This window comes from Nostoc sp. CALU 546, assembly GCF_048836525.1.
This window is the reverse complement of record NZ_JAWJTF010000007.1, coordinates 57,672-115,342: the sequence shown is the minus strand read 5'-3', so window position 1 is coordinate 115,342 and position 57,671 is coordinate 57,672. Positions and strand designations below refer to the sequence as shown.

Here is a 57,671-nt window from a genome sequence, read left to right as displayed (position 1 = left end):
TCGGCACATTTTGGGTGAATGATCTGGGTTTTATGCCAATAAAAACTGCCTTGTTGCTATCTTTCGACACATAACATAAGTATTTTACCTACTTTTATCTTATGCCTTTCTTAAAGACTTACCCTTGAAAGCTATTACCCATTCCCAAAAATTTTGTATCTTTTAAGTACCAAGTTCGCTGGATTGTCAAGTATTTTGTTTAAATTAGGAATACATGCTTGGTCTGTACAGTTGTAGCCTGTGTTAGATTGAGCATACTGACTATAAATTTTCCCTCTGACGCAACTGTCATTATGGTGATTACAAAAAGTAGGCTTGTTTTGGGTGCTACGGCAGTGACACTCTCCACGATCGCTGTTACTAGCCTTGGCATTCATTCGCGAGGTCAGGCTTTATTTAAAGCAAGTCCCAAAGAATTGGTAGATGAAGTTTGGCAAATTGTTCAGCGCCAATATGTAGACGGTACTTTTAATCAGGTAGATTGGCAGGCTGTTCGTAAGGAGTACTTGAGCAAGTCCTACAGTAATCCCCAGGAAGCGTATAAGTCCATTCGGGAAATGCTGAAAAAGCTAGAAGATCCATATACCCGGTTTATGGACCCACAGGAATTCAAGAATATGCAAGTGGATACCTCTGGGGAACTTACAGGGATTGGGATCACGATCAGTCAAGATGAAAAAACAAAGCAGTTGGTTGTAATTGCGCCAATCGAAGATACGCCAGCTTTTAAAGCTGGTGTTTTAGCGAAAGATGTCATCCTCCAAATCGATGGCAAAAGCACCAAGGGAATGGATACTAATCAAGCAGTATCCTTGATTAGAGGTGAAGCAGGAACGCAAGTCAGCTTAACTATTCAGCGCAATGGTCAGACAAGAAAGTTTGACATCAAACGAGCGCGAATTGAAATCCATCCGGTTAAATATTCTCAAAAGAAAACTCCAGCCGGGAATCTTGGTTATATTCGCTTAAACCAGTTCAGCGCTGGTGCTAGTAAAGAAATGCAAAGCGCTATCAAAGATTTAGAAAGCAAACGGGTAGCTGGATATATCCTTGACCTACGTGGTAATCCAGGCGGCTTACTTTACTCCAGTATAGATATTGCCCGGATGTGGTTGAATAAAGGCACAATTGTTTCTACCATTGACCGCAAAGGTGAACGAGAGCGAGAAGTCGCAAACGGACGTGCTTTGACAAATAAACCGTTGGTGATATTAGTGGATAAAGGTTCAGCCAGTGCCAGCGAAATCCTGTCAGGAGCGTTGCAGGATAACAAACGTGCAACTTTGGTGGGTACTCAAACCTTTGGGAAGGGATTAGTGCAATCAGTACGTCCACTAGAAGATGGCTCAGGATTAGCGGTGACAATTGCCAAATACCACACGCCCAATGATAGAGATATTAATAAGCATGGTATTGATCCAGATGTGAAGGTGGATTTGACCGATGCCCAGCGACAAGATTTGTGGCTCAACGAACGTGACAAACTTGCTACTTTAGCAGACCCTCAATTCGCTAAAGCAGTGGAAGTGATAGGTAAAAAAATTGCTGTTAAGGGCACAACCACAGCAGAAAAATGAAGAGGCAGGAATAAAGTTAGGAGTGAATAGTGAGGAGTTAAGAATAAAGACTGTCATTGTCAACTCAAAACTTCTAACTCAAAACTCCTAACTTAAACTGGTTGGCACTTCCCAGCCCGAATAAGTCCGACACGCCGAGCGATCGCTTCTTCTTGCGAATTCAGAGGCCCCCACTGTTCTATAATCTCTAAATTATCATCGTCAATTTGGTCGCTGGCGATGATTTCGCAGTTACCACCAGAGCGCTTGACAATATACCAAGTTTGTAAATTATTCATATTTTAAATCCAGCCACCCACGTATAAAAATTAGAAAGTTATAGAAGGATGAAATTCTCTATTTCACCCTTTAGCTAAAGTTTAATACCTCCGCTCTTTTGGCTCAAACATGGTAATTGCCACCGGACGATATTGAATATCAATTCCCGCTGGTGAATAGTAAGCCATTGTGTGTTTCAGGAAGTTTGTATCATCTCGCTGAGAATAATCTTCGCGGAAATGAGCGCCCCGACTTTCCTGGCGATTTAAAGCTGATGCCAAAATAGTTTGTCCCACTACCATCAAGCTTCGCAATTCCAAAGCTTCCACGAGTTCGGTATTCCAGCAACTACCTTTGTCATCTAAATAAATTTGCGGATATTGCTGTTGTATTTCTTCTAATTTGTGCAACCCTTCACTCATTAATGCCTCAGTGCGGAAAACACCACAGTACTCAGTCATACAATCCTGAAAAGCTTGACGGACTTGGTTAATTCGGTACTGTCCTGGTTGTTCTAGCAAAGCTTGAATTTGTTGCTGGGCTTCTGTTACATAACGTTGCTCATCTACAGACGGTAACTTACGTTTTTGGACAAATTTGGCGATCGCAGCCCCAGTCCTTTTACCATAAACCACACACTCCAGTAGTGAATTACTCCCCAAACGATTTGCACCATGTACGGAAACACAAGATGTCTCACCCGCAGCAAAGAAAGCATCAACTAATCCATCGCCACTGCTGCGGACTTGCCCATCGGTGTTAACTGGGATACCACCCATACAATAGTGAATTGTCGGACGGACTGGCATCGGTTGAGTTACTGCGTCAACGCCTACTAAGCGATGGGCTTCTTCCCAACAGAAGGGAACGCGACTCATAATTTTTTCTTTGCCTAAATGACGTAGATCCAAATAGATAAAGGGGCCACCAGCACTTCCATCAAGATGAATACCACGTCCGGCGCGAATTTCGTAAGCGATCGCTCGTGAGGTAATATCACGAGGAGCCAGTTCCATCCGGCTAGGTGCATAGTTCGCCATAAAGCGATCGCCTTCACTATTAATTAGATACGCCCCTTCTCCCCGTACCGCTTCTGAAATCAGTACCCCTACCGGATACAAGCCAGTGGGATGAAACTGAACAAATTCCATATCTTCCAGGGGCAAACCTGCGATCGCAGTCATCGCCAAACCATCACCCGAAGAAGCGTAATCATTAGAGGTAGTGTTATAAACGCGACCATAGCCCCCTGTAGCGAACATAACCGCCTTAGCCCGCACCACCTCAATATGTCCATCCAAAAGATGAAACATTACCACACCCTTCGCTTCATTTTCTTCCAAAATGAGACGCATCACGTACCACTCTTCATAAACTTGCACCCCATAACGCCGCAAATTATTAACCAATTCGTGCAAAATTGCGTGACCAGTTTTGTCAGCAGCGTAGCAAGTGCGGTTGTGGGAATGTCCGCCAAAAGCCCGTTGGGCAATGCGCCCATCGGATAAGCGAGAAAACAAAACGCCCATGTGTTCCAAGTCAATCACCACATCTGGCGCTTCCTGGGCGAGAATTGCCACAGCATCTTGGTCTGCTAAGTAATCAGAACCCTTGACAGTATCAAAAGCATGTGCTTCCCAACTATCTTCTGAATCAACATTTTTCAGTGACGCAGCCATACCACCTTGAGCCGCAACTGAATGGGAACGAATTGGATGGGTTTTAGCAACCACAGCAATATTTAAACTAGGGTCAGTGCGGGCAATTTCTACAGCAGCGCGACACCCTGCCAATCCACCACCGACAATAATCACATCATGTTCAAGCATATTTAGCCCCCGACTGCAAACCACTGCTGTTCTATTGTAGAGACGTGATTAATCAGGTAGTGCATTGCAACAGCGGCATCTCTACAAAAAAAATTCCCTGCCTATAGACAGGGACATTATGACAAATATTTGAAATTAGGAGTGAAAAGTTAAAAATGAAGAGTTATGAGACAGATAGAGTAACTCATAACTTATAACTGATAACTCCTAACTCTTTAGCTAGTTGCTTGTACAGGTTGTTGCTGAGACACATTACCTGGCATGGGTTCCATTTTGGTTCCCGGGCCTACAGGAGTGACTTCAATATGATTTAACAAGGTAGTGACAAACGCAAACAACAAGAAAGGTAGCGATAGCAGAACGACAAGACCCGCCGTCGCTAAAGCGTACACAGGTCGCTTGGCACCCATTAACGCCAAAGCTGATGCCAAACTTAGAGTAATCGTAATTAACCAAACAATTATTTGACCGTAGATATCACCAAAAGTCAGAGTACAGACAAACCGATACTTTTGAATATTATTTTCGCTCATCACATTAGCCTCAAGTCTCTCCTAATAGGTTCTACGTTAGAACTATGTTTGCCTTGTAGACAATTTCTAAATATTTTTGCAAGCTTTGTAATATCACTTCACAATCAAGCTGCCAAAACGGCAAGGCAACTATGCTGAAAAAAACTTCTCCCTTTCATCAGAAAGGTCGCAATCCTGATGACCTCTTCAACAAATACCCTCTTTTCTTTAAGCCAAGATAGATTTTGTCATCTGCCAAATTCAGGATATTCACAATATATAGCAATCCTATTTAATTTTGTGAAAATTGCAACCCACATATCCCCGACTTGTAAAAGTTGTCGGAGATATTGTTTATCAGGAATGATTCAAGATTGTTATAGTATTTAATTTTTTGCTAGTAAATATTAACGAGAGAAATCAAGTAAAGTACAGGATGTAAAAACCGATTTTTTGGTGTTAAATTTTGAGTACTGCCCGAATTTGTTGACTAAAATCAACAAAAACCTTTATTTTTCGCGGCAATATTGTTTTAGGAGTGAATGTGAATACTATTTTTCTTCGTAAAGGTGTTTTTTGGTTGCCAAGTATAGCTGCTCTGGCATTTTTGAGTAGCGGCTTATCTGCAACTGCTCAGACAGTGGAAACGTTGAACACTCAGCCCTTAACTGAGCCCTCCGCAACCGTAGTGTCTCCCAACGAGTTTAGTGCAGAATTAGACACTGCAAACCAAAATCTCTCTACAGAAACAACTGAACAATTTACAGTAACAAAATTAACTGAGGTACAGCAGTTACCCAACACTGCGCTACAGGAAAACGCCAGTGTAAGGTCTACACCCATTCCAGGCACAGTGGCAACCTCATCTGCGACACTCACATCTGAGTTTGTAGAACCGACTTCTCAAAGTACTACTCAACCATCTGATACCAGAGTAGCGCAATCGGATATTGATTTAGGTAGAAGTACCCGTGGCGGCAGCAGCTATGTTGGCATCGCTGCTAACATTGGTTTGAGCGGTGGGGACTCATCTTTAGGCGACGGGAACTTCGCAATAGTCAGCAAAATCGGACTGACAAATTCTATATCTGTGCGACCCTCAGCCGTACTTGGGGACAATACTACAGTTCTACTTCCTATTACCTACGATTTTAATTTCCGGTCAGCAGATGCTTTTAGCGAGCCTTTGCCTATTGCACCTTATGTGGGAGTGGGTGCAGCTTACAAAACTGGTGATGATTCGCAATTTGCCTTTTTAGTATCTGGTGGTATTGATGTACCTCTAACTCCTCAATTCACAGCAACGGCCTCTGTGAATGCAGGATTTTTCGACCAAACTGATGTGGGCTTATTGTTAGGAGTTGGTTACAACTTCAGTGGGTTTTAAGAATTAGGAGTTAGGAGTTAGGAGTAATTAAGATTAAATTCATAACTAATAACTCCTAACTCCTAGCTTTCTACTTAGGGGTAACTTTGTCAATCACCTTGATTAGTCCATCGTCTCCTACCGTCCAGACATCGTAAACGCCGACCACATCACCATTGGCATCAACATCTACATTGCCGCTGGCTCCTTGATAGTTGATATCTTGACCCTGTTTAAGCAACTTCAGTCCCTCGCAGACATCGGTCACTTCTGTTCCAGGCGCATTAGCCACTTCACGGATTTTGCTAGCTACAGCAACGCCTGTATTTTCCTTAGCAGCTTGTGCTGCCAACGTCAATAAAGCAGCCGCATCCCAAGCTTGAGGAGCGTATTCCCCTGGCGCACCACCCTTTTTATCCTTCCACAGTTTGTTGAAACTTTCTAATGCTTTACCATCGGAACCGGGTACTGTACCGATCGCTCCAGTTAAAATATATTTACCATCACTGCCTTTGCCAACTTGTTCTGGGAAAGTAGGTGATTTGACTCCATCTGTCAACAAAATCTGTACTCCCTTAGACACACCTTGCTGATAGGCGGCTTTTAGGAACAAACTACCAGTTTCCGCGTAGAGTACAGCCAGTACTGCATCGGGCTTACCAGCAAAAGCTGCTGCTGCTTCTGTATCAAATGTCTGAGCTTTCGGATCGTAGCGGACAGGCTTATCTTTATTAACGATAGTTCCACCCAATTTTTCAAAAGTTTGCACAAATGCTTTTTCAAAGCCAACGCCATAGTCGTTATTAATCACGACTGTAGAAATTCGCTTGAAACCTTTTTTATTGGCAAGTTGGGCTAAAGCTAGTGCTTGGTAAGTATCGGGGGGAGCAGTACGTGCCCAAAAGCCTTTAAAGTCGCCTTTTTGAGCTTTTTCAGTAAAAACGGGACTGGTACTACCAGGAGAAACCAGCATCACTTTATTCGGCGTGGCAATGGAAACTGCTGCACTAGAAACGCTACTGGCAAAGGAACCAACTACACCAGCTACTTTATCTAAGGTTGCTAGTTTGGTCATACCGGCAGCACCAGCTTTGGGGTCGGTTTGGTCGTCTACTTGCACCAAGGTAACTGGTTCGCCATTCACTCCATCGCAAGCGTTGACTGTATCAACAAGTAAAGGGACAGAACCTAGCATCTGCTGTCCTACAGAAGCCAAGTCGCCTGTTGTCGGTAGCAGGGAACCAATTTTTAGCCCCTTAGAACTGCTTGTGGTAGTTGAGTTTGCCGCTGGGGTTGCGGTACTTCCGCTGTTAGCTGTGCCATTGGGGGTACTATTATCGCCACAAGCCCCAACTAGGAACCCAGTTGCTAGGGTAGCTATACCGAAGGTTAAGGCTGCGCTAATTTTTCTCATAAATAAGTTTAACTCCTCAGATATTTAGGAGTCTAAAATAAGATTCAAACTATATTTATAAGTTAGCTGTATCTTAATCAAGACTCCAAAGGATAAATCATATCATCCATCTTCAGGAGTAGAGGTATTTACCCCGGCATTAGTAATTATTTTTGTACACGGAATATATACCGTGTATCAAAGGCTGGAAAACGGAGAGGGAGGGATTCGAACCCTCGGTACGGAGTTGCCTGCCGTACAACAGATTAGCAATCTGCCGCTTTCGACCACTCAGCCACCTCTCCTGACTCACGAATATCAATATTAGCAGGTTTGTTGGGAAGAGTCAATAGTCATTTGTCATTGGTCATTGGTCGTTGGTTATTTACAAAACACTAGGGACTAAAGACTATGGACAAATGACTAATTTTTTAAAGGACTTGCGATCGCATCCAAGCTACGGGCAAAGAGCGTAACTTTTGCCACTGGGGCACGTAGGCACGTCGAGTGAAGGCATTATAATCGTTACGTTCAATTACGCTTAATATTCCACTGTAATGCATCAGAGCCGCCCACACAGGCCAACGACCATCAGAAGATAAGTGGGAAATTCCCTTTTCTGCTTTTTTATAAAACTGTCGTGCTCGATCAATTTGAAAGCGCATTAGAGAACGCCAGCGTTCATCCACTACACCCTCGAACAAGTCTTGTTCGGTGTAGTTGAATCTTGCCAAATCTTCTAGGGGAATATAGATTCTTCCCCTTCGGGCATCCTCGCCCACATCGCGCAAGATGTTGGTGAGTTGCTTGGCAATTCCTAAGGCAATTTCTTCTTCGATGGGAATATATAGCTGTTTTTCACGATTCCAGGGAGCTATATTTCTGGTAGTATCCAACCCCATCACTGCTGTTGACATCAAGCCAACAGTGCCAGCAACACGGTAACAGTAGAGGTATAACTCCTCGAAGGTTTCATAACGACTGCGATATAAGTCCATGCGTTGACCGGCAATCATATCCCTAAAGGGTTGAATGTCCATCGGGAAACGTTGAATGGTATCTACCAGGGCTACATCGAAGTTGTCCAATGGGTGTCCAGCAAACATCGATTCGAGCTGCTGTTCCCATAGGTCTAGGGTTTCTGGCGTGGTGATAGCAGATGCGGGCCCATCCACCAGTTCATCTAAACGGCGACACCAAGCATAAATTGCCCAAATAGCAGGACGTTTTTCTTTGCTCAGGAGCAAAGTACTGAGGTAAAAAGTCGTGGAATACTTGGCTATGAGGTGACGACAAAGTTCGTAGGACTCGTCCAGAGAGACCAGCGTTTTCATGCGCGGTGGGGATTCAGGCAGTTGCAGCATTCGTTGCGGGCGGTCGGGTGAGCGTTTGCAGGTTTGAGGAATTTGCTACCGGGAGGGCCTCTGAAATCGCCTGCGCTGTCAGCTTACCAGAAAGTACGGCACCTTCCATACTGGCTAAGTAGCGTTGCATGGTGTAATCCCCGCTGAGATAGAAGTTAGCAATGGGGGTTGTTTGTGAGGGACGGTACTGTTGACGACCAGGGGTCGCTTGGTAAACTGAACGGGGCGTTTTCACCACATGAGATTTCAGCAAAGTTGCTGGATTGTCTCCTCCAAAGTGGTCGGGGAAGAGTTTTTCTAACTCGGCGATAGTTGCAGCCACAATCTCCTCATCGGATTTGGCAATCCAATCTTTTGCCGGGGCTAGAACTAATTCCAGCATCGAGCGATCGGGGTTGGCGTATTCACGGCAGGTATTGCTCATATCAGCATAAACGCTTAGGAGGGGCGATCGCGAAAATAGCAAGTGATCAATTTGCGTAAGTTTACGATCAAACCATAGATGCACGTTAATTACAGGTACGCCTTCCAAGCCTTCTAGCTTTTGGAAAAACTCCATTTGCTTCCAAGGTGCTGGCAAGATGACCTTTAGAGGGTCAACGGGCATGGCAGATACATACAAATCTGCCGTGAAAACTTCATCTTCTTCCCCATTCAACCCCCTAATCAAGTATCCCTTCACGGTGCCATCGGCGTTTAGCAAAATCTCTTTCAAGGGGGCATTCAAGCGGACTTCTCCGCCGCGTTCGGTGATGTAATCTACTAGAGGCTGACACAACCGCTCTGTTGGCGAACCATCCAGAAAGGCCATTTTCGAGCCATTTTTTTCCTGGAGGAAACGATTTAGGGCAGTTAAAAGAATGGTTGCCGAAATTTCATCTGGCCCAATGAAATTCAGCGACTTGGCCATGGCAATAAAAACTTCTTTATTGACCCGTTCTGGAATGTTGTGTTTACGCAGCCAATCTGTCCAGGAATATTTGTCCATTTCTTCAACGTACTTTTGCCCCTGAAGCATGACCGGCAACAACCCGATGCCAAAGCGGATTTTTTCTGGCCATGTCAGCATGTCGTTGTTTCGCAGAATTGCCACTATACCATTAATCGGTGCCGGCAAATCTGGAAAATCAAAACGACTGTAAGTACCTGGTGCATCCGGCTGGTTGAAGATCATTGTGTGTTCTTTCCACTGCAACCGATCTTCAATGTCCAGTTCTTTGAATAACTGCAACATATTGGGATATGCCCCAAAAAAGATGTGCAGTCCTGTTTCGTACCAGTCTCCATCAGCATCTTTCCACGCGGCCACTTTACCGCCCAGAACGTCTCGACGTTCCAAGACAATGGGTGTGTGACCTGCGTCTGTAAGATATTTCGCGCAGGAAAGTCCTGCTAGTCCCGCTCCCGCGATCGCTACTCGCATGTAACCCTACTGCTCTTCAATATTTCTTAACCGTTTTATCGTTCTCATTATACGTTGCAATCCGTTACATTTGGCAGTTATTGTGCGATCGCTTCCCCAAAAAACTTTTTGCAAAGGAAATTTTATCTACGCGCACCTGCCCAAGTAAATTGCCAATACCATTGTTGGTAATAGCTTTGCGGCGTGCATTTCGTCTATATTTACATGATTAACATGCAGAAGATTTAGGAAAACAAAAGTATTTCCTTTGACTGAAAATAATGTAATCCAAAATGTTGTCTTAAAGTAGTTGATTTCTTTGCTAATTCGTGTATTTGCTTTGAGGAAATGTCTGGTATTGGTTAAAAACTGCTTTGAAAACTTTCTACTCCCCCTCAGGGTGTACGATAAATGTTTATCGAAAAATTGGGTTTAAAACCCCGTGCTCAGAGCACGGCTTCTGGTAAAGTAGTTTTTGTGGAAAGGTAATCAACCACATTAAAAACCTCATGGCTACTTAACAAGTAGACACTGCACCTTGACAACTCAATCTTGCTGGTTCTACTTCGTAGTTCTAGTATCACCTGGAAGTAGGTAAAAGATTTACAGGTACTAGACGGACAGTATTATAGGCGGGTATTTCAATACCTCCTAGCAAACAAATTTTGCAGTAATGCAACTACGGTAGGGCATACCGAAAGTTAACGCTTGGGGAGAGAACCACCTCTGTGCTAGATACCGCAAGGGATCTAGTTTAAGTGGACTCGCTGAACCAAGAATTACCGCACCTTTAGGTCGGTGAGTGTCAAGTCCTCTAGGTTCAACAACCCAGTTGTTTACCTCACAACTTATAGGTAAAAGATTATGAGTGTATCGCAGGAGCTAAAGCGCTTTGGACATCACCTGATTCTAGGTATTTCCGGCACGACATTAAGCGATGACGATAAACGCGCACTCAATGAATTAAAACCGATTGGGGTGATATTTTTCGCTAAGAATTTTTTGGATGGCACCCCATATCAGGTTTGGTTGGAAAGCTTCAAGGATTTGAACAGCCAAATACGAGAATATGCTGAACGTGACTCAATGTTCATGACTCTGGATCATGAAGGAGGTCGTGTAATTCGTACACCAGCGCCAATTACCCGCTTTCCTCATGGGTTGTTGTTGCGATCGCAGTCCTATGAAGTAGCAACAGCCACAGCGGTAGAATTAAAATCACTGGGCATAAATTTATCATGGGCACCTGTAGCAGATATTTTTTCCCACCCCCACAACCCCGTGATTGGGCCTCGCGCCTTTGGTAACACTCCCGAAACTGCTACTCAAGGTGCGCGTGACTACTACCTTGGACTTCGAGATTCTGGAATTTTGGGATGCGCCAAACACTTCCCCGGACATGGAGACACCAGCAAGGACTCTCATATTGAGTTACCAATACTGAATTTAACTCTAGAAGACCTGCAACTTCTAGAACTTATACCCTTCAGAGCTTTAATCGAAGTACAGATTCCTTTGATTATGACTGCTCATATCTTATTTCCCAGGATAGATGCTGAAGTACCAGCAACCCTTTCCCAAGCTATCCTCAAAACCATACTGAGAGAAGAACTTGGCTTTAAGGGAGTTGTTGTATCTGACGACTTAGATATGAAAGCTATCTCAGAGATGTTTATGAAACCTGGTACTGTGGCGCAGTCATTTCATGCAGGCTGCGACCTGTTTATTGTTTCGCGTAATATTAATTCATCATCAATTGAAAGAACATATAAAATTGCTGAAGATTTCGTCGATTCCCTCACCAAGGGTAGTTTAGACGAATCAGTAGTGGAGGCCGCCAGAGAAAGAATTGAGAAACTACTGGCAGTAACACCGCAATATCCCATACATGCTTTGGATAAAGATATATTATTGCAACATGCTCAACTAGCGATCGCTAGTTGCTATTCATAACCCAATGTGCATTCAAATTGCATATCAGCAATTGCCAAAAATCTAGCTAAAATTGCAATTCTTAATTTTTAATTCTTAATTTTAAATTTTTAATTGTTTAGTGGGTGGTATAGGGGTCGAACCTATTTCTGCGGGTTAAAAGCCCGCTGCACAGCCGGTATGCCAACCACCCTAGTTAAGAAAAAGAAATGAGCAAGTGTGTTAGTCTTACATCGCAAGCTTTTTAATACAACGCTAAATATAAATCCACCAGGGAGGTACTGCCCCTCCTATTTCTGTGTTATCAGCACAGCGCCTCGCTTTTCGGCTTCAGGTGGAAAAAGAGGAAGATGGAGGAATCGAACCCCTACAGTTGCCCATACCCTAGTTTTCAAGACCAGTTGCCGTCCATTCAGCGGCATCTTCCATTCAGGGGCGTCTGACGGGACTTGAACCCGCTCTGACTGGTTCCACAAACCAGCGCCTCTACCACTTTGGCTTCAGACACCATCAGTGGAATCAATGGGAATTGAACCCATAACCTCCTGCTTGCAAGGCAGGCGCTCTAGCCATTTGAGCTATGACCCCATTAAATAAGTAAAAAGATCAAAGTTAAAACTAAAAAGAAAGAGAAATATTAAATTCATTCTTTTGATTTTTAACTTTTGACTTTTGACTTGTTTCGGCGGGAGTGGTAGGACTTGAACCCACAACTTTCGAGGTAGAAGCTCGAAGCTCTATTCCATTGAGCTACACTCCCAATATTTGGTAGTCCTGGCAGGATTTGAACCTGCAACCTCTTGCTTGTAAGGCACTTGCTCTACCGTTGCCGCATATTCACCAATACCCCTGACTGGATTTGAACCAGCAACCTCTTCGTTCTAAGCGAAGCGCCTCTTCCATTGGGCTACAAGGGCAAAATCTTAGTGACAGGGATTAAACCTGCGACCTGGAGTTCCCGAAACTCCCGCGCTCCCATCTGCGTCACACCCAGATATTTTGGTACTCCCGACAGGATTTGAACCTGCAAAAAACTAGATCCTCGGTAAGCGTGCGTCTTCCGTTCCGCCACGAGAGCTTAGTACCCCTGACAGGATTTGAACCTGCAAAATCTGGACTCTGATTCCAGCACGTATGCCAGTTCCGTCACAGGGGCATATCGGGATGGCAGGACTCGAACCTGCGACTCCATGCTCCCAAAGCATGGCTTCTCGCCGCTGAATTACATCCCGTGGTACTCCTGGTGGGAGTCGAACCCACAACTAAACAGATTTTAAGTCTGCCACCTCTTCCAATTGGGCTACAGGAGCAAGTTTTGGTACTCTTGGTGGGAATTGAACCCACAACATACCGTTTTTGAGACGGCAGCCTCTTCCAGTTGGGCTACAAGAGCAGAGTTTGGCAGCCCCGCCAGGACTCGAACCTGGAATCTTCGCCTTCAAAGGGCGCTATGTTGCCAATTACACCACAGGGCTTTATTGCCAGGGCAGGGTTTGAACCTGCAACCTCATCGTTCAGAGCGATGCGACTTACCAATTCGTCCACCCGGCAATGAATGGCTGCCTCAGTAGGACTCGAACCTACAACCGCGCGGTTAACAGCCGCTTGCTCTACCATTGAGCTATGAGGCAACGAAGCCCCCCAGGTCGGAATCGAACCGACGACCTCCTGTTCTTCAGACAGGCGCTAACTACCAACTGAGCTACCGGGGGATAAGAGAAGAGATGATAACGAGAGCGGAGGGATTTGAACCCTCAATTCTTCAGTTTCGTAGACTGAGATGTTATCCAGTTACACCACACTCTCAGAACGGAGAGGACAGGATTTGAACCTGCGACGGATTAATCTACCCGTTTCCTCTTAGCAGGAGGACGCTTTTAGCCACTCAGCCACCTCTCCATAGTGGGTCGAGCAGGATTTGTAGCTTGCTTCCCGAAGGGTACCTGCGTGCAAAAAAGAACAGTTTTACAGACTGTCGCCTTCAGCCAGACTCGGCCACCGACCCATAATCATTCCCTCGACGAGAATTGAACTCGCATCTGTGCTTTGAAAGAACACTGACTTAACCATTCGTCCACGAGGGCATAATTGACCGAATTTTAGATTTTGGATTAAATTTATTAATCTAAAAATCCAAAATTGTCTGACACAGGGACTAGGATTTGAACCTAGAACATCGGATTTGGAGTCACGAGGTGTTGCCGTTACCATCCCTGCATTTGGTGGCAGCGGCGGGATTTGCACCCGCATATACCAGGGTATGAACCTGGGGCTTTGCTGGTTAAGCTACGCTGCGACAGAGGTCAAGGCAGGATTTGAACCCGCGCTAATCGGTTTTGCAGACCAACGCCTTACCAACTTGGCTACCTGACCATTTGGGAGTCCCGACGAGATTCGCACTCGCAATTTTCAGCTTGAGAGGCTGACGGCTTAAACTATTCGCCTACGGGACTACAACCAGGGTGACGGGATTTGAACCCGCAACATTTCCGCAGACAACGGAACGCTCTAGCCAATTGAGCTACACCCCGATTTTTTGAATCTGTGCTTAAACTTTGAGGTTTTTAGGCACAGATTTTGTTGGTGAACTTGCCCATTTCTTATTTAGTTTTCAAGGTTCAGATAATTGACTTTTAACTGTTAAAAACTGTTAGGAAAACAACCGAAACTCTAGGTAGCAAGCCTGTTGTGTATTACGGATGTATTCAGTGGTTTTGATGAGTGCAAACTTAGAAGTTTTTTCGTTTATTGCCTCTACTGCCGATGGTTTGCAAGTAGAAACAGCTTTGTTAACTGGAGACTTTGGCTTATTCCAACGCCTGTCCTTTAGTTGTATGTAGAACATAACTTTGACTCTTGGGAAGCTTGTCTTTTGCTTCACTACAAATATACTACAAAATACTACAAGAGGTGTCAAGGGGTTTCAGAAAGTTTTTTTAAAATTGCCTAGAAAAGCTTCTGTACTTAGATTTGAAGTTAATTAAGCCCTCTTAAAAGTCAAACTACAGTCAATACGGTTCGGTTAAGGCAAAAGACGCGATGAATCGCCGTCTCTACAAAAGACAGATTATTGTAGAGACGGCGATTTATCGCGTCTTTGTGATAAATTATCGAATCTTTATGATCTAAAATTCTCATCAAAAAGCCTTAACCGAACCGTATTGAAACTACAGTTATGCTTGGATGAATATTTAAAAGCCTGAAGTGACAGACAACTACCTCAAGCGACAAAAGATAATTAGTGTTGTCGCGATCGCCACTATGATTACAGTTTGTAGTATTGCTCCAGGCACTTCCCTACAATTGGGTTGAACCAGCCTAATAAGCAAAATCCATACTGCATAAGTTCAAGATCATCCCGCAAAAGGGCAAATTAATGCGCCAGTAGTAAACCCTACCTTTACAGTCCCAGCTAAATTTCAAGTAAAAATGCTTGATCAGGTGCAACTCAGCAACAACGAAAAGGTTATTGCTGGGTTGTATTAATGATGACCCGCTTTTTCGGTCAGAATATCCAACTGAATTCTGACTCCTGAATTCTGTTCGATAATAAAGGGTGAGAAGTTATACTCACCCTACTATTTCGTTTATTCGCTCATCACAGAAGCACAAGATTGAGCTTCCTGCCAAAGTTTCTGTAAAAAGAACTCAGCGCGATCGCTCATAGTGGTGACAAACACACCGACAGCATCCTTAGAACTAGCTGATAGCCAAGAACCCCGCAGAGTGACTTCCATGTATTCGGCATCGCACGCACAGAGGGCAATGATTTCTCTGTCATCTCTTTTTACCTCAGCCCTGAGTACTTCTACTCCTGGCAAATCAACAGGAAGCAAAAAGGAAGCGGTAGTGGGTTCAATGCATAAACTTTGCCCAACTCGCAGGGCTAAAATCACTCGCTGCGCTACCCATTCTTCTAGCGACAGAGTGACACATTCCAAATCAAAACTGCTTTCAGTGTAAGTTAATTTCAGCATTCCTTATGCTCTCCTGTTATTCCAGGTTTGCTTGCATATCTATCCAAAACTGTTCAGCAAAAGAAATCGCGGGGTGAATTGGCGCTTTTGGTTTGGTATGCAGTTGCATACCAGCTTCAAACAAGGTGCGATCGCCTTTACGGGAGTTACATCTTTCACAAGCTGCGACTACGTTATCCCAAGTGTGAGAACCGCCTTTGGAACGCGGCATCACATGATCTAGCGTTAGATGTTTGCTGCTGCCACAATATTGGCAACTGTGATGATCTCGTCGCAACACTTCCCGCCGATTCACTGGCGGAACTTTCCACATCCGTTCATTGGAAGTGATTGTCAAACGAATGTGTTTTGGCACATCAATTACCAAACTGGCTGAGTGAACTTGCCATCCGCCTTCTGTAGTAAAACCAAGGGGTTGGGCTTTGTTGGTTACTAACAGCACAATTGCCCGCTTGATATTGATCCGACATAGTGGCAAGTAATTTTGAGAAAACACCACCACAGATTGCTCTAACACTTGCATTGCGTTCGCGCCGCGCATGGAAGATATCGTCACAGCTTAACTCCTTATAAAAAAACCCCCGCTTCAAGTTTTCGGTGAAGCGGGGGTTAGAATTGACCGGAAAATTTTCTGGTCTTATATCGGTACAGTATTCCTTTGCCTGTACCCCCCGCCTTGTTCATCTAGTTCTGGTTTTGCAATCAGCGCACTAATGCTGAGATGTCTAAAATCATGATTACCCTCTGTGATTTGCCCATAATCTCGGCTACCATCGCCCATAAATAAATACTCCACTTCCATAACAGCGGATTCCCAACCGGCTCGGCGATTGGTGGCACACAAAATTGAAGTAGATATGGGGTAAATGGATTTCACAGAAAATTTCACCTATTGAACATTCCTTTAAACATACTACACTTGTATTACTATCCTGTCCATACCTTTAAGGAGAAAAAGTAATGCATACGATCGCTCGCACCCCAACCACCGACATGGAAGTTACCAGCATCCGCCTAGAGCGGGAACTCAAAGATAAACTCAAAGAAATCGCTGGGAATCAGGGATATCAAGCTCTGATCCGAGATATTCTTTGGAATTATGTCCAGCAAAAATCAGGTGAGTGGAAGCCTAGATTTTCGCGAGCGGACATTCGAGCTAGCATCGCTGCCACAGCTCAGCAGGAAGAACGCTGTGTACTTACAGGTCAACTAATTCAACCCCAACAACCGATGTTGTTAGGACTGACGAGGAATGGCGATATGGTTCCTCTGAGTGTCGAGAGCTTGGCTGGCTAGTCTTATATTCAGATGAATGCAGCCCAGTTATTATTACTAATAATTGGGCTGCATTCAAAATTTAGCTTCATTAAGATTTTACTGAGAGTTACGGAGATAAAAGAGTAACTTGTTAAACCTACTAGCTTTTTACAACCTGTAATAAAAATTTATAAAGAAAGTTAAGTAATTTTACGTGAGCCAAAGGGAAATTTTGCTGGAATTCCAGAGAAATTACGGTTTATGTATACTTACAGAGAAGATAAAGTTAGTAAATTATTTCAAGACAAAGCAGTAAAACATAAGCTAACTGAAGCATTTATAGGATATCTTAAGTATTCTATTTACCTATGTACCAATGTAGCAATTTGCTTGATACAGTGGAAACTTGGCCATCTGAGATAGAAAAGGGCTATAACAGGTGAGAGAAAGTATTCATACAATATTTGTCAATTATCAGGGTGTAGCAACACAACCAACGGTGAAAAATATGCCAATAAGTTGGGTGCAAGAACAATTGGATTATTATCCGAGGGCGTGCCAATAATGAAAAAGCCTTTATCATCGCCGCCACATTACGTAGATGACATAGATCGACTACAACCTTACCAAGTCAAGCTGATGCAGCATCAGGAAGAACCTGCCCGCCAGTTGGTACAAAAGATTAACCAAATCATTGCCAATAGCTCGATGACGGCATTAATGCTGCAAGATATTGCCCAATTGCTAGGAGTTGCTTTTCAAGTAGATTGCTGCTGCTTGGTTTCTGTGACGGGTGAGACATCCGACGAAGCGACTACTACTAATTGGTGTGCTGATGAGTATTTAGGGTTGCCACATCCCGAAGAAATGTTTTCGATGGAACAGTTGCTCATGCACTCGCCTGTGCTGCAATGTGCTGCCCAAGCATTGACTATTGAAGACATTTCCATCATTCAGAACAGTCTGGTAATTGGGTGTCAATATTTGCCACTACCAATAAAAACTGTTTTGGCAATTCCCACCAGATTTGGTGGCAATAATAATGGTGTGATTAATCTGATTAAATTCCAACCCTATGAATGGAGTGAATCAGAAAAACAATTACTCACAGAAGTGGAGTCGGCTTGCGCGATCGCTTTTTCTAGGGTGGCACAAGCTCAACTCATTGCTCATCAAAAGCAGTATGTGCAAAAGAGCGAGCAACATCAAAGCTTGATCAAGCAATTAACTATATTGAGTCGTAGCAACTTGGAGCTTAATCAAATGCTCCAGTTAGTTATCGCCTCGACTGCCGAATCTCTACAGGCAGATCGGGGTTTACTCATATCACTAAAATATACAGATCCACTATTTAGGACTCAAACTAAAAAACAAATTCCCAAAGCGAAAGCTACTGTGATTGGTGAATGGGCTAGGGAAACGCAAAATTCCGGTACTAGTAAACCAGGCACTTTGGCTCAGTCTTTCTTGCTTTCAGACTGTGGTTTATGCCAGCGTGCCTTCATGGATTCTGGAAAAGCAGTAATCTTTGATGACTATACAGACCAAAACGATACCTTGACAGCGGCTCCATTATTTGAAATAGAGGAATTGCCAGCGGTACTTTTAGTGCCATTAGAGAGTCAAGGTAAAATCTTAGGTTTCTTAGTGCTACAGCAATCTGTGATTCGTAGTTGGCAACCAGCCGAATTAAATCTTGTGGAAATGGTTTGCGCTCAAGTGAGTAACGCCATAATTCAGTCACAGACATTGCGCCAAGTGCAAACTTTGGTAGATGAGCGGACGGCGAAACTTCAGAGTAGTCTGGAACTGCAAGCGAAATTGCATGAAAGAACACGCCAGTATGTTGAGCAGCTAAGGAAACTCAACGAACTCAAAGATGAATTTTTGAGCAACATGAGCGATCGCTTGCGCTATCCTCTGACAAATATGTTGATGTCAATTCGGAACTTGCGTTTGCCAGGAATAGCACCAGAGCGTCAAGTTAGATACCTAGATATCCTAGAGCAGGAATGTACAAAGGAAATCAACTTGATTAATGACTTGTTGACACTCCAGAAACTAGAGTCGCCTCATGAAGCCCCGCAATTAGAATCTATAGATTTAAATACTAGAATTCTAGATATAGCAGCATCTTTTGAGAAAAAACTTGCAGAGAAGGGATTAAAAATTTCTGTAGATTTACCAGAGGAATCGCTAAAACTGCAAACTGAACTGGAGAGTTTTGATCGCATCCTGCAAGAATTGTTAACGAATGCCTGTAAATACTCAGAGCATGATACTGTTGTCCATCTTGAAGCTGCTCACCGAGTTGATCAACAAATTGATCAAGTTATCATGAAGGTGACGAATACAGGACGTGCTATCTCCGAAGAAGAAGCAACCTATATTTTTGACAAGTTCCGTCGTGGGAAAGGGCGTTGGACTCCGGGGACTGGCTTGGGACTTGCTCTAGTCAAGTCTTTAGTGCAGCATTTGAATGGAGCGATCGCTGTTGAAAGTGTCCAAATATCCGATTCTGAACAGAGCGAAATTTGCTTCACCCTGACTCTGCCCCAATTTTCTGACGAAAGCAAACCATAATTCTGAAAGTGACTAAAAAACAGAACACAACAGAGAACCCTGATTTCCAGTCTCCTAGTGATGACATTAACCTCGAAGGGGATTTGACTGCTGATACAGTCGCTTTGGCAGCTAAGATAGAAGTCCAAATTGAGAAAATAGCAGAGCGACAGCGACAAATCAGCGCTAAAGTTAAAATTCCCCAACCAGTGGAACGAATCTGGAAGGTTCTGACAGATTATGAAGCCTTATCTGACTTTCTCCCCAACCTCGCTAAGAGTCGTCTAATCGAGCATCCTCATGGTGGAATTAGACTTGAGCAAGTAGGTTCTCAGCGCTTACTGAATTTCAACTTTTCGGCGCGGGTGGTTTTAGATTTAGAAGAATGCTTCCCCAAAGAAATTAATTTCCGCATGGTAGAGGGAGATTTTAAAGGCTTTTCTGGTAGCTGGTGCTTAGAGCCTTATTCCCTCGGTGGGTATGTAGGAACAAATCTTTGCTACACAATTCAAGTTTGGCCTAAACTCACTATGCCAGTGGGAATAATTGAAAACCGCTTGAGCAAAGACCTGCGGTTAAATCTTCTGGCTATTCACCAACGTGTAGAAGAGTTAGCTAGTAAAGAACCGTATGTATAATTAAACGATCATTCAGGAGTAACTCTGGATGATCGTTTTTGTTTATAGACTCGCAGAAATACAAACTTCTGCTTTTTTAGTACCCCCAGGGGAATTCGAATCCCCGTTACCTCCGTGAAAGGGAGGTGTCCTAGGCCTCTAGACGATGGGGGCATCGGACTCAGACCTTTTATAAATTAACCAATTTTCTTGCCTTTGTCAACAGGTTTTGCCAAAAAAAGTTTGTGGCAGGTAAACTGGGTGGAGTAAAAGCTTCAAAAAGATACAAAGACATGGAGACGCACAAAAAATTCCGTAGAAGCTTCTGCGGGAAGCCACAGGATGCCTCAGCATCCTGTGCTCAGAAGTTTGGGGGATACACAGATCGAAAAAACGCTAAATTCAGCAATGGACAAAAGGTATGATGTTGTACCCTGTAAAGTTAATGTCTACGGTTTTTTACAAAAGATTTTGAAATAAATCGCTCAAAATCTACAACATGGAAGCATCTTTTGAAATCACCTTACAGATGGCGATCGCCGTCCTTGCAGGCATTAGCGCCCAAGTGCTGGCTGCATATTTTCGTATACCCAGCATCGTCTTGTTATTGCTGTTGGGCATCTTGTTTGGCTCTGATGGCATCGGGCTGTTGCATCCCCATTTGCTAGGCACTGGACTAGAAGTTATTGTCGCTCTAGCAACGGCAATAATTTTGTTTGAAGGCGGACTTAACTTGGATCTACGAGAGTTAGGTAGAGTTTCAGTCAGCCTGCAATTGCTCGTCACTCTAGGAACCCTGATCACATTGCTTGGTGGGAGTATGGCAGCCCACTGGTTGGGTGAATTTCCCTGGAACATAGCTTTTCTCTATGCTTCCATAGTCGTGGTGACAGGCCCAACCGTTGTTGGCCCTTTGCTCAAACAAATCAATGTAGATCGGCAAGTGGCAACTATTTTGGAAGGAGAAGGGGTTTTAATTGACCCTGTAGGGGCTATCCTCGCCTTCGTTGTCCTCGATACCATTTTGAACGGCGATGCTGACCCCATCAATGCGATCGCTGGTTTGTTGATGCGCCTGGGTGTTGGTGCGGCAATTGGTGGTGCTGGCGGTTATCTGATGAGTTTGATTTTCAAACGCGCTGATTTTCTGTCATTCGAGCTAAAAAACTTAGCGGTGTTGGCGATACTTTGGAGCCTGTTTACCTTATCGCAAATGATCCGCAGTGAATCGGGAGTAATGACAACAGTAGTTGCAGGAGCCGTATTTGCTAACTCCTCAGTCCCGGAAGAACGTCTGTTAAGGAGTTTTAAGGGTCAGTTGACAATTCTCAGCGTCTCGGTGCTATTTATCTTATTAGCTGCTGATTTATCCATTGCCAGTGTCTTTGCTTTGGGTTGGGGTAGTTTATTCACTGTTTTGGTATTAATGTTTGTCGTTCGCCCGATTAATATTCTGTTGTGTACCTGGAACAGTGACCTAAACTGGCGACAGAAATTATTTTTAAGCTGGGTTGCTCCTAGAGGAATCGTTGCTGCCTCCGTAGCTTCTTTTTTTGCAATTTCCCTAACACAGCGTGGCATTAACGGCGGTGATTCCATCAAAGCTCTAGTCTTTCTCACAATTATCATGACTGTTGTCTGCCAAGGTCTAACAGCTGGCTGGGTTGCTAGATGGCTGCAAATCACTTCCAAAGATGCAACAGGGGCAGTGATTGTGGGTTGTAATCCCTTAAGTCTTTTGATTGCCCGGTTCTTTCAAGAAGGAGGAGAAAACGTGGTCATGATTGATACTGACCCCCAATGTCTTGTTCAAGCCGAGGCGCAAAATCTCAAAGTTATTGCCAGCAGTGCACTAGATGCTGCTGTTTTAGAAGAGGCTGGACTTGCCTCTATGGGTACTTTTTTGGCGATGACAAGTAATGGCGAGGTAAATTTTGTTTTGGCTCAACGAGCATCTGAGGAGTTTAATCCGCCGCGTGTCTTAGCTGTTTTCCCCCGTAATCCGCAAGCGAGTACTTCTGTTAGTAATAAAGTTAATCAAGCTTTTATCCCAGACTTAGCAATTAAGACTTGGAATGAATATTTGAATGATGGGCGAGTCAAGTTAGGAACAACTACCCTAACTGAATCAGAATTTTCTAGTCAAAATGAGCGTATCCAAGAAATGATTAAGACTGGGGCGTTGATACCGCTATTGGTAGAACGAAAAGAACGCTTACAAGTAGTGCCAGCAAAATACGAGTGGGAAATTGGCGATCGCATTATCTACTTGTTACATGATCCTAGACCTAAGCTTTTAAAACGCTTATCTGGTGCTAACCAGTCTACTCGCCTCTCTTTAGAAAAGTTACCGGAAGTTGAAGAAGTCCCCCTCGCCAAAATATCTCAACTTTTCAGTACTGACACCCCTGGGGCATAAGATGGCGGAGGTAATTTTAGATTTTGGATTTTAGATTTTAGATTTTTCCTTCAATCTAAATAGCACTTACGCAAAATACGTCGTAAGTAGCGGTAATTCATAAATTACCGCTACGGAATAATAGGCTTTTCAATTATTTTTGCGTAAGTCCTACTAAAATCCAAAATTGAATGACTCCCAATACTGCTTGGGTAAAGCATTTTTAACTCGGAATTGGGTTTTGGGTAAAGGTTAAAGGGTAAAGGTTAAAGGTTTTTTATTTCCCCTTACCCCAAACCCAATTCCCCAAAACCCGACAAGTATTGGAATGACTCCTAACTCCCAACCTCCCACTCAGCTTGATGCATTTGCGATTCCTGCCAGAGTAAAGCAGACAAATGCACTATGGCAAGGATTAGCGTCGCTACCGAAATCAGATAACTGTGGATTGTGTAAAGGTGTTCGACGGTAATTGTGTTAATGGCTCCACCGCCAGTCAGGATGTCGCGCAGTTGTCCACCAATCAAAGGAATGGCTTCGATGGTTCCTAGCTCAATGCTAAAACGCCAGTATCCTTCCTGAGTCCAATCTAGGATCATTGCTGTCCAATTCAGCCCGATCGCACTTAGGGTCAACAAAATCCCACTAATCCAAGCAGCCAGCCAACTTTTGCGAAATTGCCGACCTAAAAACATCACCACAATTTGAATGAGAGCGATCGCAATTACTGCGTTACCAGCAATATCATGCGCTCTCCAAAACAACCAGCCGTATGGCAGTTGTGTATTAATCATCTTCAATGAGTTATAAGCCCCGCCTGCTGTCGGTTCATAGTAAAAAGAAAGCAAAATTCCGGTAGAGATATAAATTAGGCACAGAGTCAGAATCACGACCGATATTATCGTCGCTACTCGTCGCAAAATCCTATCGAACTGGGTGCTTTGCATAGCTCACCCCTCCTGTTCTTAACTAGGTATTTATTCTTGTTATATTTTAGCTAAGGAATATTAATAAATGTTGCATTCATCATAAAAAGATGAGTTTTTTAAATTAAATATTGCACCCAAGCTTTTAAGGGTTCTGCTGAACCATACCAAATCCCAGGACTTCTCGGAGAATGCCTCACACCTTCAATCACAAGATTTTCTGCCCCTTCTAAATGAGCAGCTTCAATGGGTGTGATTCCATCTCCCCAAGTGTTACCCTTACCACAGGTTAATTGGTAACTACTATAAGCTAACCAACTACCGCGCCGTCTTTCTCCAAAGATAGTTTTGCCAGCTACACAAACGTAACAAACGTTTTTGTGAAAGGCTCCTGGGTAATTATTGGTGACAAAATCAAGATTGAAGCGCGTCCAGCGTTCTTGGCTAATGTGGGGTGTACCCAAGGTGATGAGAGTAGCAACCAGGGGATGCGCTTCCCAAAGAAATGGCTTGACATCGCCGCGTGCTAAATAGGGCTTTCCTCCCATGTAGATGCGGGATATCCAACCTCCGGCTGAGTGACCAATCAAGTTAACTTGAGTAGCATTATATTGCTGCAATGTATGGTTGATCGTGCGATCTAGTTGTTGCAAAATTGGCGTTACAGGTCTTCCTCCAATAGTGGGTAGCCAGTCGCGCCGTCGCAGTGGAACTGTAGTTGTGGGAAAATCTAACTGCTGTAGAGATTGTTCTAGTTGGCGATAAGCAATCGCGCTTTCCAGATATCCAGGCAAAATAACTGTTGGTAACGGCATTTTAATCTTGGATGCAATATTGAGGGTTTGAACTTTTTTAATGAAGGAGTCGTCATGATTCGGAAGCTAGAATTGCGATGTCTGACTGACTCCCTTGATAAAAACCCAAATTGCTTTAGTGGGGTTTAGGGCGAGAATGTCAATAAAATTGTACAGTTTGCAACAGTTTTAGGGGCTGCTGATGTGATAGTATTTTCACATAGGGACTAGTCTTGGACAAGCAAGTGTGCGATCTATTACAAGCGCGTAGTTGAGTAAAAAAAACAGGCAACTTCAGCAAATGTTGTGATGTACTCAGACTTGTGGGTTCACTTAAACTTTATAAATATCCCAAATATAAATTTTAATTGTGTGCGCCATAACAATAAAAAATCGAAGGTAGTAATTTTTCAAATATCTCTATTAGCAAGATTGAATTGAAAAATATGATACACCGTCATTGATCAATTAAAAATTTGAATAAATGGCAATTTTAGCGATTTTGATTGCCAAAAGAGGAAATTATTATTTCCTTAGAGGGACGCATATCTTGCAAAATATTGCAATATAGTCGGAAAGAGAAAATCGCTAGTCAACTGCAACTGAGTCGAGTGAACGATAACAGCTATGTCTTACGTCTCCCTGCTGAAAAATATACCAGATATCTTAAGCCAGCCAATTGGGATAGCAGCTATAGCTTCTCTTGGCATTCACGGTGCGATCGCGATGATTGTGCCATTGATGCCTATGGAGTCTAACAAGCCCAAAGAAACAGCATCATCCAAAACAGTCGGACTTTTGGCATTGAGTCAAGCCGACCAGAATCGGTTACCCCAAACCACACCCCAAATTGGTTTACAACAACTTCCTCCAATAGCGCCACTTTCTGCTCCAAACTTTAACGCCCAAACTGGATTACCTCCATTAACGCCACCGCCATCCAGTCAGTTAGTACTCCCTCCGCTACCCCCATCATCTAATAACTATCGAGTCTCCTCTTTGCCTACAAGGCAGTCTTTGCGGATGATTCCTAGTGATAATTTGCGATTTGATGCCTCTAGAGTTGACACCTCTAAATTCAATACTGGCCCCAGATTCTCTCCGTCGGTTCCTAGTGTGAGTGAGAGTGCCAGCAAATACGAGCCACCTAAGCCCCTAGCTGTAAATAGGTTGCCAGAATTGCAGTCGCAGCAAATACCTGATGATATTTTGCGGAATGCCCAATCTCCAAACTTATCTAACACTGCCCCCATTGCAACAGCACAGGTCAATACGAATGCACAAATGACGCCATCGACGAATGATGCGTCTAAAATGACTCAAAACCAGCTGATAAATTCTCTCAAACAAGCTCCAAGGACTGAGAATACTGTAATCGGAACTAGGGTAAGCACATCCCAGACAGCTGATTTATCGTTGAAGGGAACTCAACAGACAATTGCACAGCTAGACTCTTACGCAAACCTGAGAAAAGAAGTCCAGCAAGAATACCCTAACGCTGAACAAAAATCAGTCATCCGCCAAATATTACCCACAGATAAACCGAATCTTGAAGGTGCTGTTTTGGGTGTATTAGTGGTAGATCCTGATGGCAAGGTCTTAGATATCAAATTTCAAGACAAGTTAGTTTCCCCTGAATTGCAATCAAAAGCAAGAGAATACTTCAACAAGCAATCCCCCAAGGGAGATAAACAAATCAGTTCTTATCCCTTTAACCTCGTTTTCCAAAACAACACTAGCAATACCACTGGGGCTACTCAAGAGCAAAAGCCCTCGTCATTATCTGCACCGGGAGTCAATAACAATCAGCTTATTACCCCCTTACCAGCAGCTACTTCTAAACCATTTCCTGATCTGCAAATCAGAAATAACCAGCCCAAGCCTGCATCCACAGGTACTCTCAAACCATTAGCGGCACCAGGAGTTAATAGCAATCAGCCTGAGTTATCACCCACAACTACTCCCAAACCATTATCTGAACTACGAATCAGAAATAATCAGCCCACACCTTCATCGGCTGCTACCACTTCCGAACCATTAGTGCTGCCGAGAGTAAATAGTGATCAGGCTACATCCTCTGCTGAATCTGATCAAAAATTAGTAGAACGGTTGCGCGAATTGAAAGAAAACAGACAAAAGTCTAATCCAGAAAAATAATCACCAGTGGGTGGTTTTGGATTAATAAACAAGCTAGAAGCGATGAATGATAAAAATTGGAAATTTATCATTCATCTTTAGAATGTCGTTTTTAGCAGTTGACGAACTGGCGATCGCTAGTTCGTCATTTAAAAATGGGATTTTATTCCTGAATTAACTTGCGTAGTCAAGGATAGAAAATAGGAAAGGAAAAATAGATGTGTACTGATTTTTTTACGCAATCGAATAGGATTTAGATATATAAAAGAATACTCAACTAAATTCTTGTGGAGTGAGTGTTTGCCTGCCCGTAGCCTAAAGCTAGCAAGATGCTTACCCCACAAGAACTAGACGGTATGGTAATTTACCAGCCTTGTTCTGCATTTTGAAATACGTAAGCAGCTACCTCAAGAATATCCTCATGACTTAACTTGCCTTTAAAGGCAGGCATGGCATTTTTGCCATTTTGTACTTGGTGGATAATTGCCTGGATTGAGTCGCGATCATAATTTTCTAAGTACTTTGACAATGCTTCCTTTTTCAAGGTTTTCTGGCTGATAAGGATGTTACCGCCACCTATATGGCAAGAAGCGCAGTTAGCCTCAAAAATTTTAGCCCCGTTAGATGGTTCGGCAGCGAGTGCTGGACTAATGAATGTCAATTTGAATAGAGCGATCGCCGACAGTAAAATTAATAAAAGTATTCTCAACAGAATTTCCTCGCAACAAGCCTCCAGCAAGAGTATAAACGCGATTAATCCCCGATTAAGTCAAATTTGATCAAAATTGGCGGTAACGAGTTCATCATTCCTTCGCCACAGGTTGTTTAGCGTCTTAGGAGAAGATGGGACTCATTACCGCCATTTATACATTTTGTGCGTCACTCTAGGAGTGTGGCGTGTTGCCATGAGCTAATTTCACTGAGAAATCATCTTGTGCCAACGACAATGTTTCTAGCCTTCGACAGTGATTGTACCAACCATGCCAGCACCACGGTGGGGTTCACAGTAGAAGGTGTAGTCACCAGGTGCCGCGTCTGCGGGGAAGGTGGTTGTTTCCTTTTGACCAGGACTCATCAACATCTTTTTATGAGACAGAGATTTCGCTAAATCAGCGCTCTTAGCGGGGTTTTTGGCAGAATCAAACACAACATTATGGGGAGGAACTTTATTGTTCACCCATTCAATTGTGTCGCCTGGTTTGATACTCAACTTTTTCGGTTCAAATGCGAGCATTCCTTTATCGCTACCCAATTTCACCTGATAGGTTTCAGCCGAAGCACTGGGAGTAAAAACAGCAAAGCTGCTAACAACTAAAAGGATTGTTAACACAGCTAAACTAAGGCGTCTCCAGCTTGCCGAAATTAATTTCATAGCTCTCTCCTAACATCTAATTTTTTTCCCTTTCTCATTTTAAATAAAATCAACGCCAAATATGACAATCTGTCATAGATACAATTTTTTTTTAATAATGGGGAGCAATTTATGGCAAAAAGCTGTGCAATCAGTAATGAATGGGGAATGGGGAATGGGGAATGGGGAATGGGGAATGGTAGAAGAGTTTTCCCCCTACCCCTGCATCTCTGCCTCTTTCCAATGCCCTATGCCCTATGCCCTATGCCCCAATACGCAATACTAATTCCGGGATTTAGTAATAGATTTTTCCACCTCCCCACTTAGTACCAACAATTTTGGGTTGTAAGAGAATATGACCAGCGATCGCTTCCAAGTCATCATCTGTCAGATTTCGCATTGCTGTGAAAATATCTGAACTTTTGATACTGGGGTGTATTTCGGAAATTTCTTCTTCGCCGTCGTAAGTAGTGGGATTTTTCAGGTAATCCACCAAGCCTTCAATGTTATTACGGTTGGGTGTTGCCAGTGCCAAATCCTCTGGAGTGAGTCCCACGTTCTGGTTTACTTTGGTAACTCCCCCGGCATGACATTGGGCGCAAGCGTAATTAAATAAGCGTTTGCCTTCTTTGACTTGTTTAAGGCTGAGTACGGTGACCTCACCTTCAGTATTTAATGGCACTGTTCGGGTAGCTTTGTCCAGTTCTACTGCTGTCGCGCTACCGACAAGCAATTGAAACGAGAGTAAAACAGTGGCCACAACAACGCCAATTAGTCTTCTAAACATGTTTCCCCTTAAAAAAATTTTGACGCTCAACACAGCTAAGAAAGCGATTCTCAATCTCCAAGCTGCTAATTGCTAATGACTCATTGTTTTTTGCCATTAGCTATCAGTGATTAGCCAAAGCCGAGATCACCCTTCAAGTGACTTCGTTATCACCCACTGAGTCGCTAGTACCTTTTGGGTGTGTTTCAGACGATATTTGGGAAATAATTGCCTTTGCATCTTCTAACGCCAAACGGGTCTTTTGGTGTTTGTAGGCGATTCCCAGTTGGTTGCACAGAGAAAACACTTTTTCTACAGGAATGCTGTAGTCGGCTGCTATCTCTGCGATCGATAGGTCTGCAAAACCCATAATGCTTGTTAACTAATAGATAGAGATTGAGTCTCTGTAATACCAATATCACGTTAGGAGTGCAATTTGTTGCCCAAAATACTGTTTAGGGAATGGGGCATTGGGCATGGGGCATGGAGAATGGGTGGAAAAGGAGGACAAGGAGGATAAGGGAGACAAGAGGAATAAGCCCCATTTCCAATGCCCAACGCCCTATGCCCAATATCCTATGGCTATTAACCTTTTCCCCCGGTAAAGGTGACGCTTTGAATAAAGTAACGATTAAAAAAGGCATAAATACCTAAAGCTGGCAGGGTAAAGACCATAGAAGCCGCCATAATGTAGTTCCAATAGCTGATGTATTGACCTTTAAAGGTGTTCAGCCCCAAGGGAAGGGTAAACATTTCTGGGTCAAATAGGATAACTATAGGCAGTAAAAAATTATTCCAACTCCCCATGAATACAAACACTGCCTGTGCTGCTAGTGCTGGTTTTGCCAAAGGTAAGACAATATATCGGAAAATCCCAAAGGTATTTAAGCCATCCAGTTGCGCTGCTTCTTCTAGTTCTTTAGGAAAATTAACAAAAAACTGCCGCATCATGAAGATAAAAGTGGCATTAACCATGCTGGGAACAATCATGCCTTGGTAAGAATTCAGCCAGCCGATCGCTTTCAAAATCAAAAATGTGGGAATCAGGGTGATTTGCGCCGGTACTGCTAGTACTGCCAAAATTAGGAAGAACCAAAAGCGCTTGCCCACAAAGCGTAGTCTCGCCAAAGCATAACCAGCCATTGAATTTAACAATAAGTTTAAAAGCGTAACGCTGACGGCGATCGCTACACTATTAAACAACCAACGCCAAAATAGCGGTTCTTGGAGAAAGATTTGCTTGTAGTTATCGAGAGTAAAATTCTTGGGGAGAAAGTTGGGTTCACCACTGACAATCTCTGATAGCGGCTTAAATGATGCTGAAAGTGCCCAGAGAAAGGGTATTAGGGTAATGATGGCATAGAGGGTCAGTAAGACATACAACAGGGCTTTGAGCCAGGATAAGCCAGAGGTGTTAGTCAAATTCGTTCGCCTCCGAAAAGTTGCCGCTGAATCAAAGTGATGGCAATTATCACTGCTGCTAACAAAAATGCGATCGCCGCTGCATATCCCATTTGTAAATTCCGAAACACAGCTTGATAAATCAGCAGCACCACAGTTAAGGTAGCGTTGTTTGGCCCGCCAGTACCGCCAGAGAAGATGTAAGACTGGTCAAAAAGTTGAAAAGTCCCAATTACCCCCACTGTTGCCACAAAGAAGGTTACAGGCTTAAGCAGGGGAAGAGTAATGTGGATAAATTGCTGCCATCCATTTGCGCCATCAAGTTCCGCCGCTTCGTAAAGTGTTTGGGGTATATCTTGCAACGCCGCCAGATAAATCACCATGAAAAACGGCGCAGTTGACCAAATGTTCATGATCATAATCCCTTTAAGCGCAACTGCTGGATCGCCCAACCAGTTATAAGTAGGTAGCCCCACAAAAGCGAGAAAATCGTTTAGTAGCCCATCAGTGTTATAAATCCACATAAAGATGAGTGTCAGCACTGCTGAAGAAGTGACTGTCGGCAAAAAATAGAGGATACGCCACCAGTTTTTACCGCGAATTGCAGAATTCAGAGTTACTGCCAGAATTAAAGCCAGGATAGTTTGAGTTGGCACAACAATACCTACATATTCGGCGGTGTTTCTCAAAGCAATCCAAACTCTTTCATCTTCAGCTAATCGTGTGAAGTTCCGAAAACCGATGAACTCGTACTCAATACCACCAAGAAGTTGGACTTTTTGCAAAGAAAGAAAAATGGCGTAGAGAATGGGTAAGACTACAAAAGTTCCCAAAACTAGAATGGTGGGCATCATAAACATATACCCAGCCAAGTCTTCAGTTATGTTCCGCCTGGGGTTACTCCGCCGCCTGTTGATTTCAAACACTACTGAACCTCCATCTAATCTCGCACTAACCCGGCTGTAGCGATGGATTGTGCATGATTATTTATCGTACTCCCAGACAAAAATAAAGACATTGCTTGTGTGAGTTAGCTGGATATGTAAGTTAGGGAACTATATATTTAGTTTCCTTGGGATGCTCACAAAATGTCATATACAGCCTACTTACGTTCGATTAAAAATAAACTCCAGAGAACTGGGAAAACTCAAAAAAGCCTACGGGTCAAAACCATCATAGAACAGTTTGGCTACCAGCGTAGAAGTCAATCATTCATAGATGATTTTAATACTGCTCTTGATGAATTAGGGCTTTGTGCAAATCCTCAGTTGGATTTGCATATTCCGTTAGATACAAAAATAGCAATTTCTCTTAAAGGTGTAGAACCAATAAATGAAGTTGCTGAATCTCAATCTATTTCAGCCAAACTAAAAGAGGCAATCTCAGTTAAACACGATTTTTTCTACTACTTGTTTGATTTTGGCTCTGAACAAGAATATGAACGATTTCAAGCGTGTTTAGATTCTCACCAGCCAGTAGGTATTTTTTTAATTCCACAAGTAGAAGATTTCTTCTCTGATATTGTTGTCAAAATCTTTAATTATGAATTAATTAGAAAATACCAGTATGGCGGCTATAATAGTATCCCCAAAGCTGCCACTAGGAAAATTCCTACAAGTATTGCCTCAGAAGATAAAGATTGTGAAGATGAACAAGAAAATTCTATCTCTGATGCTAGCATTTTCCAGTTTTATCGTTCAACAATGACCAGTATTATACTTGGCAACACTGGGTTAGAATTGCTTGATTCTGAAAAATTCGATCAGCAGTTTGAACAGATATCCCTATATGCCAATAAATATAATTCCGAACAATTTTTTATTTTATTTCATTGTCCATCGGCATTAGAAATCCAAGCTCATCAACAAGAAGATGCTTTAGGCTACTTGGTAGATAGAGTTGCTAGTAAAATTCCTTTTACTTTTACTCTCAGGTGTAAATATCCAAATGAAGCCTCTATTGAATACAAAGAGGAAGTGTACGCCCATTTCCGCCTATTACTGGAACTTCCATATTATGAAATAGAGGAAGATGATGCATCTTTGCAAGATTACTTTGTCGAATTACAAAAAGCTCAAATTCAAGCTGAGTCACAGTTACTATTAAAAATGAAAGCTGAACATTTTTACACTCTGAAGTGGCAGCAGGAAAGTAAAGAATATATCTACCTTAAGTATTTTGCTATTAAAACGTTGGAAAGTCTAGGATATGGGTTATCTAATATCGGCTGTGAAGTTGAGTTGACTTCTAACGATGAAGAAACAATCGATGAAGATACATCAGATGATGATGAAGAGTACCAAAATGAGATTATTGAAGTCTATGTCAAAAATCAGGTAGTGGTTGAGATAGAAACTCTCAAATACCAGGAATTTCAGGATAACAATCTCTTTTTAGATTCAATTAAAAGAGTTTCAAGGAAATCCAAAGTATGGCCGAATAAACTAGAAAGCCTTTGGTTAGTAATTCCTGGTTTTGAGATAGCACGAAATTATTACCAATTGAAAAAAGCTAAGGAAATATTAGAATATAAGTTTTCTGGATATTATGGCGATCGCTTCCAAGTTGTAATCATGGCTCCTGATTATGAAAAACACCAATTAGTCCCAGTGTCCTTTGACTCTATCGACTATCCATCTTTTAATTATGGAGCTAAAAAACCTAGTTTATTACAAGCATATCCAATTACTAACCGCGTCAAAGAATTTAAACTTGACTTTAGCCAAGTACAAGGGCTAAATGAAGAAAAAGAGAAACTAACTAGACTCTTGAAGTTGCAATCTAAAGGATACAAGAGTTCAATTGGTGGAATTCTTTTCTATGGCTTACCGGGATGCGGTAAAACTCTACTAGCAAATGCCTTTGCTAATGAGTCTGGAAGATATTTCTTTAAGTTCTCTCCTGCCGATATTGTCAGTGTTTGGATCGGGCAAAGTCAAAAGAATATTCGAGATATCTTTGCTCAAGCTAAGAAAAAGTTTCCTTCACTTTTATTCATTGATGAATTAGACAGTATTGGATTTAATCGTAATGATGACAACGCACATACAGACCAAAAGGCAACCATCAACCAATTACTTATAGAACTAAATAATCTTCAAAATAGTGATGTAATTGTCATTGCTGCAACTAATTATTTGAGTGGCATTGATAGTGCTTTGAAACGTTCTGGTAGATTGGATTGGAAGATTCCTGTTTTTCCACCCGATCAAGTAGAGAGAAGAGATTTATTTCAATACTACTTGTCGAAAATTGATATTAATCAGCTAGTCAACTTTGAAATTCTTGCAGATAAAAGTGGGAGATTTACCTCATCCGATATTGAGTTAGTTTGTCGGGAAGTTAGAAATGCTATTCTTCTAGAAGAAATCAATTCGGCTTTAACAACTTCAGATGTGATTACTTATATCAATAATCTACAAGATGGTGGGTTAAGTCTTAACGAAGAACAAGTCAAAGAATTTTTAGAAGAGTGTAGGAGAATGAGTGTAAAGAATCCTAAGTTAGAAACTCTGAAATTAGAATGGGGATTGTTTTAGAAATCGGCTAATAAAAATAGCGTAGGCGTAGCCCGTCGTAGACATTGCACCTTTTGGTAGTTTTGGAAAATAACTTTAGGAATATGAAATATTTTAATCATCGAAAACTGCTGCTAACAAGTCTAGGAGCAATAGCGATCGCCTACATTTCAACTTGTCTATTTTTGTTTGTTCGGCAGCGTTCTTTGATATTTAGCCCCACTCCACAAATTTTAACTCTACCTAGTTCACCCGACTTTTTTCTTCCTTACAAAGATGTGCGTTTATCTATTACCGACTCTAATGAATATATACATGGCTGGTGGATTCCAGCACCATTACCAAAAGAGAAAGTTTCTTTAATTCCAAATGAGCCTGTAAAAATTTTAAAATCACCTAAAACATTTTTATACTTTTGTGGTGCTGCTAATAATAAAGGTTACTACAATTATATAGGCAGACTTCAAGCAATGCGACAGTTAGGGTTTTCTGTATTAGTGATTGACTACCGAGGTTATGGTAGTAGCAAAGGGAATTTCCCTAGTGAGTCTCAGCTTTATCAAGATAGTCAAATAGCCTGGAATTATTTAGTAAAAATACAACAAATCCCTCCTGAGAGAATTGTCATTTACGGCGAATCAATGGGGGGAGCAGTTGCTATAGATTTGGCAGTAAAACATCCAGAAGCAAGTGGATTAATTGTGCAAAGCTCTTTTACATCAATGGCAGAGGAAATCAAATATAGAGATTGGTTACGGATGTTTCCCATCGATCTGCTGCTAACACAAAAGTTTGATTCTATTTCTAAAGTTCGTTCTCTACGTCTTCCCGTTTTATTTATTCATGGAACTGATGACAGCATTGTTCCATCCTACATGAGTCAGCAGTTATATGATGCTGCCCCTGAACCCAAACAACTTTTATTAATTCCAAAAGGAAAACATGTCCAAATTTATCAACCTGGAAGTAACTCGTATTTACAAGCAATTCAGAAGTTTATCCAAAAGGTAGAGTCTCAAGAGTAAGAAATAGATCCATCACAATTACCTTCGACACGATTCAAAAATTCGTCCAAGAATCGATTTTAGTTGTAAAACTTACAACTTCCATTGCTAAATAATTAGTAAACCTCATCTTATTCTAGATTTTTTAGAGCGAACATTGCTCAATCAGATCCCCAGATTCCCGACTTTTCAAAAAAGTCGGGAATCTTGTGCCTCACGATAAATCCTATTCTCATTCCCTGTTCTCCCTAGCCTCTAAAAAAATTTGTTACCAAAACAGAAGCCACGGATGAGTCAGCTAGCTGCACCTATAAAATCAACATAAAGTTTCAGCAATATTACTGGCAAAAGTTAAATTATTTACTAATAATCGGAATTGATGCCGACGGGATAGGCTGTAAATAATCACTTATTGAGACTGACAAATCATGGGGAGTGCAAATAATCAGGGGATTTGCAGGTGGTTTCTACCAAAAGTGACCCGCTACAGTTTAACTTTGTTGCTGAGTGCGGTAATGCTTGCTGATGCTGTGGGGGCGACACCGACAAACCGAGGGTTGCAGATAGCACAGCACCCAGGAACCACTCAACAAAATGCCACTCGTGCTGCTGCGGAACTAGTTACTCAAGAAGGGAAGGAGTTTTATCAACAAGGGACAGCAGAATCACTGCGACAAGCGATCGCAAAATATCAAGAAGCGCTGAAGCTTTGGCAACAAGTTGATGATAGACGCTGGGAAGCCGAAACCCTCAACAATATTGGCAAAGTCTACGACGATTTAGGAGAAAAGCCAGAAGCGCTCAAATATTACAACCAAGCTTTACCAATACTCCGTGCAGTGGGGGACAAGGGAATGGAAGCCACCACCCTCAATAATATTGGCAAAGTCTACAACTCATTAAAAAAAAACCAAGAAGCGCTCAAATTCTTCAACCAAGCTTTACCCATAAGCCGCGCTGTGGGAGACAGAAAAGTGGAAGCCGTCACCCTCGCCTATATTGGCAAAGCCTACGACAATTTAGGAGAAGAGCAAGAAGCACTCAAATACTACAACCAAGCTTTACCCATAAGCCGCGCTGTGGGGGACAGAGGAGAAGAAGCCAGCACCCTCATCAATATTGGCATTGTCTACTCTGATTTAGGAGAAAAGCAAGAAGCGCTCAAATACCTCAAGCAAGCTTTACCCATAAGCCGTGCTGTGGGGGACAGAAAAGTGGAAGCCCGCACCCTCAACGATATTGGCTTTCTCTACGGCTTATTAGGAGAAACGCAAGAAGCGCTCAAATATTACAACCAAGCTTTACCCATAATCCGTGCAATGGGCGAGAGAAGAAGGGAAGCCACTATCCTCAGTAATATTGGCGCTGTCTACAACTACTTTTTAGGAGAAAAGCAAGAAGGACTCAAATACTACAACCAAGCTTTAACAATACTGCGGGCAGTTGGGGACAGGGAAGAAGAAGCCAAAATGCTCTTTCATATAGCTTTTCTAGAATACAGTCGGGGTAATTTACAACCAGCCCAAACACATATTCAAGCAGCTATTGAAATATTTGAAGATTTACGCGCCAAAATAACTAACGAAGAACTACGCGCTGCTTACGTTGCCTCACTCCAACGCTGCTACCAGTTAAACACCTATCTGCTGATGGAACTGCAAAAAAAAAGACCTATAAAAAGGATATGATGCATTGGCACGAGAGCGATCGCTCTCGTGCCTATATTCTGATAGAACTACTAACCGAAGCAAACATAGACACCCGCAAAAAGATTGATTTTCGGTCAATCCATTGCTTTAATCTGCCGATTATCTTCATTTTCTGCCTTCAGCATCGCCTGCTTTACTGGTTGTTGTCCCAACAAGGCGCTGACAAACTGATTATCAAAGTTATTCACGATCGCACTTGGATACTGACCTACTTGCCACGGTGTAGCGTAATTAACACCCGCTACTAATGGCGATCGCAATGAGTCTTGGTGATAGCCGATAAATATTGAGCAATAGTTCATGCTATGTCCTATTAGAATATGACTATAGTCATGACTATGGTTATTATGAAATCAATTTCCAAAAGTAAACTCAAATCTCAACTTCTTGAGTTCTTACGACTTGTAGAGTCAGAAGGAGAAGAAATTGTAGTTACTGATCGCGGTAAGCCAGTGGTGAAAATTTCCAAATATGCACAAACACCTTCAACAGAGGAGTTATTTGGGGAAATGCGCGGTAAAGTAAAGTACTTTGAGGATTTAACTACACCAACCACTGAGGAATGGACACAATTGTGAAGATAGTCCTTGACACTTGTGCCTTAATCTGGTGGAGTTTAGATCCAGCCAAACTTTCTGAACAAGCCAAAGAAGCGTGCAACCAGATGGAAAGGGATAAAAATGGTCTTGTCCCTTCCATAGCTATATGGGAAATTGCGATAAAAATCAAAAATAAAAAACTAGATTTAGGAGTCAATCTTAACGATTACGTACTAAGGCTGAAAAAGTCTAGTACCGTTCAGATTGTACCCATTGATGAAAATATTTGGATGGAAAGTGTCAATTTAGAATGGGGTCATCGAGATCCAGTAGATCGAGTTGTTGTTGCATTAGCCAGAAATAATCAAGCTGCAATAATTACATCTGATCAGGAAATAGCAAATTTCTACTCAGAAGTAATTTGGTGAAATTGAAGAAGAATTCAGAAGTCAGAATTCAAGATTCAGAATCAAGACGCTCGTAGACTCCTAACGCTTCGCTATCAGTCGAGGATTCAGACCCGCGACTGAATTGTTGCACCACCAAATTGAAAATTTGGTGGTGCAAAAACGCCGATTATTCAGACGCGACTCGAAAATACTCGCTACCGCTGCGCTATCGAAAACTCGCTAACGCTACGCTATCCGCCAGTCATACAAAATACCCAACTGAATTCTGACTCCTGACTCCTGAATTCTGTTCGGTAAGAAAGATTGCTTACTCCATCGCCCTAATTTGCTGATTTGCTTCATTCTCTGCCTTCAGCATTGCCTGCTTTAATGGCTGTTGCCCCAACAAGGCGCTGACAAACTGGTTATCAAAATTATTCACGATCGCACTTGGATATTTACCCACCTGCCACGGTGTAGCGTAATTAACTCCTGCTACTAATGGCGATCGCAATGGATCTTGGTCATAGCCCAAATTCTTTGCTACTGATTTACGTGTTGGCAAAGCAAACCCTGTTCCTGTCCACTTTTGCATTCCTTCTTTACCTGTGAGATAAGAAATCAACTCCCAGGCTTCGGCTTTGTGTTGTGCTTGCTTATTCATTACGTAGGCAACTGTAAATACCATTGTGCCTTTTTTGTCATTAATCGTAGGCAGTGGTGCAGTAGCAAACTCTACTTGCGGAAAGGTTTCAGTTAAGTAAGGAATTGCCCAGTTACCTTCAATCACCATTGCCACTTTACTCTGACCAAACATTTCACTACCTGAGTTTGTCCCCACATCAGATTTTTGGGCAGAGGATCGGTCTTTTTGATACTGGTTTACTACCAACTCTAAACCTTGTAAACCTGCTTTACTGGCAAAGGTAGCAGAACCATTTTGATCAACAAGTTGTCCACCAAAGGCTTTGATTTTATAAGCCTGACGCGCCAATTCTGGAATTTCACCAAAGCCGTATTTGTTAAGTTTGCCTGTCAATTGTTTCGAGTAAGTCCGTAATTCATCCCAAGTCGCTGGTGGATTACTCAAGCCTGCAAAGGCAAAGGCTTTTTTGTTATAAAACAAAGCAAGGGTGGAATAGTCTTTGGGAAGACCGTAAATCTGGTTCTGATATTTAAAACTGTTGAGTAGGGTATCCTCGAAGTCTACTAAGTCAAATTCGGGGGTGATGTAACTATCTAACGGTTCTAGGACAGTTTGACTCATCAAGAAAGGAGCTTCCAGCGCATCTAGATAAAAAACATCAGGTGCAGCTTCTCCAACTAAACGAGTTTTGATTACATCCATGTATTGGTCGGAAATTACCTCATATTTGACCTTAATTGCCGGATGTTGTGCCTCAAAGTCTTGCAGTACTTGTCTCAAGAGCTTTTGCTCAACGGGAGAACCTCCCCAACCACTAAGTTTGATGGTGACTGTGGTAGATGCTAACGGTTGGCTTGGTAATTGTAGGCTTTGACAAGCAATAATAGCGATCGCGATCGCTATTATCAATCCCAAAAAATTAAATAATCTTTGCTTAATCACAGACAGATAACAGTTTCTCTCTTCTTACTTATACCTTCTGTTGCTAAGGAGTGAAATTTTACTTATTTGAAATTTTTGTTGAGAATTGCAAGCTAAAATAACGAAAAATTATCAGCAATGCTTTGAAGAAGGCAGAAGGCAGGAGGCAGGAGGCAGGAGGTTCAATTTAGAAGGGGATTCAAACTCCCTCCTAAATTGGGGCCACCAAACTAAAAATTTGGCGGGGGTCTTAAACCCAAGACCCGTCCGGTCACGGGCAAGAGTTAGGGGTCAGTTTTCCTCCTGCCTCCTGCCCCCTAACTCCTGCCTTCATTGATAAAGCATAGTGAATTCCTCTGCAACCGGATTTATCCAGGGTACTTCACCCATAAACATAGATTATGGATTCTGTTCAGGTTGAAACAACTGCGCCACTGACTCTGGAATTTCCCCAGATTGCCTTACCACCAACAGCAATCTCTCCAAACTCTCGAATTCCCAAGGATACTATTCGCACTAGTTTAAAAGCTTCTACTGCGGATTCTGTCTTAGCATCGGTTTACTCCCTTGGAACTGGCGGGATTTTACTCAGCAATTTATTGGTGGAATTAGGTGCTAGTCCAGTGGTATTTGGGATGCTTTGCTCCATCCCTATGTTGGTCAATCTTATTCAGCCGTTGGGTGCTTACTTGTCGGAACGCAGCACCAGCCGTTTTCAATATTCGCTGCGGACACACGGAATTGGTCGGCTGTTATGGCTGATTTTAGTAATTGGTATTGCCAGCGCCAGTTGGGGAGTGGTTGATGCTCACCAGTTAGTGATATTGACACTCTTGATTGTTCTATTTAGCAATCTTTTGGGAGGACTAGGAACTGCATCGTGGCTAAGTTGGGTGGCAATGATAGTTCCCCGACGATTGCGAGGTAGGTATTTTGGGCTACGCAGTAGCGCCGCTAGTCTAACTAATTTGGTTTGCGTACCAATAGCTGGTCTAGTTGTATCACATTGGTATGGGGGATCTCTACAAGGTTATGGGGTAGTTCTACTGGTAAGTGTTGTCTTTGGAATTATGGGATTGGGGTGTCAATATTTCCAGGTGGATATGAATCCGCGATCGCAAAACACTTATTATGGCAAGTTAACTCAAACAAGTGAGATTCAATCAGAGGTTGTAAAAGAAGAATCCTCTGAAGTGCTTCAATCAATTCATCCACCACAAAACCAATTAGCTAACAGTGTTTGGAAAAACTCTAACTTTTTGATATTTCTGCTGTATTTCAGCTTTTGGACACTTGCTGTTAACCTCAGCAGTCCTTTTTTTAACCTCTATATGCTGGATACGCTGGATTTAGATGTAAGTTACGTGACTATCTACAACAGCCTTCAGGCGGGGGCGACTTTGCTAATGCTCATCCTGTGGGGAAAATTAGCAGACAAGATAGGCAATCGTCCCATCCTCATCTGTATTGGGATTTTGGTTGGAGTCACACCATTTCTGTGGCTGGGAATTAGTATTAATCGCCTTGATATTTGGCTGTGGTTGCCACTATTGCACATTTTAGCTGGAGGTACTTGGGCAGCGATTGATTTGTGCAGTAACAATATACAATTGGCGATCGCACCAATTAAAAATCAGTCTATCTATTTTGCGATCGCAGCTGCCGTTGCTGGAGTAAGTGGCGCTTTAGGCACAACTATAGGCAGTTTCATCGTCCAATTTGCTCAGTCTGGAGGTTTACTAACTTTGTTTGTCCTCTCTGGTGTATTCCGACTAGTAGCCCTTGTTCCACTCATGTTTCTCCAAGAGCCACAAAGAAGTTAGGGAGCAGGGGAGCAGGGGGGAAGTTGCAGTAAGTTTTTCCCCTCTGCCTCTTGTGCCCCATGCCTCATTCCCCAAACTTTATTCTGCGGCGGTAGAAGTTAAAGACATTGTTTCCCACAAAACCATGTGAGGTGTTGTTAATACAGGCTGGTGTAGAGCAATCAGCTGGGCTAGGGTGTTCTTTAATTGGGTACGGGGTACGATATCATCCACAAAACCATGCTGGAGCAAATCTTCAGCAGTCTGGAAATTTTCGGGTAGTTTTTCCCGCAGGGTTTGCTCAATCACTCGCCGACCAGCAAAACCAATGGTTGCTTTGGGTTCTGCCAAAATTATATCGCCCAACATTGCAAAACTAGCGGTAACGCCGCCCGTTGTCGGATTGGTCAAAACGGGAATATATAATAATCGAGCGTCTTTATGGCGCTGTAAGGCTGCGGAAATTTTCGCCATCTGCATCAAAGAAAGCATTCCTTCTTGCATTCTCGCGCCGCCGGAGGTGCAGACGATAACTACAGGATACCGTCGTTGAGTGGCTTGTTCAATCATGCGGGTGAGTCTTTCTCCCACAACCGAACCCATACTACCACCCATGAAGCGGAAGTCCATAACCCCAAGGGCAATGGGCAAACCATTAATTTGACCTAAACCAGTTCTAACTGCGTCTATCAAGCCAATTTTATCTTGTGTTTCTCGCAAGCGATCGCTGTAGAGTTTGCGATCGCGAAATTCTAGCGGGTCGGTTGGACGCAAATGCTCATCCAGCGGTTTCCAGGTATTGCTATCTATCAATTGGCGGATGCGCTCATCACTGTCTACCCGATTGTGATGATTACATTCGACACAAACCATCTGATTGGCTTTCAGGTCTTTTGTATATGCCAACACGCCACACTTAGAACATTTATGCCACAGACCATCAGCAATTTCACGTTCTTGGCGTTCCAGGCTGGTAGATCCTGACTTCCGTCGATTTGCAAACCAATCAAATAGAGACTTTAAACCACGTGATTCTTCGTTGTTAGCCATTTTTTATTTTATTTTAAGTGGGTATGAGGTCGAAAACATGTCAAACCGTATTGGATTGTCCTTAATCATTGGTCATTCGTCTTTACTAATGACTTAATGACTACATCGTTAAACTACGCTTTTAAGCAATTCAGACCTTAATTTTCATCTTTGGTTGCCAGCTTAACGAAAATACTTATACCAATACAAGTCTCTTGCTATTTTTTTCGGCAGACTTAATTATATGAACGTACTGACAACGCCATGAGAATACCAACCTCCAAATAAAATGCTCTCCCCCTCCTACCCAAATCAATTATTCGTATTGCTAGGTTCTGAACAAGCGGCATCTGTTGCACTAGCTGTGCTTGCCAACGGTTAATCGTCGTTAAGAGGGTAATACAAGTCACAAGCTGAATATTATCAAAATGTGAAGGGCAGATGGGGTAATGTTGGTTACAGTCACGAATTATAAATATTTTTTATGAATGGGCATTGGGTATGGGGCATTGGGCATTGATAAAGAGGCAGAGGGAGTGTGGGGAGTGTGGGGAGATAGACAAAAGGTTCCTAACCTTCCACACCTTCCACACCATGAGTGATAAATCCGGGTGTACCCTGCTCCCCTTGCTCCCTTGCTTCTTCTGTAGTTCAATTCAAGACGCTGGAAAAAATAACCGCAGGTAACTAGACAAAATAGCTTCACCGCTAAATAGGGTAATCACAGATCCTAAAGCCAAAAAAGGGCCAAAAGGCATCTTTTGTCCTAACTTTTGTCGCGATGTTTCTTGATTTGCGGCTTTACGTCTACGCATAATAACACCAGTGCCAATTAATGCTCCCAGCGCACAGGCAAGAAAACTAGCCAAGAGTAAATATTTCCAGCCTAACCAGGCTCCCATCATAGCTGCTAACTTGGCATCACCCGCACCCATTGCAGTTTTACCAAAGGCAATTGAACCCAATAGGGCGATCGCATCAAATAGCCATAAGCCTAATACTGCACCAACTATCGCCATTATCAGGTGATTTACCAATTCCACAAAACTACCTTCTGGTAGAAAACCAACTACCATTTGAAACAAAATCCCTACCACTAAACCCGACTGAGTAAGTGGATTAGGTAGGGTCATTGTATCTAAGTCAATGAGCGATAGCGCTAATAACCAACTGCAAAAAGCCCAATAGCCTATTGTTAAAGTCGAAACTTGAAATACCAAAAAAATTAGTAAAAAAATTATGCCCGTTACCCCTTCTACCACAGGATAACGGACAGAAATTTTGCTCTTGCAATATCGACACCGCCCTCTTAAGGAAATCCAGCCGAATACTGGTACATTGTCGTAAGCTTTTAGCTGGTTTAAGCATTTAGGACAACGAGAAGGCGGCCAAAGAATTGACAACCCAGCAGGTAGGCGATAAACAATAACATTGAGAAAACTACCAATAGATGCACCCAAAGCAAAGACCATTACACTCGCCGGGATGGCGAACAAAATGTCCATACAGTCATTTGTCCTTTGTCATTTGTCTTGTGTCATTTGTGCTTTGTCATTTGTGCTTTGTCAATAACTAATGACCAATGACTAATGACCAATGACTAATACATGTGGGATTCAATTTGACTTAAGGGCACAAAACACTCTTGAGGTAAAAGAACTGGTTGGTTAGTAAAAATAACCTTACCTCGATGAGTCACACGATTAATTGCTACACCGGAAGGTTGCCCAGCTATTTCGGGATGGACTTCACAGTGAGTATAGTATATCTGCCCAGCAGCTCTGATTACAGAGGGATCAATCAAAGGCGATTGGTTTTTTGGGGCGGTAAAATTTGCTTGTCCTTGTCGTAATGCGTACACTATCGACTGTTATTTGATTGCTAGATTTCCCTTTAGTCTACCCGAAACTTATAGCAAAGGTTGCCAAATTGCCCAAGTTGCTATGCAAAATTATTTTTGTTCGATAGCTTTGATGAGTGAGTCTCCCATAGCGCGGCAACCAAGGAGATTTTTTCCTGGAGAAATTATATCCCCTGTGCGATCGCCTTGTTCTAAAACTTGCAATACGGCTTGTTCTATGTGGTCTGCCGCTTTTGGTTGGTCTAAACCGTAGCGCAACATCATCGCCGCACTCAAAACCTGTGCTAAAGGATTTGCCTTATCCTGTCCGGCAATATCTGGGGCGGAACCATGAACTGGTTCAAATACACCAGGCCCAGAAGCGCCTAAACTAGCTGAGGGTAACATTCCAATACTACCTGTGAGCATGGCAGCAGCATCAGAGAGAATATCACCAAACAAATTGCCTGTAACTATAGTGTCAAATTGCTTGGGAGCGCGTACTAACTGCATAGCAGCATTATCTACATATAAATGAGAGAGTTCGATATCTGGATATTCTTGAGAAAGTTGGGTGATGCGATCGCGCCACAACTGAGATACTTCTAATACATTCGCTTTATCCACCGAACAAAGTTTTCCACCGCGTTTTTTTGCCGCTTCAAAAGCCACCCGCCCAATACGTTCAATTTCAGATTCGGTGTAAACCATTGTATTTACACCGCGTTTTTCACCTGTTTCTGTGGCAAAAATCCCTTTAGGTTTACCGAAGTAAATCCCGCCAGTGAGTTCACGCACCACCATAATATCCACGCCTTCTACAATTTCGCGTTTCAAAGTCGAGGCGTCGATTAGCTGGGGCAAAATTTTCGCTGGGCGCAAATTGGCAAATAATCCTAAACCGGCACGTAGTCCTAACAAACCTGCTTCTGGGCGTAAATTGGATGGCAGGGAATCCCACTTGTAGCCACCAATGGCTGCGAGTAATACAGCATCACTGTTACGACAAGCTTCGAGAGTTGCAGATGGCAGGGGTTCACCTGTGGCATCAATTGCTGCACCACCAATAAGGGCTTCTTGGAATTCAAACTTCAGATCAAATTGCTTCCCTACGACTTTCAGCACGTCTACCGCCACTGCCATAATTTCAGGGCCAATGCCATCGCCGGGTAGTAGAGTAATGCGGTAGTTCTGGGTCATAGCTGATGATTACTAGGTAAATGCTTACAGATCAAATATCATACCTAGCAAAATGTACCGATGGAGTTTTTAATTTATTTAGGGGTTGTCTGAATCGCCCTTTTGATGACCAGACACAAAAACGGATTTTTATACAGAACTTACGCAACTGGCATATTATTTTTAGTTTGTAGTGAGGACTTTAGTCCTCAAAATCAGGGCTGTTCGCGGAGTATTCCCGTAGGGTAGCCCTTACTACAAACCAAAAGGTTTAATTTTTTGTGACACTTGCGTAAGTCCTATTATGTAAAAAGTGCACAAGCAAGACGAGAAGTAGAAAAAAACTGCTATGTAGTAACGATTATCTAGACTAGAAAATCCAGATAATCGCTACGAATACCACCTTATTTTATGACCTGTTCCAAACTTTGATGAAGGCAATCACTGAATGTCCACAAGCATTCATCATTACCCCATTTACCGTACCACCGATCGCAGAGCCTATAAAAGGTACTATCTTTGCTACGTTCAGTAAAGTTTTTTCGCCTGCTTTAGAGATTAACTTAATTCCTAAAGCTTTATTTATCTCAGTAAAAGTTTTACCAGGGACAGACATCAAAGCTTTTTGAATAGCCTGTTGTGCTGCCTTAGTTCCCAATTTATTTGCAAGTTCAGATACACTAACTCCAGCAGCAGCAGCTAAGACTAGGGGTTGTGTAGAATCGCTTGTTATGTCAATGCCGTAAATTGTGAAAAGAGCGGATGTTAGCTTAACTTGGGAATATAGTGTAATTACAACATCACTTGGTATCCCGACTATTCCCAAAAGGCCATTACTAATACCATTGCCCACTGACCAAAGTGTTGATTGGTAGATGACATTATTTGCCATATTATCTCTATTACCGATCCAGCGCGAATCGTTCACATAAGTTTGCCCCCACTTGTTACCACCTTCAATAGCACTAGCAATAGTTTGCCCGATAACAGGCATTTTCATAATCGATTCAAAATCCATACAGCTTTTACCTGATTAACTGAGAAGACCTAGAGATTTCTAGCTTTAGTATTCCCCGTAGCAAAACTTAAGAATTGGTATTATTTAAAACTTTAGTGAAGATAGGGTAAATAATGCCCATGACTAAAAGCAGCTTTATATAAAGCCAGTTTCAATTTCCGAAACCAACCTGACAAAAGCTGTAGAAAGAGGTTAGGTTAACTGTTAATCACAAGCCGCACCCCAGCAGCGATGGTAAAAGAATTAGCAATTTGCACCCGTGGGCTAACTAAGCAATTTGACCGCCACGTTGCTGTCAATGATATTGATTTAGAAATCCAGGCGGGGGAAGTATATGGACTGATTGGGCCGAATGGCGCAGGTAAAACAACTCTCATCCGAATGTTGGCAACTGCTGAAGAACCAACTACGGGTGAGATTTATATTAATGGCGATCGCCTACTCCGTGACAAGAGTAATCCCAAACTCAAGCGTCGTCTTGGCTACCTACCCGATGACTACCCACTGTATGAGGATTTAACAGTCTGGGACTACTTAGATTATTTTGCGCGTCTTTATCGTTTACGAGAACCACGCCGCACTCAACGTCTACATGAAGTTTTAGAACTAATCCAACTTGGTAATAAACGTAATAGTCGGATTTCTACGCTGTCGCGGGGGATGAAACAGCGCTTAAGTTTAGCGCGAACGATTATCCACGAACCGATTTTACTACTACTGGATGAGCCTGTTTCTGGGCTTGACCCCATTGCTAGGATGCACTTTCGTGAAATCATCAAAGCTTTGCAAGAAGCTGGGATGACTGTAATCATTTCTTCCCACGTTCTCAGTGATTTAGCTGAACTTTGTACTTCTGTGGGAATTATGGAACTTGGCTTTTTGGTAGAAAGTACTTCCCTACAGCAACTTTACCAACGTCTTGCCCATCAGCAAATTGTGATATCAACTCTGGGGAACTTAGAGACACTTTTGAGTGAACTTAAACATCATTCTTTAGTAGAACAGTGGGAGGTAATACCAGGAAAAAACAGCGTGCGGGTGAATTTTTCGGGCAAAGATGAAGATAGTGCTGAGTTGTTGCGATCGCTAATTAAAGCAGGCATTCCTCTGACTGATTTTCACTGCACACAAGAAGACTTAGAAACTATTTTCTTAAACTTAGGTCACAAACAAGCATCTTGATACAGGAATCCGCTTTGATTTCTGAACGAATTTGCGTAGACAGGCAATAGGCAACAGGAAAAAAGGCTTCTTAGTTGTACTGAGTTTTTTCAGAAATCAAATATGAGTCCTATACGTCAATAAATATCACTTTTCCATTTTTGGAGAATTTTTCATCCTATGCTCAATTTAATAGACAAAATCGGCGATTGGAATCCGCAACTATTTCGGGAACTCAAAGGTCGCCTGAAGTTTTTTAATGTAGCGATCGCAGTTGCTACATCTCTACTTCTACAACTGGTAGTTTTTTTATATCAGTTACGCGAGTTTCCTGATGATCAATACGCGCTAACTGCTACATACTGTCGTTTACGTCAAGTATATGAACTGCGACAAAACCAGGCTTACCAGAAATCAAATCAACCTCAAATTGATTATTTCAATGATTTCTTCTCAAAGAATTTTTGTCCACAAAACGAAATTGATTGGCAGTTATGGTGGCGAGATCACTGGGAATATATATTCCTCTCTTTGAGTGTAATTTTTGTATTTACACTCTTAGTTGCGGGCACTTATTTGCTGATTAATGACTTAGCTAAAGAAGAAACTCGCGGCACACTGAATTTCATCCGTCTCAGTCCTCAATCAGAAACAAGTATATTGACTGGCAAGTTGCTAGGAGTTCCAAGTTTAATTTATCTCGTTATTTTAGCAGCAATTCCTTTACATTTGTGGTCTGGAAGTTCAGCAAGAATTGCATCTAGTTACATTTTTAGTTATTACGCAATTCTTGCTGCTAGTTGTATTTTTTTCTACAGCGCTGCATTACTATTTGGCTTAGTTAGTCGCTGGTTTAGTGGTTTTCAGCCTTGGTTAGGTAGTGGTGCAGTTTTGCTTTTCTTGTTCACAACGATGGTACTGGCATCGTCTTATAGCAATAGTTTAAATAATTCAACTACTTGGTTTAGGCTATTTAGCCCTTGGGATACAACAAATTATCTATTTCCTAATTTGTTCAATCTGTCCAAGGCTTCTCCCCTGAAAAGTTTGGAGTTTTTCTATTTACCATTAGGGGCAAATATTGTTAGTGCTGTTGGCTTTCATTTATTGAATTTAGGATTGTGCAGTTACGGAATTTTCCAAGCTCTTAAACGTTGCTTTCGTAATCCTCAAGCCTTAATAATCAGCAAGAAACAAAGTTATTTATTGGTAGCTTTTTGCCAGGTTATGATGTGGGGATTTAGCTTACAACATTGGAACAGTAATTCCACCTTGTATAATCAGGTTGGGCAAAATTTAATTTTTCTAGTTCTATACAACTTGATGTTGGTTTTAAGCTTAATTGCAGTTCTTTCCCCTCACCGTCAAGATGTACAAGATTGGGCAAGATATCGACATCAGGGAGTTTCTAGTCACAAAAGTGTTTGGCAGGATCTAATTTGGGCTGAAAAAAGCCCTGCACTCGTAGCGATCGCTATTAATTTGACAATTATTACTATTCCCTGGCTAGTTTGGATTTCACTTACATCTGTTTTTGATACAGACCATAGCCCAAATTGGGAAGGTGACAATTTTGATAGGTTGAAAGTACTTTTAACTATAGCTTTGTCTATCAGTTTAATGATGATTTACGCTACCATCGCCCAATTGATACTTTTACTGAAAACTCCTAAACGTTCTTTCTGGGCAATAGGTACTATAAGTGCAGTAACATTCCTACCACCGATGATTCTAGAATTTATTGGTATGTCGTCGTGGAAACATCCTACTGTCTGGTTATTCTCAACTTTTCCTTGGGCAGCGATAGAATACTCTGGCGCGACAACAATTTTTATGGCGCTTCTAGCCGAGTTGACTGTTTTAGCGTTGTTAAACTTCCAGTTGACAAGGCAGGTGAGGTTAGCAGGCGAATCTGCTACGAAAGCATTATTGGCCGGACGTTAGGTAAGTAGTTATCGATAAAGTTAGAACCCCGATTTCTTTGAGAAGTCGGGGTTCTTGTTTTTCATGAATGGTTTAAGACTGCTATATTATCTATTATTTGCCAATATCGGCTGTTAAATTTTTAATAAACACAAGTATTACAACAATCAGAAAATCATGTTAAATATCCCTACTCAAGACCTACGCCATACAGCCATCCAGTTTTTAGAACAAAGTCCCCCACAGCGTCTACAAATTCTTAAGCAACTGGGCATAGCTCGTTATGAGTTTTTAACTAAAATGCGACTAAATGAAGCAAATATCATCTGTATTATGCGGTTTTTTAAATATCCAAGTCAGCTAAAGTTTCCTAATCTGATCGGAGCAGATTTATCTGGTTTAATTTTAGATGATATAAACTTCATTCGAGGTAATTTATCAGGGGCAAATCTACAAGGTAGTAGTTTAATTAATGCAGACCTTTTATTTGCAAACTTTACGAAAGCCGACTTAAGAAATGCAGATTTACAAGGTGCAACTCTTAACGAGACTATTTGGTTGGAGACTCTAGTAGACAAGTGTCATCTTGGCGTAGGTACTGGTTTAAATAATCTGCAACGTCAAGAATTAAAACTACGCGGAGCTAGATTTAATTCTTGAGCAGATGGTAATTAAAACACAAAAAATTATAAGATGATTAAATTGAAATTGACTGGATAAGTTAATGAGTATTAAGTTGCCCCAAAAATTGATGTTGCTCGGTTCAGGAGAACTAGGCAAAGAAGTTGCGATCGCAGCTCAACGTCTTGGTAATTATGTAATTGCTGTTGACCGCTATGCCAATGCTCCAGCGATGCAGGTTGCTGATGCTTATGAAGTTATTTCTATGCTCAGTGCAGATGATTTAGAAGCTGTAGTGACAAAGCATCAGCCAGATATCATTATACCAGAAATTGAAGCCATCAGAACCGAAAAACTGAGCGAATTTGAGCAGCGAGGTATTACAGTTATACCCACTGCGGCTGCTACTAACTATACAATGAACCGCGATAGAATTAGGGAACTGGCACATCAAAAATTGGGCATCAGAACGGCTAAATATGGTTATGCAACAACTCTAGAAGAATTGATTGCGATTTCTGATGAAATTGGATTTAGTAATGTTGTTAAACCTGTGATGTCATCATCTGGTAAAGGTCAGTCTGTAGTGCAGGATAAGAGTGAGGTTGAAAAGGCTTGGAATTATGCGATCGCTAATTCTAGAGGAGACAGTCAAAAGGTCATCGTAGAAGAATTTATTAACTTTGAAATTGAGATAACTTTACTGACAATTAAACAGTGGAATGCACCGACAATTTTCTGTTCTCCTATTGGTCATCGCCAAGAACGAGGAGATTATCAAGAATCGTGGCAACCGGCAGAAATTTCGGAAGAGAAGATATTAAGAGCGCAAGAAATAGCCATAAAAGTCACTGATGCATTAGGAGGAGCCGGAATTTTTGGTGTTGAATTTTTCATTACCAAAGATGAAGTGATTTTTTCTGAACTTTCTCCCAGACCCCACGATACGGGAATGGTGACATTAATCTCACAAAATCTCAATGAATTTGAACTACATCTGCGAGCTATTTTAGACTTGCCAATTCCTCATATAGAACAGTTAGGAGCATCAGCTAGTGCGGTAATTTTAGCATCAGAAAAATCTGATTCTGTTGCTTTTGATGGTGTAGCCGATGCTTTGTCAGAAAAAGATGTAGATATTAAATTATTTGGTAAACCGAATGCTCATCCTTATCGGCGAATGGGCGTAGCTTTAGCGAAAGGTATTAATATCCAAGAGGCTAGAGAAAAAGCTACTAGAGCCGCAAATAAAATCACAATTATCTGATACCACCCTACTTTAGCAAACGCAGTGCTACATAATTGCGATCGCGCTCAAAAGACTAATTAGCGATCGCACAACCAGAAGCAGAAGCAGTGGGAGTAAGTGCCGCCTCCCTCCTTAACTAGTACAACACGGCGGAAATAAACCAATCATTCTAAATCAACGAAACCCTTATGCTGTATTAATTTTTAATTTTTAATTTTTAATTCCGCCTTGCGGTACTAGCTTGATCTGATCTCTACAACCTGCCTGTAAAATTGAATAGATACATCAAGGCTTTTAGGCGCTGTGAACTTTTTTATCGGTTGTGCTGTTTGGGCATATAAAGGTTGGGTAGGCGAACTTTATCCCCAAGGAACTCGTACTGCCGATTTTCTCCATCTCTACAGTCGTCGTTTCACGACTGTAGAAGGTAACACCACCTTTTATGCCGTGCCTAACGAAGAAACTGTAACCCGTTGGGCTGCCGAAACACCAGCAGGTTTTAAATTTTGCCTGAAATTACCGCGAGATATTACTCATCAAGGGTTGCTACAACCTTATATTCCAGCCGCTTTAAAATTTCTGGAGGGGATGCGGCCTTTAGGTAAGCATCTTGGCCCAATGTTTGCCCAGTTACCACCCAGTTATGCACCTGTATTGCTTGACGATTTGACCAACTTTTTGGAAGCTTGGCCGCATACAGAAGCACCCCTAGCGGTGGAAGTTCGGCATTCCGACTGGTTCAGGGAACCCCATGCTAGTAATTTGACGGCGCTTTTAGAAAACCTCGGTGTGGGACGGGTACTGTTAGACTCGCGCCCCATTTACACCGGAGATGATGACCCCCAGCTGCTATCGGAACGGCGTAAACCCAAATTACCGTTGCAATTGAGCGTGACAGCGCCTTTTACGCTGATTCGGTTTATTTCTCATCCAAATTTATCAGTGAATCAGCCATTTATGGAAGACTGGGTAAAGCAGATTCAGCAATGGTTGCAGATGGGAGTGCGAATTTATTTCTTTGTTCATTGTCCAATAGAAGCGCGATCGCCCAACATAGCGCGTCACTTCCAACAGCTATTGGAACAAAGTGATACACCAGTTCCACCTCTACCTTGGAATAACCTAGAGCATCCCCCCAATCAACTCAGTTTATGGTGATTTCAGCGAAGTTTTTAATAGTAGTTCTATCAAAGGAGGTTGAAATGAGTCGTCTTCTTTATGAAAGTTCGGTCTCATACAAAGGATATCTCATCATTCCATTTGTTTTTGGCAAGGCGGATAATTACGAGATTTATTCATATAAGTTGCTATCGGAAATTGGGCACAAAAGCCAATTTCATAAAGCGGAAAATCCAGCAGGAATTTATGGAAGTGGTGTTAGTAATATTGTTGATATTGCTAAAGAACATATTGAACACAATTCCGAGTTTGTTCCCCAATCGGATAATTTCAAGTCTCGCTACATTTACAAAAACAATTTGATTATCATCTTCCAAGAAAGAGACAAATATTTTTATGACCATTATCCACCAGAATTATTGAATAATATTGCAGCTCCAAAATTATTCAAGTCCGAATATGAATGTTTGAGTTGGATTAAGCAAGGGTTTGATGGGCGACATGTGCAGCAAAGAGCTATTTGAATACCCCCTTAATCCCCCCGATGTATTGGGGGGAAACCGGAAAATAATCTAGTTTCCTCCCCTTTACAAGGGGAGGGTTAGGGTGGGGTAAAAATATTTGATACATCAATCATGACTTTTCAAACAACCTCTTAGGAGTTATATCAAGTTCGGATCAACACTTATCACTTTTTCCAGATTCAGGCTTATAGTAAAGGGCTGATTTATATAAGACTTGTTCTTGATGGGTTTCTAAAGTGCAATGAGATAAAGGGTAAGTTACACAAGTAACAACATAACCAGCCTGTATTTCACTTGGACGAAGAAATTTTTGCTCGTTTTGATCAACTTCACCGCTAATAAGTTTGGCGACACAGGCAGAACATTCGCCTTGTTTACACCCAGACGGTAGGCGGATACCAGCTTCTTCTGCTATATCCAAAATATATTGATCGTCTGGTACTTGAATGCTGCGATCTAACCCAAGTGTAGGATTGATGAATCGAACTTGATAAACTACCATCTGCTGTTTCTAATTATTGTTTAACTGCTTTCATCGACAGACTAATTCGCTTAAGTTTCTCGTCGATTTCTAACACCTGCACTTTGACTACTTGTCCAACTTTGACAACTTTGTTGGGATCATCTACAAATCTATCAGCAAGTTGGGATATGTGTACCAAACCATCTTGATGTACGCCGATATCAACGAAAGCACCGAAGTTTGCGACGTTTGTCACGATTCCTTCTAGTTCCATTCCCGTTTTTAAGTCTCTAATTTCTTTAATTCCTTCTTTGAAGGTGGCATACTTAAACTCAGCACGAGGATCTCTACCGGGTTTTTCCAGTTCACTGAGGATATCGCGCAGTGTGGGTTCGCCGACGCTATCGGTAACATATTTCTTCAGGTTGGTCTTTTTGAGTTTTTCGGCGATTTGTGTTACCTGATTTAATGGCACATTTAGATCAGATGCGATCGCTTCTACTACAGAATAACTTTCTGGATGCACTGCTGTATTATCTAATGGGTTGTCACCGCCGCGAATCCGCAGAAAACCTGCTGCTTGTTCAAAGGCCTTTGGCCCCAGCTTCGGAACTTTCAAAAGTTGGCGGCGATTTTTAAAGGCTCCATACTGGTTGCGATAGGCGACAATGTTATTGGCAACACTTGCCGTAATCCCAGAGACGGAAGTTAGAAGTTCTTTGGAGGCGGTGTTTAAGTCTACGCCGACGTAATTCACGCAGCTTTCTACGGTGTCATCTAACTTCTTTTTCAACAACTTTTGATCGACATCGTGCTGATATTGTCCCACACCAATGGATTTGGGATCGATTTTCACCAGTTCCGCCAAGGGGTCTTGCAAACGGCGGCCGATACTAATAGCACCGCGCACGGTAATATCTAAATCGGGAAACTCTTCTAACGCTACTTTACTTGCAGAATATATAGATGCGCCAGATTCATTCACCATCACCTTAACTGGTTTGCGTTCTATGGTTTGTAATACTTGCGTCACAAATTCCTCTGTCTCACGAGATGCTGTACCATTACCGATGGCGATTAACTCAATCTTGTACTTTTCAATCAGATTTTTGACAGCTTGTGCTGCTTTGAGGCGTTGTTCAGCCGCTTGGTGAGGAAATACTGCTTGATATTCCAAAAATTTTCCAGTTTGGTCGAGGACTGCAACTTTACACCCAGTTCTAAATCCAGGGTCTATGGCCAGTGTTGGTTTCATCCCTGCTGGTGCAGATAGCAGCAACTCCCGCAGATTAGTTTCAAATGTCTTGATTGATTCTATATCTGCATAGACTTTAATCTCAGAAATCACCTCTCCCATTAGAGATACTTTCATCAAACGGTTAAATGCATCCTTCAACATCGCTTGATAAAAATCCCGAATTGTCCGCACTTTGGTTTTAATTTCTTTTGACTCAAGATAGTAAAGTACCGTATCTTCATCGAAAGCAATTTCAAAGCTTAATACTTTTTCGGTTTCACCCCGACACAAGGCCAGCATATTGTGGGGTGCAATATTTTTTACCTTAATTTGATAGTTACGGTACATCTCAAATTTGGTTGTACCTTCGGGATAATCATCTTTGATGCGGGAGACAAATACCCCTTCGTCTAAAAGATAATCGCGGATATATGCGCGTAACTCAGCTTTTTCAGCTACTTCTTCCGCCAAAATGTCAGCAGCACCTTTAAGCGCTTCTTCTGCTGTTTTTACTCCTTTGGTTTCAGAAATATACTTAGCTGCTTCTTCTTCCAAGGAAGCAGTTGCAGCATTTTTGACATTTAGCGACTTGATGAATTCCGCCAGTGGTTCGAGTCCTTTTTCTCTGGCGATGGTGGCGCGGGTGCGTCGCTTTGGTCGATAAGGTAAGTATAAATCCTCAAGTTCGGTTTTTTGTAAGCAGGATGAGATTTTGGCTTTAAGTTCATCTGTAAGTTTACCTTGGTCAGCGATCGCACTTAAAATTACAGATTTTCGTTCTTCAAGTTCTGTTAAATAAGTATATCGATCAGCCAGTTCACGTAGTTGCACTTCATTCATCTCATCGGTGCGCTCTTTGCGGTAACGTGCAATAAAGGGAATTGTTGCACCCTCCGCCAAAAGTTCCAGCGCGTTTTGCACCTGATGGGGTTTGAGGTTTATTTCAGTTGCCAGTAGTTGAGGAATGTTCAGCATTAGGTGTCTAAAATGAAAAAATGAAAATGTTACTTCTAAAGGTAATATGCTAGAACCTTATCTTGGCGCAAGACCAAATTTTTCAGCCAATTTACCAGATGATTACTCACAAGAGGGGAATTGGCGAAATAGAAAAAAACCACCTACGCAAGTTTTCAACCCTTTCAATCCCTATAGATGAATAAGCATTTGTATAGGATAGTGCAACGAAACTGAGTCAAGAGAATGATACAAGGAGTTTCACCGAAGGCATTGTGTAATCTCTACAAACTAAGCAAGCTACGCGCAGTCTTTCTTAACTTACTACTTAAAGCAAGCTTGGCGCACCATCAACCACAGAAGAAGGAGTTTTTCGCCCAGCTTTTGGGTACTTCATCTATCGCAATAATTATTCCCATTGGCATAATATACAACGTTGCATAGTCTTTATTTTCTATAATATTTATTTCAAACGACTATTGTGGCTCAAACCTGATTGGATGTAAGATCAACCACAATTACAAAAACAATTTCAATTTGTTTTATAAGCACAACAACTTTTAGTCCAGAGGTTAGTAAAATGCCTTTGTTTTTCTTGATACCATTGTGTACTGCTTTAGCCACTGGCTACTTGTTCAAAAAAAGTACTGATGAAATTGCATATCTTTCAGGTGTATTTGCTGCTATTAGCTTGATTTTAAGTTTGGTATTAGCGCCTTGGCAGATTCAGTTTGGATTGTTAATCATTGTCTTCATTATTACCAACAGAATTTTGCAGGATAATGAGTCCAAACAATAGGAAAACAAATTACATAAACTGAATAATCACAACCACAACGATTCATACCCTTGATTGCCATCTATAATTTTTCTTGTAATTTAGTGTAACTCTGTGCTACGTCTTGCCAAGGGTTGCACCGTTGTTCGAGTTTAAATTTTGCTTTCGGAAACTCTTAGCTTGGGACTTATCGAGTTTGATCCTAAGTCCCTAACTCTGCAAGTCTTAGTATCCAGAAGTGCTTCATAAATGTACAAATCCTCAAAATAAAAATTCACATAAAGTTTTGATTCTATGAAGTTTTTGTTTAAGTATATTTTCGGTAAATGAAGTTTTGATGAAGTATGACGATAAATTTGCAACACGCTTTTCTCGTGGTATTCTAGTAGGTGATTATATGTAACAATAAACTTGGAGAAAAAACTTAGTTAAAATTACCAAGAGAAATCAAGCAAACCTAATACTCGATAATCTAAAATTATATCAAATACAATGCAATCAAGGTCAACTCCGAGTTGATTAGCCAACCCTAGTTTGCATTAGCTGTTAGTGTTGTCAAAAGCTCTATTTGGATATTCAGTAAAAGTCCACAGAAACCTGTAAAGCGCATTACCGTAGAATGATTTGTCGAGTCTACAATTTACGCAGCCAAGCAGACTTCTGTTACTTATTGGGTTCCCATGTCCAAAAAGAGCATATATACACACTCGATTTGAGAAAAATTGTTATGAATCGGCTTAGTTCCCGTTCGAGGTTATAGATACATCTGTGAGCCAGAATAAGTTCTATGGTATGTCAGTAAATTAATAAACTTTCCTGAAACCAATTAAGAACATTTATCAATCCAGTTAAGTTAATGGCTTGAGAAGTTCAGTAGTTTCTTCAACAAGATATCTACAGCAGGATACAACTAATGACAGTTAATAAATGGATTAATCAAAAATTCTGGCAATCCATTTTTATTTGTTTAGCTCCATTTGTTGCACATATAAGTCGAATCCAAGTTGAGCATAAGCAATGTCTACGACGGGCTACGCCTAAGCACACTGCTAAACTTTGTTCAGAGGTCATTTATGGCAAAGCCTTCAACCTTCACTACATCTGTATCTTTTATAACCTAGATATTGCGATCGCACTAAAACTAGTTTTGAAGCGTAACTGGCGCTCTATTGCGAATCATACAAATACCATCATGGAAGCCGCATAGTATTTAGTTGTTAACTCTAGGACATGAGCTTCAACGTTTATTTTGATATCAGCCCTTTAAACATAGCTTCCTAACTTTGTTGTCTATTTACTGAAGTAGAGGTTGAATTGCACAGAAGGTGTGACCAAAATCCAAAACAAAACGTTTAAAGAAACGGGCTGTTTACTGTCTGGTTCATACCTACTATATCGACTGAGGCAAATGTACTATGAAATCTATCTCGCAAATTTCCAGCTTTAAAATAATTCCTTATACTATCTTGTTTATCAGCATTTTATTTAGTATTTCTGGACAATTGCTGATGAAGCATACCATGAGTCATCCAAACGAGGGACTATTAACTTGGGAATTTCTGCAAAAATTAGCATTAGCTATTACTGTTTATTGCTTGGGAGTAGTAAATTGGATATTGGCTCTGAGAACTGTAAAACTAAGTATTGCTTATCCACTGACTAGTTTAAATTATGTCGGTATACTTTTCGGCTCATACTACTTTTTTAATGAAGAGATTACACTAACTCGGATAGCGGGAGTCATCACGATTTTTGTGGGTGTTCTCTTAGTTGTGATTCCACTTAAAAAGTCTATATAAATTTTCTCTAGTAAATTCCATAAAAAGTATTGACAAATGAACATCATTACTTGGCTGCTTTTAATGTTTGTAGTTTTATTGGGAACAACAGCTAACCTTTCACTAAAATATGGACTTTACATTTCTAGCCCTACTAAGGGAGAAAGCACATCTATCCGAAATCTGTTATTTTCTCGTTATTTTTTGATTTGGTTTGTCTGCTATATATTCATGACTGTCTTGTGGCTTTATGTATTGCGGATAATCCCTCTGAGTCAAGCGTTTCCAGTTCTAGGATTAATGTATGCACTTATACCAATTGCTTCTCACTATCTTCTAAAAGAGCAGGTGATATTTAGCCAGTGGGTAGGAATTTCTATTATTATCACTGGTGTGGTTCTTGTTGTTAACTAATAGTTAAAAATGCCATAAGTTGGGTTATTAATATTAAA

The 57,671-nt window shown here is 41.8% G+C and carries 51 protein-coding genes, 26 tRNA genes and 1 pseudogene (1 of these 78 only partly in view); 25 read left to right on the top strand and 53 right to left on the bottom strand.

The window, feature by feature from the left end:
• On the bottom strand, positions 1-70 hold the start of the coding sequence (locus RRG12_RS05745; RefSeq protein ID WP_420758646.1) for a hypothetical protein. It extends 128 nt beyond the left edge of the window; 70 of the gene's 198 nt are visible here — the first part of the coding sequence; the start codon lies at positions 68-70; its stop codon lies off the left edge, out of view.
• A gap of 223 nt (positions 71-293) precedes the next feature.
• Between RRG12_RS05745 and ctpC the strand changes: the two genes are divergently transcribed.
• The gene (gene ctpC, locus RRG12_RS05740; protein WP_069070847.1) at positions 294-1,577 is read left to right on the top strand and encodes a carboxyl-terminal processing protease CtpC; all 1,284 of its coding nucleotides are present in this window, start codon (positions 294-296) and stop codon (positions 1,575-1,577) included.
• Between the two features lie 92 nt (positions 1,578-1,669).
• On the opposite strand, the gene RRG12_RS05735 is transcribed toward ctpC, so the two are convergent.
• The 3 genes from RRG12_RS05735 to RRG12_RS05725 form a co-directional block, all read right to left on the bottom strand.
• Positions 1,670-1,855, bottom strand: a complete 186-nt coding sequence (locus RRG12_RS05735) for a DDE transposase family protein (protein ID WP_420758645.1) — start codon at positions 1,853-1,855, stop codon at positions 1,670-1,672.
• Between the two features lie 81 nt (positions 1,856-1,936).
• Positions 1,937-3,664: a succinate dehydrogenase/fumarate reductase flavoprotein subunit gene (locus tag RRG12_RS05730; RefSeq protein WP_420758644.1), complete on the bottom strand. Its 1,728-nt coding sequence runs from the start codon at positions 3,662-3,664 to the stop codon at positions 1,937-1,939.
• Positions 3,665-3,879: 215 nt separating this feature from the next.
• Positions 3,880-4,197: a hypothetical protein gene (locus RRG12_RS05725; protein ID WP_069070853.1), complete on the bottom strand. Its 318-nt coding sequence runs from the start codon at positions 4,195-4,197 to the stop codon at positions 3,880-3,882.
• 523 nt (positions 4,198-4,720) lie between these two features.
• Here RRG12_RS05725 and RRG12_RS05720 point away from each other — a divergent pair.
• Complete coding sequence (locus RRG12_RS05720; RefSeq protein WP_420758643.1) at positions 4,721-5,563, top strand: hypothetical protein; 843 nt, start codon at positions 4,721-4,723, stop codon at positions 5,561-5,563.
• Between the two features lie 70 nt (positions 5,564-5,633).
• On the opposite strand, the gene RRG12_RS05715 is transcribed toward RRG12_RS05720, so the two are convergent.
• The 4 genes from RRG12_RS05715 to pds form a co-directional block, all read right to left on the bottom strand.
• Complete coding sequence (locus tag RRG12_RS05715; RefSeq protein ID WP_420758642.1) at positions 5,634-6,956, bottom strand: ABC transporter substrate-binding protein; 1,323 nt, start codon at positions 6,954-6,956, stop codon at positions 5,634-5,636.
• Positions 6,957-7,148: 192 nt separating this feature from the next.
• Positions 7,149-7,240: transfer RNA gene (locus tag RRG12_RS05710), tRNA-Ser, on the bottom strand.
• 126 nt (positions 7,241-7,366) lie between these two features.
• A complete protein-coding gene (crtB, locus tag RRG12_RS05705) occupies positions 7,367-8,299 on the bottom strand; it encodes a 15-cis-phytoene synthase CrtB (protein WP_069070856.1) in 933 nt (310 codons plus the stop codon).
• On the bottom strand, positions 8,283-9,722 hold the full coding sequence (gene pds, locus RRG12_RS05700; protein WP_420758641.1) for a 15-cis-phytoene desaturase: 1,440 nt from the start codon (positions 9,720-9,722) through the stop codon (positions 8,283-8,285). Before pds ends, crtB begins: the two co-directional genes overlap by 17 nt.
• An 843-nt stretch (positions 9,723-10,565) precedes the next feature.
• On the opposite strand from pds, the gene RRG12_RS05695 reads away from it, so the two are divergent.
• A complete protein-coding gene (locus RRG12_RS05695) occupies positions 10,566-11,654 on the top strand; it encodes a glycoside hydrolase family 3 N-terminal domain-containing protein (RefSeq protein ID WP_420758640.1) in 1,089 nt (362 codons plus the stop codon).
• Between the two features lie 101 nt (positions 11,655-11,755).
• Here RRG12_RS05695 and RRG12_RS05690 read toward each other — a convergent pair.
• The 24 genes from RRG12_RS05690 to RRG12_RS05575 form a co-directional block, all read right to left on the bottom strand.
• Positions 11,756-11,826 (bottom strand) — tRNA-Lys (locus RRG12_RS05690).
• A gap of 241 nt (positions 11,827-12,067) precedes the next feature.
• Positions 12,068-12,141, bottom strand: a tRNA-His gene (locus RRG12_RS05685).
• Between the two features lie 6 nt (positions 12,142-12,147).
• Positions 12,148-12,221, bottom strand: a tRNA-Ala gene (locus RRG12_RS05680).
• Between the two features lie 98 nt (positions 12,222-12,319).
• Positions 12,320-12,393, bottom strand: a tRNA-Arg gene (locus RRG12_RS05675).
• A gap of 84 nt (positions 12,394-12,477) precedes the next feature.
• A tRNA-Leu gene (locus RRG12_RS05670) sits at positions 12,478-12,550 on the bottom strand.
• Between the two features lie 3 nt (positions 12,551-12,553).
• Positions 12,554-12,628 (bottom strand) — tRNA-Pro (locus RRG12_RS05665).
• A gap of 5 nt (positions 12,629-12,633) precedes the next feature.
• Positions 12,634-12,711 (bottom strand) — tRNA-OTHER (locus RRG12_RS05660).
• A gap of 4 nt (positions 12,712-12,715) precedes the next feature.
• A tRNA-Leu gene (locus tag RRG12_RS05655) sits at positions 12,716-12,789 on the bottom strand.
• A gap of 3 nt (positions 12,790-12,792) precedes the next feature.
• A tRNA-Pro gene (locus tag RRG12_RS05650) sits at positions 12,793-12,865 on the bottom strand.
• Positions 12,866-12,943: transfer RNA gene (locus RRG12_RS05645), tRNA-Leu, on the bottom strand.
• 6 nt (positions 12,944-12,949) lie between these two features.
• Positions 12,950-13,026: transfer RNA gene (locus tag RRG12_RS05640), tRNA-Leu, on the bottom strand.
• A gap of 6 nt (positions 13,027-13,032) precedes the next feature.
• Positions 13,033-13,108, bottom strand: a tRNA-Gln gene (locus RRG12_RS05635).
• A gap of 3 nt (positions 13,109-13,111) precedes the next feature.
• Positions 13,112-13,184, bottom strand: a tRNA-Gln gene (locus RRG12_RS05630).
• A 5-nt stretch (positions 13,185-13,189) separates the two neighbouring features.
• Positions 13,190-13,264 (bottom strand) — tRNA-Asn (locus RRG12_RS05625).
• A gap of 6 nt (positions 13,265-13,270) precedes the next feature.
• A tRNA-Phe gene (locus RRG12_RS05620) sits at positions 13,271-13,345 on the bottom strand.
• A 19-nt stretch (positions 13,346-13,364) separates the two neighbouring features.
• Positions 13,365-13,439 (bottom strand) — tRNA-Arg (locus RRG12_RS05615).
• A gap of 4 nt (positions 13,440-13,443) precedes the next feature.
• Positions 13,444-13,532 (bottom strand) — tRNA-Ser (locus RRG12_RS05610).
• 4 nt (positions 13,533-13,536) lie between these two features.
• Positions 13,537-13,638 (bottom strand) — tRNA-Tyr (locus RRG12_RS05605).
• 7 nt (positions 13,639-13,645) lie between these two features.
• Positions 13,646-13,716: transfer RNA gene (locus RRG12_RS05600), tRNA-Glu, on the bottom strand.
• Between the two features lie 64 nt (positions 13,717-13,780).
• A tRNA-Trp gene (locus RRG12_RS05595) sits at positions 13,781-13,850 on the bottom strand.
• Positions 13,851-13,853: 3 nt separating this feature from the next.
• A tRNA-Met gene (locus RRG12_RS05590) sits at positions 13,854-13,929 on the bottom strand.
• Positions 13,930-13,933: 4 nt separating this feature from the next.
• Positions 13,934-14,006: transfer RNA gene (locus tag RRG12_RS05585), tRNA-Cys, on the bottom strand.
• A gap of 3 nt (positions 14,007-14,009) precedes the next feature.
• A tRNA-Glu gene (locus tag RRG12_RS05580) sits at positions 14,010-14,086 on the bottom strand.
• A gap of 4 nt (positions 14,087-14,090) precedes the next feature.
• Positions 14,091-14,164: transfer RNA gene (locus RRG12_RS05575), tRNA-Asp, on the bottom strand.
• Positions 14,165-14,350: 186 nt separating this feature from the next.
• Between RRG12_RS05575 and RRG12_RS05570 the strand changes: the two genes are divergently transcribed.
• Positions 14,351-14,473 (top strand): hypothetical protein, encoded by a 123-nt coding sequence (locus tag RRG12_RS05570; protein ID WP_256090996.1) that lies wholly within the window; start codon positions 14,351-14,353, stop codon positions 14,471-14,473.
• A gap of 747 nt (positions 14,474-15,220) precedes the next feature.
• Here the strand turns inward: RRG12_RS05570 and RRG12_RS05565 are convergent.
• The 3 genes from RRG12_RS05565 to RRG12_RS05555 form a co-directional block, all read right to left on the bottom strand.
• The gene (locus tag RRG12_RS05565) at positions 15,221-15,610 is read right to left on the bottom strand and encodes an alr0857 family protein (protein ID WP_069070859.1); all 390 of its coding nucleotides are present in this window, start codon (positions 15,608-15,610) and stop codon (positions 15,221-15,223) included.
• A 16-nt stretch (positions 15,611-15,626) separates the two neighbouring features.
• Entirely contained in the window at positions 15,627-16,133 is a 507-nt protein-coding gene (locus RRG12_RS05560) for an HNH endonuclease (protein WP_420758672.1), read from the bottom strand.
• Between the two features lie 114 nt (positions 16,134-16,247).
• A complete protein-coding gene (locus RRG12_RS05555; RefSeq protein ID WP_420758639.1) occupies positions 16,248-16,499 on the bottom strand; it encodes a hypothetical protein in 252 nt (83 codons plus the stop codon).
• A gap of 71 nt (positions 16,500-16,570) precedes the next feature.
• Between RRG12_RS05555 and RRG12_RS05550 the strand changes: the two genes are divergently transcribed.
• From RRG12_RS05550 to RRG12_RS05540, 3 genes are all read left to right on the top strand, one after another.
• Entirely contained in the window at positions 16,571-16,906 is a 336-nt protein-coding gene (locus tag RRG12_RS05550; protein WP_069070862.1) for a hypothetical protein, read from the top strand.
• A 525-nt stretch (positions 16,907-17,431) separates the two neighbouring features.
• Positions 17,432-19,450 carry a GAF domain-containing sensor histidine kinase gene (locus tag RRG12_RS05545; protein WP_420758638.1) on the top strand — a complete coding sequence of 673 codons (2,019 nt, stop codon included), beginning with the start codon at positions 17,432-17,434 and terminating at the stop codon, positions 19,448-19,450.
• A gap of 8 nt (positions 19,451-19,458) precedes the next feature.
• Complete coding sequence (locus RRG12_RS05540) at positions 19,459-20,067, top strand: SRPBCC family protein (RefSeq protein ID WP_420758637.1); 609 nt, start codon at positions 19,459-19,461, stop codon at positions 20,065-20,067.
• An 80-nt stretch (positions 20,068-20,147) separates the two neighbouring features.
• On the opposite strand, the gene RRG12_RS05535 is transcribed toward RRG12_RS05540, so the two are convergent.
• Positions 20,148-20,220 (bottom strand) — tRNA-Glu (locus RRG12_RS05535).
• A gap of 325 nt (positions 20,221-20,545) precedes the next feature.
• On the opposite strand from RRG12_RS05535, the gene RRG12_RS05530 reads away from it, so the two are divergent.
• Positions 20,546-22,465 carry a cation:proton antiporter gene (locus RRG12_RS05530; protein WP_069070865.1) on the top strand — a complete coding sequence of 640 codons (1,920 nt, stop codon included), beginning with the start codon at positions 20,546-20,548 and terminating at the stop codon, positions 22,463-22,465.
• A gap of 314 nt (positions 22,466-22,779) precedes the next feature.
• On the opposite strand, the gene RRG12_RS05525 is transcribed toward RRG12_RS05530, so the two are convergent.
• Both RRG12_RS05525 and RRG12_RS05520 read right to left on the bottom strand, forming a co-directional pair.
• Complete coding sequence (locus RRG12_RS05525) at positions 22,780-23,391, bottom strand: cytochrome b N-terminal domain-containing protein (RefSeq protein WP_069070866.1); 612 nt, start codon at positions 23,389-23,391, stop codon at positions 22,780-22,782.
• Between the two features lie 98 nt (positions 23,392-23,489).
• Positions 23,490-24,185, bottom strand: coding sequence for an esterase/lipase family protein (locus RRG12_RS05520; RefSeq protein WP_069070867.1), 696 nt, complete (start codon positions 24,183-24,185; stop codon positions 23,490-23,492).
• A 606-nt stretch (positions 24,186-24,791) separates the two neighbouring features.
• On the opposite strand from RRG12_RS05520, the gene RRG12_RS05515 reads away from it, so the two are divergent.
• On the top strand, positions 24,792-26,321 hold the full coding sequence (locus RRG12_RS05515) for a hypothetical protein (RefSeq protein WP_420758636.1): 1,530 nt from the start codon (positions 24,792-24,794) through the stop codon (positions 26,319-26,321).
• 343 nt (positions 26,322-26,664) lie between these two features.
• On the opposite strand, the gene petJ is transcribed toward RRG12_RS05515, so the two are convergent.
• From petJ to RRG12_RS05485, 6 genes are all read right to left on the bottom strand, one after another.
• Complete coding sequence (petJ, locus tag RRG12_RS05510; protein ID WP_420758635.1) at positions 26,665-27,009, bottom strand: cytochrome c6 PetJ; 345 nt, start codon at positions 27,007-27,009, stop codon at positions 26,665-26,667.
• Positions 27,010-27,252: 243 nt separating this feature from the next.
• Positions 27,253-27,672: a plastocyanin gene (petE, locus tag RRG12_RS05505; protein WP_069070870.1), complete on the bottom strand. Its 420-nt coding sequence runs from the start codon at positions 27,670-27,672 to the stop codon at positions 27,253-27,255.
• A 274-nt stretch (positions 27,673-27,946) separates the two neighbouring features.
• On the bottom strand, positions 27,947-28,438 hold the full coding sequence (gene psbV / locus RRG12_RS05500) for a photosystem II cytochrome c-550 (protein ID WP_069070872.1): 492 nt from the start codon (positions 28,436-28,438) through the stop codon (positions 27,947-27,949).
• A gap of 133 nt (positions 28,439-28,571) precedes the next feature.
• Complete coding sequence (locus RRG12_RS05495) at positions 28,572-28,787, bottom strand: hypothetical protein (protein ID WP_069070873.1); 216 nt, start codon at positions 28,785-28,787, stop codon at positions 28,572-28,574.
• Between the two features lie 215 nt (positions 28,788-29,002).
• Positions 29,003-29,839: a carbohydrate ABC transporter permease gene (locus tag RRG12_RS05490; protein WP_420758634.1), complete on the bottom strand. Its 837-nt coding sequence runs from the start codon at positions 29,837-29,839 to the stop codon at positions 29,003-29,005.
• Positions 29,836-30,744 (bottom strand): carbohydrate ABC transporter permease, encoded by a 909-nt coding sequence (locus RRG12_RS05485; RefSeq protein WP_420758633.1) that lies wholly within the window; start codon positions 30,742-30,744, stop codon positions 29,836-29,838. The genes RRG12_RS05490 and RRG12_RS05485 overlap by 4 nt, the downstream gene beginning before the upstream one ends.
• Before the next feature lie 342 nt (positions 30,745-31,086).
• On the opposite strand from RRG12_RS05485, the gene RRG12_RS05480 reads away from it, so the two are divergent.
• From RRG12_RS05480 to RRG12_RS05470, 3 genes are all read left to right on the top strand, one after another.
• Positions 31,087-33,357, top strand: coding sequence for an ATP-binding protein (locus RRG12_RS05480; RefSeq protein ID WP_420758632.1), 2,271 nt, complete (start codon positions 31,087-31,089; stop codon positions 33,355-33,357).
• A gap of 83 nt (positions 33,358-33,440) precedes the next feature.
• A complete protein-coding gene (locus RRG12_RS05475) occupies positions 33,441-34,361 on the top strand; it encodes an alpha/beta hydrolase (protein WP_420758631.1) in 921 nt (306 codons plus the stop codon).
• A 455-nt stretch (positions 34,362-34,816) separates the two neighbouring features.
• Entirely contained in the window at positions 34,817-36,028 is a 1,212-nt protein-coding gene (locus RRG12_RS05470) for a tetratricopeptide repeat protein (RefSeq protein ID WP_420758630.1), read from the top strand.
• Positions 36,029-36,123: 95 nt separating this feature from the next.
• On the opposite strand, the pseudogene RRG12_RS05465 reads toward RRG12_RS05470, so the two are convergent.
• Positions 36,124-36,330: pseudogene (locus RRG12_RS05465) on the bottom strand (ABC transporter substrate-binding protein); the annotation flags it as partial.
• Between the two features lie 51 nt (positions 36,331-36,381).
• Here RRG12_RS05465 and RRG12_RS05460 point away from each other — a divergent pair.
• Both RRG12_RS05460 and RRG12_RS05455 read left to right on the top strand, forming a co-directional pair.
• Complete coding sequence (locus RRG12_RS05460; protein WP_334849777.1) at positions 36,382-36,627, top strand: type II toxin-antitoxin system prevent-host-death family antitoxin; 246 nt, start codon at positions 36,382-36,384, stop codon at positions 36,625-36,627.
• Complete coding sequence (locus RRG12_RS05455; protein ID WP_420758629.1) at positions 36,624-37,016, top strand: type II toxin-antitoxin system VapC family toxin; 393 nt, start codon at positions 36,624-36,626, stop codon at positions 37,014-37,016. Before RRG12_RS05460 ends, RRG12_RS05455 begins: the two co-directional genes overlap by 4 nt.
• Before the next feature lie 289 nt (positions 37,017-37,305).
• Here RRG12_RS05455 and RRG12_RS05450 read toward each other — a convergent pair whose 3' ends face one another.
• Positions 37,306-38,529: an ABC transporter substrate-binding protein gene (locus tag RRG12_RS05450; RefSeq protein ID WP_420758671.1), complete on the bottom strand. Its 1,224-nt coding sequence runs from the start codon at positions 38,527-38,529 to the stop codon at positions 37,306-37,308.
• Positions 38,530-38,945: 416 nt separating this feature from the next.
• Here RRG12_RS05450 and RRG12_RS05445 point away from each other — a divergent pair, with 416 nt between their 5' ends.
• Complete coding sequence (locus RRG12_RS05445) at positions 38,946-40,367, top strand: MFS transporter (protein WP_420758628.1); 1,422 nt, start codon at positions 38,946-38,948, stop codon at positions 40,365-40,367.
• A gap of 78 nt (positions 40,368-40,445) precedes the next feature.
• Here RRG12_RS05445 and accD read toward each other — a convergent pair whose 3' ends face one another.
• From accD to RRG12_RS05420, 5 genes are all read right to left on the bottom strand, one after another.
• Positions 40,446-41,396, bottom strand: a complete 951-nt coding sequence (accD, locus tag RRG12_RS05440; RefSeq protein WP_069070881.1) for an acetyl-CoA carboxylase, carboxyltransferase subunit beta — start codon at positions 41,394-41,396, stop codon at positions 40,446-40,448.
• Positions 41,397-42,031: 635 nt separating this feature from the next.
• Positions 42,032-42,880 carry a prepilin peptidase gene (locus tag RRG12_RS05435; RefSeq protein WP_420758627.1) on the bottom strand — a complete coding sequence of 283 codons (849 nt, stop codon included), beginning with the start codon at positions 42,878-42,880 and terminating at the stop codon, positions 42,032-42,034.
• 95 nt (positions 42,881-42,975) lie between these two features.
• On the bottom strand, positions 42,976-43,236 hold the full coding sequence (locus RRG12_RS05430) for a hypothetical protein (protein ID WP_069070883.1): 261 nt from the start codon (positions 43,234-43,236) through the stop codon (positions 42,976-42,978).
• Between the two features lie 90 nt (positions 43,237-43,326).
• Complete coding sequence (gene leuB / locus RRG12_RS05425) at positions 43,327-44,415, bottom strand: 3-isopropylmalate dehydrogenase (RefSeq protein WP_069070884.1); 1,089 nt, start codon at positions 44,413-44,415, stop codon at positions 43,327-43,329.
• Positions 44,416-44,803: 388 nt separating this feature from the next.
• Complete coding sequence (locus tag RRG12_RS05420) at positions 44,804-45,412, bottom strand: EcsC family protein (protein ID WP_420758626.1); 609 nt, start codon at positions 45,410-45,412, stop codon at positions 44,804-44,806.
• Positions 45,413-45,643: 231 nt separating this feature from the next.
• Between RRG12_RS05420 and RRG12_RS05415 the strand changes: the two genes are divergently transcribed.
• The 6 genes from RRG12_RS05415 to RRG12_RS05390 all read left to right on the top strand — a co-directional run bounded on the left by RRG12_RS05415 (position 45,644) and on the right by RRG12_RS05390 (position 52,009).
• On the top strand, positions 45,644-46,594 hold the full coding sequence (locus RRG12_RS05415) for an ABC transporter ATP-binding protein (protein WP_069070885.1): 951 nt from the start codon (positions 45,644-45,646) through the stop codon (positions 46,592-46,594).
• 159 nt (positions 46,595-46,753) lie between these two features.
• Entirely contained in the window at positions 46,754-48,517 is a 1,764-nt protein-coding gene (locus RRG12_RS05410; protein WP_420758625.1) for an ABC transporter permease subunit, read from the top strand.
• 156 nt (positions 48,518-48,673) lie between these two features.
• A complete protein-coding gene (locus tag RRG12_RS05405) occupies positions 48,674-49,156 on the top strand; it encodes a pentapeptide repeat-containing protein (RefSeq protein ID WP_069070887.1) in 483 nt (160 codons plus the stop codon).
• A 64-nt stretch (positions 49,157-49,220) separates the two neighbouring features.
• Entirely contained in the window at positions 49,221-50,384 is a 1,164-nt protein-coding gene (gene purT, locus RRG12_RS05400; protein ID WP_420758624.1) for a formate-dependent phosphoribosylglycinamide formyltransferase, read from the top strand.
• Positions 50,385-50,669: 285 nt separating this feature from the next.
• Positions 50,670-51,524, top strand: coding sequence for a DUF72 domain-containing protein (locus RRG12_RS05395; protein ID WP_420758623.1), 855 nt, complete (start codon positions 50,670-50,672; stop codon positions 51,522-51,524).
• A 44-nt stretch (positions 51,525-51,568) separates the two neighbouring features.
• Positions 51,569-52,009 carry a hypothetical protein gene (locus RRG12_RS05390; RefSeq protein WP_069070890.1) on the top strand — a complete coding sequence of 147 codons (441 nt, stop codon included), beginning with the start codon at positions 51,569-51,571 and terminating at the stop codon, positions 52,007-52,009.
• A gap of 154 nt (positions 52,010-52,163) precedes the next feature.
• Here RRG12_RS05390 and RRG12_RS05385 read toward each other — a convergent pair whose 3' ends face one another.
• Both RRG12_RS05385 and RRG12_RS05380 read right to left on the bottom strand, forming a co-directional pair.
• The gene (locus tag RRG12_RS05385) at positions 52,164-52,511 is read right to left on the bottom strand and encodes a 2Fe-2S iron-sulfur cluster-binding protein (RefSeq protein WP_069070891.1); all 348 of its coding nucleotides are present in this window, start codon (positions 52,509-52,511) and stop codon (positions 52,164-52,166) included.
• Between the two features lie 13 nt (positions 52,512-52,524).
• Positions 52,525-54,684 (bottom strand): Tex family protein, encoded by a 2,160-nt coding sequence (locus RRG12_RS05380; protein ID WP_069070892.1) that lies wholly within the window; start codon positions 54,682-54,684, stop codon positions 52,525-52,527.
• A gap of 559 nt (positions 54,685-55,243) precedes the next feature.
• Between RRG12_RS05380 and RRG12_RS05375 the strand changes: the two genes are divergently transcribed.
• The 4 genes from RRG12_RS05375 (at position 55,244) to RRG12_RS05360 (ending at position 57,633) form a co-directional block, all read left to right on the top strand.
• Entirely contained in the window at positions 55,244-55,462 is a 219-nt protein-coding gene (locus tag RRG12_RS05375; RefSeq protein ID WP_420758622.1) for a hypothetical protein, read from the top strand.
• An 892-nt stretch (positions 55,463-56,354) separates the two neighbouring features.
• Positions 56,355-56,648: a hypothetical protein gene (locus RRG12_RS05370; RefSeq protein WP_069070895.1), complete on the top strand. Its 294-nt coding sequence runs from the start codon at positions 56,355-56,357 to the stop codon at positions 56,646-56,648.
• A 208-nt stretch (positions 56,649-56,856) separates the two neighbouring features.
• Entirely contained in the window at positions 56,857-57,240 is a 384-nt protein-coding gene (locus RRG12_RS05365) for an EamA family transporter (protein ID WP_069070896.1), read from the top strand.
• Positions 57,241-57,276: 36 nt separating this feature from the next.
• Complete coding sequence (locus RRG12_RS05360; RefSeq protein WP_069070897.1) at positions 57,277-57,633, top strand: EamA family transporter; 357 nt, start codon at positions 57,277-57,279, stop codon at positions 57,631-57,633.
• Positions 57,634-57,671: the final 38 nt, after the last annotated feature.

What these genes read in the sequence shown, in the direction of transcription:
- RRG12_RS05560 (WP_420758672.1), bottom strand. Translation starts at nt 16,133, where the DNA reads ATGCAAGTGTTAGAGCAATCTGTGGTGGTGTTTTCTCAAAATTACTTG.
- RRG12_RS05570 (WP_256090996.1), top strand. Translation starts at nt 14,351, where the DNA reads ATGAGTGCAAACTTAGAAGTTTTTTCGTTTATTGCCTCTACTGCCGAT.
- crtB (WP_069070856.1), bottom strand. Translation starts at nt 8,299, where the DNA reads ATGCTGCAACTGCCTGAATCCCCACCGCGCATGAAAACGCTGGTCTCT.
- RRG12_RS05475 (WP_420758631.1), top strand. Translation starts at nt 33,441, where the DNA reads ATGAAATATTTTAATCATCGAAAACTGCTGCTAACAAGTCTAGGAGCA.
- RRG12_RS05415 (WP_069070885.1), top strand. Translation starts at nt 45,644, where the DNA reads ATGGTAAAAGAATTAGCAATTTGCACCCGTGGGCTAACTAAGCAATTT.
- RRG12_RS05405 (WP_069070887.1), top strand. Translation starts at nt 48,674, where the DNA reads ATGTTAAATATCCCTACTCAAGACCTACGCCATACAGCCATCCAGTTT.
- RRG12_RS05385 (WP_069070891.1), bottom strand. Translation starts at nt 52,511, where the DNA reads ATGGTAGTTTATCAAGTTCGATTCATCAATCCTACACTTGGGTTAGAT.
- RRG12_RS05365 (WP_069070896.1), top strand. Translation starts at nt 56,857, where the DNA reads ATGAAATCTATCTCGCAAATTTCCAGCTTTAAAATAATTCCTTATACT.
- RRG12_RS05725 (WP_069070853.1), bottom strand. Translation starts at nt 4,197, where the DNA reads ATGAGCGAAAATAATATTCAAAAGTATCGGTTTGTCTGTACTCTGACT.
- RRG12_RS05410 (WP_420758625.1), top strand. Translation starts at nt 46,754, where the DNA reads ATGCTCAATTTAATAGACAAAATCGGCGATTGGAATCCGCAACTATTT.
- RRG12_RS05735 (WP_420758645.1), bottom strand. Translation starts at nt 1,855, where the DNA reads ATGAATAATTTACAAACTTGGTATATTGTCAAGCGCTCTGGTGGTAAC.
- RRG12_RS05730 (WP_420758644.1), bottom strand. Translation starts at nt 3,664, where the DNA reads ATGCTTGAACATGATGTGATTATTGTCGGTGGTGGATTGGCAGGGTGT.
- RRG12_RS05420 (WP_420758626.1), bottom strand. Translation starts at nt 45,412, where the DNA reads ATGGATTTTGAATCGATTATGAAAATGCCTGTTATCGGGCAAACTATT.
- purT (WP_420758624.1), top strand. Translation starts at nt 49,221, where the DNA reads ATGAGTATTAAGTTGCCCCAAAAATTGATGTTGCTCGGTTCAGGAGAA.
- accD (WP_069070881.1), bottom strand. Translation starts at nt 41,396, where the DNA reads ATGGCTAACAACGAAGAATCACGTGGTTTAAAGTCTCTATTTGATTGG.
- RRG12_RS05435 (WP_420758627.1), bottom strand. Translation starts at nt 42,880, where the DNA reads ATGGACATTTTGTTCGCCATCCCGGCGAGTGTAATGGTCTTTGCTTTG.
- RRG12_RS05525 (WP_069070866.1), bottom strand. Translation starts at nt 23,391, where the DNA reads ATGCAAAGCACCCAGTTCGATAGGATTTTGCGACGAGTAGCGACGATA.
- RRG12_RS05695 (WP_420758640.1), top strand. Translation starts at nt 10,566, where the DNA reads ATGAGTGTATCGCAGGAGCTAAAGCGCTTTGGACATCACCTGATTCTA.
- RRG12_RS05460 (WP_334849777.1), top strand. Translation starts at nt 36,382, where the DNA reads ATGACTATGGTTATTATGAAATCAATTTCCAAAAGTAAACTCAAATCT.
- RRG12_RS05375 (WP_420758622.1), top strand. Translation starts at nt 55,244, where the DNA reads ATGCCTTTGTTTTTCTTGATACCATTGTGTACTGCTTTAGCCACTGGC.
- RRG12_RS05445 (WP_420758628.1), top strand. Translation starts at nt 38,946, where the DNA reads ATGGATTCTGTTCAGGTTGAAACAACTGCGCCACTGACTCTGGAATTT.
- RRG12_RS05520 (WP_069070867.1), bottom strand. Translation starts at nt 24,185, where the DNA reads ATGCCGTTACCAACAGTTATTTTGCCTGGATATCTGGAAAGCGCGATT.
- psbV (WP_069070872.1), bottom strand. Translation starts at nt 28,438, where the DNA reads ATGTTTAGAAGACTAATTGGCGTTGTTGTGGCCACTGTTTTACTCTCG.
- pds (WP_420758641.1), bottom strand. Translation starts at nt 9,722, where the DNA reads ATGCGAGTAGCGATCGCGGGAGCGGGACTAGCAGGACTTTCCTGCGCG.
- RRG12_RS05360 (WP_069070897.1), top strand. Translation starts at nt 57,277, where the DNA reads ATGAACATCATTACTTGGCTGCTTTTAATGTTTGTAGTTTTATTGGGA.
- leuB (WP_069070884.1), bottom strand. Translation starts at nt 44,415, where the DNA reads ATGACCCAGAACTACCGCATTACTCTACTACCCGGCGATGGCATTGGC.
- RRG12_RS05550 (WP_069070862.1), top strand. Translation starts at nt 16,571, where the DNA reads ATGCATACGATCGCTCGCACCCCAACCACCGACATGGAAGTTACCAGC.
- RRG12_RS05530 (WP_069070865.1), top strand. Translation starts at nt 20,546, where the DNA reads ATGGAAGCATCTTTTGAAATCACCTTACAGATGGCGATCGCCGTCCTT.
- RRG12_RS05370 (WP_069070895.1), top strand. Translation starts at nt 56,355, where the DNA reads ATGACAGTTAATAAATGGATTAATCAAAAATTCTGGCAATCCATTTTT.
- ctpC (WP_069070847.1), top strand. Translation starts at nt 294, where the DNA reads ATGGTGATTACAAAAAGTAGGCTTGTTTTGGGTGCTACGGCAGTGACA.
- RRG12_RS05390 (WP_069070890.1), top strand. Translation starts at nt 51,569, where the DNA reads ATGAGTCGTCTTCTTTATGAAAGTTCGGTCTCATACAAAGGATATCTC.
- RRG12_RS05545 (WP_420758638.1), top strand. Translation starts at nt 17,432, where the DNA reads ATGAAAAAGCCTTTATCATCGCCGCCACATTACGTAGATGACATAGAT.
- RRG12_RS05515 (WP_420758636.1), top strand. Translation starts at nt 24,792, where the DNA reads ATGTCTTACGTCTCCCTGCTGAAAAATATACCAGATATCTTAAGCCAG.
- RRG12_RS05565 (WP_069070859.1), bottom strand. Translation starts at nt 15,610, where the DNA reads ATGCTGAAATTAACTTACACTGAAAGCAGTTTTGATTTGGAATGTGTC.
- RRG12_RS05495 (WP_069070873.1), bottom strand. Translation starts at nt 28,787, where the DNA reads ATGGGTTTTGCAGACCTATCGATCGCAGAGATAGCAGCCGACTACAGC.
- RRG12_RS05715 (WP_420758642.1), bottom strand. Translation starts at nt 6,956, where the DNA reads ATGAGAAAAATTAGCGCAGCCTTAACCTTCGGTATAGCTACCCTAGCA.
- RRG12_RS05380 (WP_069070892.1), bottom strand. Translation starts at nt 54,684, where the DNA reads ATGCTGAACATTCCTCAACTACTGGCAACTGAAATAAACCTCAAACCC.
- petE (WP_069070870.1), bottom strand. Translation starts at nt 27,672, where the DNA reads ATGAAATTAATTTCGGCAAGCTGGAGACGCCTTAGTTTAGCTGTGTTA.